62 protein-coding genes (1 of these 62 only partly in view) are annotated in these 54495 nt (G+C 61.7%); 16 read left to right on the top strand and 46 right to left on the bottom strand.

Annotated features, from left to right (window positions below; translation table 11 throughout):
- On the top strand, positions 1-71 hold the final stretch of the coding sequence (locus BRA42_RS05600; RefSeq protein WP_292409823.1) for an ArsR/SmtB family transcription factor. It extends 403 nt beyond the left edge of the window; only the last 71 of its 474 coding nucleotides appear in the window; the start codon falls outside the window, past its left edge; its stop codon occupies positions 69-71.
- A 256-nt stretch (positions 72-327) separates the two neighbouring features.
- On the opposite strand, the gene BRA42_RS05595 is transcribed toward BRA42_RS05600, so the two are convergent.
- Together BRA42_RS05595 and BRA42_RS05590 are read right to left on the bottom strand one after the other, a co-directional pair.
- The gene (locus BRA42_RS05595) at positions 328-753 is read right to left on the bottom strand and encodes a HEPN domain-containing protein (RefSeq protein ID WP_292409825.1); all 426 of its coding nucleotides are present in this window, start codon (positions 751-753) and stop codon (positions 328-330) included.
- Positions 750-1283, bottom strand: a complete 534-nt coding sequence (locus BRA42_RS05590; protein WP_342685995.1) for a nucleotidyltransferase domain-containing protein — start codon at positions 1281-1283, stop codon at positions 750-752. Before BRA42_RS05590 ends, BRA42_RS05595 begins: the two co-directional genes overlap by 4 nt.
- A gap of 389 nt (positions 1284-1672) precedes the next feature.
- On the opposite strand from BRA42_RS05590, the gene BRA42_RS05585 reads away from it, so the two are divergent.
- Together BRA42_RS05585 and BRA42_RS05580 are read left to right on the top strand one after the other, a co-directional pair.
- Complete coding sequence (locus tag BRA42_RS05585; protein WP_342770544.1) at positions 1673-2605, top strand: AEC family transporter; 933 nt, start codon at positions 1673-1675, stop codon at positions 2603-2605.
- A 188-nt stretch (positions 2606-2793) separates the two neighbouring features.
- Positions 2794-3156 carry a hypothetical protein gene (locus BRA42_RS05580; RefSeq protein ID WP_292409831.1) on the top strand — a complete coding sequence of 121 codons (363 nt, stop codon included), beginning with the start codon at positions 2794-2796 and terminating at the stop codon, positions 3154-3156.
- A gap of 403 nt (positions 3157-3559) precedes the next feature.
- Here BRA42_RS05580 and BRA42_RS05575 read toward each other — a convergent pair whose 3' ends face one another.
- Entirely contained in the window at positions 3560-3958 is a 399-nt protein-coding gene (locus BRA42_RS05575) for a hypothetical protein (protein ID WP_292409833.1), read from the bottom strand.
- 201 nt (positions 3959-4159) lie between these two features.
- A complete protein-coding gene (locus BRA42_RS05570; protein WP_292409834.1) occupies positions 4160-4318 on the bottom strand; it encodes a hypothetical protein in 159 nt (52 codons plus the stop codon).
- Between the two features lie 276 nt (positions 4319-4594).
- Between BRA42_RS05570 and BRA42_RS05565 the strand changes: the two genes are divergently transcribed.
- A complete protein-coding gene (locus tag BRA42_RS05565; RefSeq protein ID WP_292409836.1) occupies positions 4595-5287 on the top strand; it encodes a hypothetical protein in 693 nt (230 codons plus the stop codon).
- A 94-nt stretch (positions 5288-5381) separates the two neighbouring features.
- Here BRA42_RS05565 and BRA42_RS05560 read toward each other — a convergent pair whose 3' ends face one another.
- The 17 genes from BRA42_RS05560 to BRA42_RS05485 all read right to left on the bottom strand — a co-directional run bounded on the left by BRA42_RS05560 (position 5382) and on the right by BRA42_RS05485 (position 19394).
- Positions 5382-6164, bottom strand: a complete 783-nt coding sequence (locus tag BRA42_RS05560) for a winged helix-turn-helix transcriptional regulator (RefSeq protein WP_292409838.1) — start codon at positions 6162-6164, stop codon at positions 5382-5384.
- A 39-nt stretch (positions 6165-6203) separates the two neighbouring features.
- Positions 6204-6632, bottom strand: a complete 429-nt coding sequence (locus BRA42_RS05555; protein WP_292409840.1) for a pre-peptidase C-terminal domain-containing protein — start codon at positions 6630-6632, stop codon at positions 6204-6206.
- A 734-nt stretch (positions 6633-7366) separates the two neighbouring features.
- Complete coding sequence (locus BRA42_RS05550; RefSeq protein ID WP_292409842.1) at positions 7367-7696, bottom strand: hypothetical protein; 330 nt, start codon at positions 7694-7696, stop codon at positions 7367-7369.
- Between the two features lies 1 nt (position 7697).
- Complete coding sequence (locus tag BRA42_RS05545) at positions 7698-8210, bottom strand: hypothetical protein (protein WP_292409843.1); 513 nt, start codon at positions 8208-8210, stop codon at positions 7698-7700.
- A 50-nt stretch (positions 8211-8260) separates the two neighbouring features.
- A complete protein-coding gene (locus tag BRA42_RS05540) occupies positions 8261-8761 on the bottom strand; it encodes a hypothetical protein (RefSeq protein WP_292409845.1) in 501 nt (166 codons plus the stop codon).
- Between the two features lie 187 nt (positions 8762-8948).
- On the bottom strand, positions 8949-9182 hold the full coding sequence (locus BRA42_RS14505; protein WP_394339237.1) for a hypothetical protein: 234 nt from the start codon (positions 9180-9182) through the stop codon (positions 8949-8951).
- Positions 9183-9685: 503 nt separating this feature from the next.
- Entirely contained in the window at positions 9686-9865 is a 180-nt protein-coding gene (locus tag BRA42_RS05535) for a hypothetical protein (protein WP_342685997.1), read from the bottom strand.
- A 103-nt stretch (positions 9866-9968) separates the two neighbouring features.
- Positions 9969-10190, bottom strand: a complete 222-nt coding sequence (locus BRA42_RS05530; RefSeq protein ID WP_292409848.1) for a hypothetical protein — start codon at positions 10188-10190, stop codon at positions 9969-9971.
- Positions 10191-10532: 342 nt separating this feature from the next.
- Positions 10533-10781 (bottom strand): hypothetical protein, encoded by a 249-nt coding sequence (locus tag BRA42_RS05525; RefSeq protein ID WP_292409849.1) that lies wholly within the window; start codon positions 10779-10781, stop codon positions 10533-10535.
- A 263-nt stretch (positions 10782-11044) separates the two neighbouring features.
- On the bottom strand, positions 11045-11851 hold the full coding sequence (locus BRA42_RS05520; RefSeq protein WP_292409850.1) for a hypothetical protein: 807 nt from the start codon (positions 11849-11851) through the stop codon (positions 11045-11047).
- A 546-nt stretch (positions 11852-12397) separates the two neighbouring features.
- Positions 12398-13291 (bottom strand): hypothetical protein, encoded by an 894-nt coding sequence (locus tag BRA42_RS05515; RefSeq protein WP_292409852.1) that lies wholly within the window; start codon positions 13289-13291, stop codon positions 12398-12400.
- Between the two features lie 351 nt (positions 13292-13642).
- On the bottom strand, positions 13643-14764 hold the full coding sequence (gene comE / locus BRA42_RS05510; protein WP_342770547.1) for a sulfopyruvate decarboxylase subunit beta: 1122 nt from the start codon (positions 14762-14764) through the stop codon (positions 13643-13645).
- Positions 14757-16049 carry a cysteate synthase gene (locus BRA42_RS05505; protein ID WP_342770548.1) on the bottom strand — a complete coding sequence of 431 codons (1293 nt, stop codon included), beginning with the start codon at positions 16047-16049 and terminating at the stop codon, positions 14757-14759. The genes comE and BRA42_RS05505 overlap by 8 nt, the downstream gene beginning before the upstream one ends.
- A complete protein-coding gene (locus BRA42_RS05500) occupies positions 16046-17287 on the bottom strand; it encodes a methanogenesis marker 16 metalloprotein (protein ID WP_292409856.1) in 1242 nt (413 codons plus the stop codon). The genes BRA42_RS05505 and BRA42_RS05500 overlap by 4 nt, the downstream gene beginning before the upstream one ends.
- On the bottom strand, positions 17284-17907 hold the full coding sequence (locus BRA42_RS05495; protein ID WP_292409859.1) for a (Fe-S)-binding protein: 624 nt from the start codon (positions 17905-17907) through the stop codon (positions 17284-17286). Before BRA42_RS05495 ends, BRA42_RS05500 begins: the two co-directional genes overlap by 4 nt.
- 3 nt (positions 17908-17910) lie before the next feature.
- On the bottom strand, positions 17911-18618 hold the full coding sequence (locus tag BRA42_RS05490; protein ID WP_292409861.1) for a GTP-binding protein: 708 nt from the start codon (positions 18616-18618) through the stop codon (positions 17911-17913).
- Positions 18615-19394: an ATP-binding cassette domain-containing protein gene (locus BRA42_RS05485; protein ID WP_292409862.1), complete on the bottom strand. Its 780-nt coding sequence runs from the start codon at positions 19392-19394 to the stop codon at positions 18615-18617. The genes BRA42_RS05490 and BRA42_RS05485 overlap by 4 nt, the downstream gene beginning before the upstream one ends.
- 102 nt (positions 19395-19496) lie before the next feature.
- On the opposite strand from BRA42_RS05485, the gene BRA42_RS05480 reads away from it, so the two are divergent.
- From BRA42_RS05480 to BRA42_RS05470, 3 genes are all read left to right on the top strand, one after another.
- Positions 19497-19982, top strand: a complete 486-nt coding sequence (locus BRA42_RS05480; RefSeq protein WP_292409864.1) for a helix-turn-helix domain-containing protein — start codon at positions 19497-19499, stop codon at positions 19980-19982.
- A 237-nt stretch (positions 19983-20219) separates the two neighbouring features.
- Positions 20220-22268 carry a sodium-translocating pyrophosphatase gene (locus BRA42_RS05475; protein WP_292409866.1) on the top strand — a complete coding sequence of 683 codons (2049 nt, stop codon included), beginning with the start codon at positions 20220-20222 and terminating at the stop codon, positions 22266-22268.
- Positions 22269-22564: 296 nt separating this feature from the next.
- Positions 22565-23230 (top strand): VTT domain-containing protein, encoded by a 666-nt coding sequence (locus tag BRA42_RS05470; protein ID WP_292409867.1) that lies wholly within the window; start codon positions 22565-22567, stop codon positions 23228-23230.
- A 231-nt stretch (positions 23231-23461) separates the two neighbouring features.
- Here BRA42_RS05470 and BRA42_RS05465 read toward each other — a convergent pair whose 3' ends face one another.
- From BRA42_RS05465 to BRA42_RS05455, 3 genes are all read right to left on the bottom strand, one after another.
- Positions 23462-23872, bottom strand: coding sequence for a hypothetical protein (locus BRA42_RS05465; RefSeq protein WP_292409869.1), 411 nt, complete (start codon positions 23870-23872; stop codon positions 23462-23464).
- Positions 23873-24295: 423 nt separating this feature from the next.
- Positions 24296-25447 carry a hypothetical protein gene (locus BRA42_RS05460; RefSeq protein ID WP_342770549.1) on the bottom strand — a complete coding sequence of 384 codons (1152 nt, stop codon included), beginning with the start codon at positions 25445-25447 and terminating at the stop codon, positions 24296-24298.
- A 532-nt stretch (positions 25448-25979) separates the two neighbouring features.
- The gene (locus tag BRA42_RS05455) at positions 25980-26660 is read right to left on the bottom strand and encodes a hypothetical protein (RefSeq protein WP_342770550.1); all 681 of its coding nucleotides are present in this window, start codon (positions 26658-26660) and stop codon (positions 25980-25982) included.
- A 543-nt stretch (positions 26661-27203) separates the two neighbouring features.
- Between BRA42_RS05455 and BRA42_RS05450 the strand changes: the two genes are divergently transcribed.
- Positions 27204-27623 carry a PPC domain-containing protein gene (locus BRA42_RS05450; RefSeq protein WP_342686006.1) on the top strand — a complete coding sequence of 140 codons (420 nt, stop codon included), beginning with the start codon at positions 27204-27206 and terminating at the stop codon, positions 27621-27623.
- Positions 27624-27664: 41 nt separating this feature from the next.
- Positions 27665-28372 carry a winged helix-turn-helix transcriptional regulator gene (locus tag BRA42_RS05445; protein WP_292409878.1) on the top strand — a complete coding sequence of 236 codons (708 nt, stop codon included), beginning with the start codon at positions 27665-27667 and terminating at the stop codon, positions 28370-28372.
- 16 nt (positions 28373-28388) lie between these two features.
- Here BRA42_RS05445 and BRA42_RS05440 read toward each other — a convergent pair whose 3' ends face one another.
- The 8 genes from BRA42_RS05440 to BRA42_RS05405 all read right to left on the bottom strand — a co-directional run bounded on the left by BRA42_RS05440 (position 28389) and on the right by BRA42_RS05405 (position 36606).
- Positions 28389-28889 carry a hypothetical protein gene (locus BRA42_RS05440; protein WP_292409880.1) on the bottom strand — a complete coding sequence of 167 codons (501 nt, stop codon included), beginning with the start codon at positions 28887-28889 and terminating at the stop codon, positions 28389-28391.
- 4 nt (positions 28890-28893) lie between these two features.
- The gene (locus BRA42_RS05435; protein ID WP_292409882.1) at positions 28894-29406 is read right to left on the bottom strand and encodes a hypothetical protein; all 513 of its coding nucleotides are present in this window, start codon (positions 29404-29406) and stop codon (positions 28894-28896) included.
- A 107-nt stretch (positions 29407-29513) separates the two neighbouring features.
- Complete coding sequence (locus BRA42_RS05430) at positions 29514-30533, bottom strand: ABC transporter permease subunit (RefSeq protein WP_292409884.1); 1020 nt, start codon at positions 30531-30533, stop codon at positions 29514-29516.
- 496 nt (positions 30534-31029) lie between these two features.
- The gene (locus tag BRA42_RS05425) at positions 31030-32040 is read right to left on the bottom strand and encodes an ABC transporter permease subunit (RefSeq protein WP_292409886.1); all 1011 of its coding nucleotides are present in this window, start codon (positions 32038-32040) and stop codon (positions 31030-31032) included.
- A gap of 171 nt (positions 32041-32211) precedes the next feature.
- Complete coding sequence (locus BRA42_RS05420; protein ID WP_292409888.1) at positions 32212-33216, bottom strand: ABC transporter permease subunit; 1005 nt, start codon at positions 33214-33216, stop codon at positions 32212-32214.
- A gap of 31 nt (positions 33217-33247) precedes the next feature.
- A complete protein-coding gene (locus BRA42_RS05415; RefSeq protein WP_292409890.1) occupies positions 33248-34795 on the bottom strand; it encodes a M28 family metallopeptidase in 1548 nt (515 codons plus the stop codon).
- Positions 34796-34807: 12 nt separating this feature from the next.
- Positions 34808-35293 (bottom strand): hypothetical protein, encoded by a 486-nt coding sequence (locus BRA42_RS05410; RefSeq protein ID WP_292409892.1) that lies wholly within the window; start codon positions 35291-35293, stop codon positions 34808-34810.
- A gap of 281 nt (positions 35294-35574) precedes the next feature.
- Complete coding sequence (locus BRA42_RS05405) at positions 35575-36606, bottom strand: ABC transporter permease subunit (RefSeq protein ID WP_292409894.1); 1032 nt, start codon at positions 36604-36606, stop codon at positions 35575-35577.
- Between the two features lie 310 nt (positions 36607-36916).
- Between BRA42_RS05405 and BRA42_RS05400 the strand changes: the two genes are divergently transcribed.
- From BRA42_RS05400 to BRA42_RS05390, 3 genes are all read left to right on the top strand, one after another.
- Complete coding sequence (locus tag BRA42_RS05400) at positions 36917-37117, top strand: hypothetical protein (RefSeq protein WP_292409896.1); 201 nt, start codon at positions 36917-36919, stop codon at positions 37115-37117.
- Positions 37118-37166: 49 nt separating this feature from the next.
- Positions 37167-37856 (top strand): hypothetical protein, encoded by a 690-nt coding sequence (locus BRA42_RS05395; protein WP_292409897.1) that lies wholly within the window; start codon positions 37167-37169, stop codon positions 37854-37856.
- A 446-nt stretch (positions 37857-38302) separates the two neighbouring features.
- On the top strand, positions 38303-38872 hold the full coding sequence (locus BRA42_RS05390) for a hypothetical protein (protein ID WP_292409899.1): 570 nt from the start codon (positions 38303-38305) through the stop codon (positions 38870-38872).
- Positions 38873-38912: 40 nt separating this feature from the next.
- Here BRA42_RS05390 and BRA42_RS05385 read toward each other — a convergent pair whose 3' ends face one another.
- The 10 genes from BRA42_RS05385 to BRA42_RS05340 are packed head-to-tail and all read right to left on the bottom strand — an operon-like array spanning position 38913 to position 48501.
- Positions 38913-39578, bottom strand: a complete 666-nt coding sequence (locus BRA42_RS05385; RefSeq protein ID WP_292409901.1) for a cytochrome c biogenesis CcdA family protein — start codon at positions 39576-39578, stop codon at positions 38913-38915.
- 46 nt (positions 39579-39624) lie between these two features.
- Complete coding sequence (locus BRA42_RS05380; RefSeq protein WP_292409904.1) at positions 39625-40728, bottom strand: ATP-NAD kinase family protein; 1104 nt, start codon at positions 40726-40728, stop codon at positions 39625-39627.
- Positions 40725-41534: a tryptophan synthase subunit alpha gene (trpA, locus tag BRA42_RS05375; RefSeq protein ID WP_292409906.1), complete on the bottom strand. Its 810-nt coding sequence runs from the start codon at positions 41532-41534 to the stop codon at positions 40725-40727. Before trpA ends, BRA42_RS05380 begins: the two co-directional genes overlap by 4 nt.
- The gene (trpB, locus tag BRA42_RS05370) at positions 41531-42703 is read right to left on the bottom strand and encodes a tryptophan synthase subunit beta (RefSeq protein WP_292409937.1); all 1173 of its coding nucleotides are present in this window, start codon (positions 42701-42703) and stop codon (positions 41531-41533) included. The genes trpA and trpB overlap by 4 nt, the downstream gene beginning before the upstream one ends.
- A complete protein-coding gene (locus tag BRA42_RS05365) occupies positions 42700-43272 on the bottom strand; it encodes a phosphoribosylanthranilate isomerase (RefSeq protein WP_292409908.1) in 573 nt (190 codons plus the stop codon). The genes trpB and BRA42_RS05365 overlap by 4 nt, the downstream gene beginning before the upstream one ends.
- Positions 43269-44027 (bottom strand): indole-3-glycerol phosphate synthase TrpC, encoded by a 759-nt coding sequence (locus tag BRA42_RS05360; protein ID WP_292409910.1) that lies wholly within the window; start codon positions 44025-44027, stop codon positions 43269-43271. Before BRA42_RS05360 ends, BRA42_RS05365 begins: the two co-directional genes overlap by 4 nt.
- Positions 44024-45040 carry an anthranilate phosphoribosyltransferase gene (trpD, locus tag BRA42_RS05355; RefSeq protein ID WP_292409912.1) on the bottom strand — a complete coding sequence of 339 codons (1017 nt, stop codon included), beginning with the start codon at positions 45038-45040 and terminating at the stop codon, positions 44024-44026. Before trpD ends, BRA42_RS05360 begins: the two co-directional genes overlap by 4 nt.
- Positions 45037-45615, bottom strand: a complete 579-nt coding sequence (locus BRA42_RS05350; protein ID WP_292409938.1) for an anthranilate synthase component II — start codon at positions 45613-45615, stop codon at positions 45037-45039. The genes trpD and BRA42_RS05350 overlap by 4 nt, the downstream gene beginning before the upstream one ends.
- Complete coding sequence (locus tag BRA42_RS05345) at positions 45615-47129, bottom strand: anthranilate synthase component I family protein (RefSeq protein WP_292409914.1); 1515 nt, start codon at positions 47127-47129, stop codon at positions 45615-45617. Before BRA42_RS05345 ends, BRA42_RS05350 begins: the two co-directional genes overlap by 1 nt.
- A 10-nt stretch (positions 47130-47139) precedes the next feature.
- On the bottom strand, positions 47140-48501 hold the full coding sequence (locus tag BRA42_RS05340; protein ID WP_292409916.1) for a TrpB-like pyridoxal phosphate-dependent enzyme: 1362 nt from the start codon (positions 48499-48501) through the stop codon (positions 47140-47142).
- Between the two features lie 140 nt (positions 48502-48641).
- Between BRA42_RS05340 and BRA42_RS05335 the strand changes: the two genes are divergently transcribed.
- From BRA42_RS05335 to BRA42_RS05320, 4 genes are all read left to right on the top strand, one after another.
- A complete protein-coding gene (locus tag BRA42_RS05335) occupies positions 48642-49226 on the top strand; it encodes a metal-dependent hydrolase (RefSeq protein ID WP_292409918.1) in 585 nt (194 codons plus the stop codon).
- 87 nt (positions 49227-49313) lie between these two features.
- On the top strand, positions 49314-49766 hold the full coding sequence (locus tag BRA42_RS05330) for a spore germination protein GerW family protein (protein WP_292409919.1): 453 nt from the start codon (positions 49314-49316) through the stop codon (positions 49764-49766).
- Between the two features lie 20 nt (positions 49767-49786).
- Positions 49787-50464, top strand: coding sequence for a DUF2953 domain-containing protein (locus BRA42_RS05325; protein WP_292409921.1), 678 nt, complete (start codon positions 49787-49789; stop codon positions 50462-50464).
- Entirely contained in the window at positions 50457-50711 is a 255-nt protein-coding gene (locus BRA42_RS05320) for a hypothetical protein (RefSeq protein ID WP_292409924.1), read from the top strand. Before BRA42_RS05325 ends, BRA42_RS05320 begins: the two co-directional genes overlap by 8 nt.
- A gap of 4 nt (positions 50712-50715) precedes the next feature.
- Here BRA42_RS05320 and BRA42_RS05315 read toward each other — a convergent pair whose 3' ends face one another.
- Genes BRA42_RS05315 through BRA42_RS05300 form a run of 4 tightly spaced genes read right to left on the bottom strand, consistent with a single transcriptional unit; the run spans position 50716 to position 54140 of the window.
- Entirely contained in the window at positions 50716-51861 is a 1146-nt protein-coding gene (locus tag BRA42_RS05315; protein ID WP_292409926.1) for an ABC transporter permease, read from the bottom strand.
- Complete coding sequence (locus BRA42_RS05310) at positions 51858-52529, bottom strand: ABC transporter ATP-binding protein (RefSeq protein WP_292409928.1); 672 nt, start codon at positions 52527-52529, stop codon at positions 51858-51860. The genes BRA42_RS05315 and BRA42_RS05310 overlap by 4 nt, the downstream gene beginning before the upstream one ends.
- A 5-nt stretch (positions 52530-52534) precedes the next feature.
- Positions 52535-53677: a COG1361 S-layer family protein gene (locus BRA42_RS05305; protein WP_292409930.1), complete on the bottom strand. Its 1143-nt coding sequence runs from the start codon at positions 53675-53677 to the stop codon at positions 52535-52537.
- 1 nt (position 53678) lies between these two features.
- On the bottom strand, positions 53679-54140 hold the full coding sequence (locus BRA42_RS05300) for a YIP1 family protein (RefSeq protein ID WP_342770552.1): 462 nt from the start codon (positions 54138-54140) through the stop codon (positions 53679-53681).
- Positions 54141-54495: the final 355 nt, after the last annotated feature.

Raw genomic sequence — 54495 nt, 5'->3', positions numbered from 1 at the left:
TCGGCGTGACGCTCGTGCTCTGGTACCTTGCGGTGCGGTGCCGCCGGCAAACCTCCTCCATACCAGCGTAGTCTCTCGCCCCACACGCAAGCCCGTTAAACCGTCTCCCGACTCATCGCCACCTTTCCCACCCCGAGCAGAGCCGTAAAGGGGTACCGGCGCCCACACAGGTGAACCGGACGGAGCGGGGTCCTTATGAACGGTGCGGTCATGGATTTCCGGATAATCGCGGACCAGATATTCATCCAGGTCCTCCTGATCACCGCCGGCTACGTCGGCCGTCGCCACCCTGCGGCGTTGGCCTCCTCTCCGTTGGTCTTCCCTTGTTCAATCGAGCATCGCCCGGATCCGACCCACTACCAAGCTCGCCGATGCCACCACATCGCGGGCATCAGCCTCTGAGTAAACACAGCCGTAATCCGCGCCTTCCCGCGTGCGCATGGCGAAATTGAAGTCTTCGAGTACCGATGCCGGAAGAAGGCCTTTGTCGACATAAAGAGCCTCAACGGCATAACGAAGGCAGGAATGGCTCTTTTCGCGATAGCCCCCGGAGAAGACAAGGGCACGTAGGGTGTGAAACTGTGCATAGTAACCCTGGATGATTGCCCACTTCATATTCCCCTCCGCGAGAGAATGTTCTGCAGCAGCCAGATCCTGCTCCGCTTCCCGCAGTTCCTTTGTGACCAGTCCAGAGTCGACCGGAACGCGGACAATCTTTCCCCGCTGCAGGCACTGTTCAAACCGATACTTCATCGCTCCTCCTCAATCAGGACTTTTCCCGCTAAAATCCGCTCATAAAGAGCCGGATCGGCGGTCTTCAGGGACCGAAATTCCCTGGGCGTGAGAATGAGCGGCGAGAGCTCGCGGTCGAGCCCGGCCCGAGCCACGGCGATGCTCTCTGCCGCAGCCCTTGCATCACCCGTCTCGATGGCGAGATCGATATCGCTCTCGTGGGTATCGTCGCCGGTCGCCGTGCTCCCGAAGAGGATCACCCTCGCCACGTCGCCCCGCAGGCGAAGGATCAGTGGGTTGAGTTCGATGAGTGTGGCGCAGATCTTCACTTCACGGAGGAGCGGGCTCTCCATCGCTGCGCGATAGACCACAAGGCGCCCACGCTCTTCGCGATGCACCAGACCCGCCTCCGCCAGACGGGCAAGCGTCTCGCTGGCCGAACCCACCCCTATCCCGAGCAGCCGGGCGAGCTCGCGGACATAATAATCGTCGTGATAATGCCTGCCCAAGAACCGGAGAAGCGTGAACGAGGCCCCGGAGAATATGTTCATATCACTGAACATATGTTCACATTTTTGAACGATTCTTATGTGAATCTTTCGGTGCGACCCCCTGGTCCACGGGAGTGCACGCAGGCGAATGTTCCCGGCTCTGGTAATCCCGATCGAGAAGTTCCGTCCCCGCCATCACCGCTCCACGCAGCCCTGCCCCTCAAACTTCCCGGGGTAACCACGGTTCGCCCGGAAATAACTGGACTATGCCCTGACGGAGAGAGGTGAGCGAGGCGCTCCTCCGTGTGACGAACGCGCTGCGGTCCCGGCGGAGAACCACCCCGACACACGGGTAGGCTCTCTCGCCCACCACGCTCCCACGCCCTCAACCCCAAGCAGAACCGTAAAGGGGTAGCAGCACCCACGCTGGTAAACCGGACGGAGCCTACATGAGCGGCATGATCGCGGATTTCCTGGTAGTCGCGGACCAGATCTTCATTCTGGTCCTCCTGATCGCCGCCGGTTACGTCGCGGTCGCGACAAAGATCGTGGACCCCCGGGCCACCCGGGGGCTCTCCGGGCTCCTCATCAACATCACCCTGCCGGCGCTGATCGTCGCCTCGATGCAGGTGCCGTTCACCCCCGAGCGCCTCGCGGGCGCCGAGACCCTGGTTCTCGCGACGGGAGCCCTCTACATCATATCGTTCGCCATCGCCTGGGCCGTTTCGAAGGCCATGCGGGTCCCGGCCACAGAGGAGGGAGTCTTCCAGTTCGCCATCGTCTTCGGGAACGTGGGGTTCATGGGGTTCCCGGTCGCCCTGACACTCTTCGGCCCGGACTCGCTCTTCTACGTCGCGATCTTCAACCTCATCTTCAACATCCTGGTCTTCTCGGTCGGGATCATGATGCTGACCGGGGGGAAGGGGAAGGAGTTTGACCTCCGCCTGCTCGTAAACCCCGGGATCGCGGCCTCCATCGTCGGGCTCGCCCTCTTCCTCGGCTCGGTGGAGATCCCGAGCCCCGTCATCGACTCGATCGACCTCCTCGGGGGGGTGACAACGCCGCTTGCGATGATCATCGTCGGGGCGATGCTCGCGACGTTCCCGGCCCGGGAGATGATCGGGAACTGGCGGATCTGGGTCGCGAGCGCTGTCCTCCTCCTCGCCGTCCCGGCGGCCTACTGCTACCTCATCGCCCCGTTCTTTCCCGATCCCTACATCAGCGGGATCATGATCACGATGGCCGCGATGCCCGCCGCCGCAAACACCGTCATCTTCGCGGAGCAGTACGGTGCGGACTCAAAACTCGCGTCGCAGATCGTCTTCGTATCGACGATCGGGTCGCTCGTCACGATCCCGCTCGTCACGACGGTGTTGCTGTAGTGCGCCGGGCATCTCATCCTGCGGGTTCCAAAAGAGGGGAAGTCGCAGCCATGGAGGTTTTCGCAAACTGGATATACTTTCAAGGCGCTTGCGCAAACGTTATGGTAAACCACTCCAATTGACCATATAAGCGGGTACAAGCGTGCAATCGTCGCTGGCAAAGGGAGTTTATCGGGAGCAGCAGGATTATGAGACCAAAGCTGAAACGGATCGAGGAGGAGCGAAAGACATTCATCGGAACGTTTGTGCGATTCGGGAAGAAAGATCGCTACCGACCAAAGAGGGTCGGGGATGAGTGGGTTACCTATGACGTGACGGTGCTGCTCACCGATATCCGGGACAGCGCCGGCAACCCGATCACCGATCATCTCTGGTTCAACTACACGAAGGGATTCGAGAGTCTCGGTGATCTGCAGGAAGGGGATGCGATCAGGTTCGATGCCAGGGTCAGGCCCTATATCAAGGGCTATGTCAACCAGAGAGCATATATCGACGAGCGGGAGGTCGACTACAAACTTGCCTACCCGACAAAGGTTGCCCGGGTCGGGTAAGGCGCCGGCGGGAGAGGTTGTCCCGGTTCTCCCTCTCCCTGCGCAGGCTGTACCTGCAAGATCAACTCTCAACCGGAGCTGGTCGTTGCGAACACGGGAGTAGTATCGCCGGATCTCCCCAGGTGATGGAATCAACCCCTACAGGAACGCAAGACCCCCTGCAATAACCTGATAATCAGCTTGAATCGGAATAAAACCGGATTTTGTACCCATAACGACCGTATTCACCGTTGTCGCCCAGGTATTCTCTCTCATCAAGCGTTCCGTGCCCCCCACTCCCCGGTACTCGAGGCTGAACGTGACGACCCCGGCTGCGTCCTCAGGCGATGGGACGAAACCGCTGAGGAATACGGCCGTGATGTAGGCGCCGCCTGAGACTTGGATGAACTCGGTGACACTCACATTATCGGGTGTCGCAAGCACAGGTGCGAGCAACCGCGGCTCTCTCTTCATCCCCGGTCTGCACCACCTCAAACGACACAGATATGTCGGGCGCGTACTCTCCCGCCGCCGTGAACGCAAGCATCCTCCCGTAGGGTGTCTCCCGGATCTCTGCCTGCCACCCGGAGACCTGGTTACCGGTGAGCACTTCATCGGGGATAACCAGAGTACCCGTTGTGTTCGCCGGAACCGGGACCATGACCGTGGCGGTGCCGTTCACGGCAGGAACGGGTAGATCGGTGATCTCGATCGCGTAGAAGTTGCCCGGCGGAACGGTCTCGGTGAACGCGAAAAGGAGGGACAGGACGATGATCACGCTGAAAATGGCAGCGAACGCCTTGAAAATAAAGTCAACCTTCATGCAGACCTCGCTTTGGGCATCGAACTCGGGGATGAACCGTGCATTCCCGGGTATCGGTACCTACGGGTGAGAAATCAACGTTCAACGGTGAACTTTTCTGCGGCGCGCATCTACACATCAGGCATCCCTTACCGGTTCTGAGCAACGCCCGCAAGCCGAAGGCGGGAGCCGTGCGAAAGGGTATCCCTACCACGCCGCCGGCTATACCCCGCTGTTCCGCCCTGCGACGTCGGTAGCGACCAGGATCAGCGCCACCACTGCGACGATGATGATCGCCAGGATCCACTGGTAGGCGATGACTGCATACAGGCCGGCCGCGATGCCGAGAAGTGTCAACACGATGAGGTATTTGCGCTCCATGTATGACGATCTGGATGTTCGGGCATATACCTTTTCTGTCACGTTTCTTTATGCATCCGGGGGATGTAACTGAAAATGGGTGATAGAAAGATCCGTTTGGTGGTGCATGTCGTGCGGCACCCTGACGGTCACACCCGTGCGGATCTCCCCGATTTTCCGTAGCAGAGGATTTTTGTGGCCAAATCAACCCGAAAACAGTTACGTAAGTCCTATCATCAGTGACGACGATACCATCAACCATATTGGTACTGCATATCCCGGCTCGGAGGTTCAAGAATGAAAAAGATCCCGCTCATCGTCTGGGTAATCCTCATCTCCCTCGTCTTCATCCACTACTTCTACACGCCCGAAATGCCCGAGATTGCCACGGGAGCGATGGTGATCGACCTCGACCCCGAGGAGCGTCAACCCGATCTCGTGCACCTCTGGGACGTCCTGGTACGTGAGCAGGGTTTCGCGAACGAGTCGGCCGTACTCATTCAACTGAATCAGTTCGTCGATAAGGACGGGGTGGTGCAGTGCACCCAGGCGCGTTATTCCGGGGGCGTAGACGGAGAGCAGCACTTTTACGAGACATACGCCTACCCAAGCGGCAACGTGTTCTACAAAGACCAGATACTCGAGTTCCCCCTAGAGGGAGCGCACCCCCTCGCCGTCTTCCGTGAAGCGACCCTGATCGATTTTGCCGACCTCACCCGGGGAGAGTGCAATGTAACGCTTAGAACATTCAAACACGAGATTGAGAAAGAGTATAACGAAACCCACGGCGACCTTTACATCCTCTCACAAGGCTCGCTCCGCCCCCTGAAGGAGGCGGCGTTCCCGGGCGGCACCTGCTGGTACACGATCGAGATCGTCCCGGAGGTTCCGCGGCCGGAAGGGAGTTCGACCGCGGGGGGTGTACCGGATCGTCTCATCTTCTTCACAGAACGGGATATTGCCCTTGCTGATACGGTTGTCTATGCGTGATGCGGAGAAATTGTCTGATCGCAGATGTTATATAGAGTTCGCAGGACGAACCGAAAAAAAGGCAGGAGGATGAAATCAGGGTCTCAGGCCGGCATCAGGTCCCGGTACCCGAAGCTCCTTTTCTGGTATTCACGAGATGCCATGACTTGTGTACTGCTATATACTCCTTCACATCCGGGCAGAGATAGTATCGCACATTCCGCCCATCCCTCTCGCTCCTGACAATGCCCTCCCGGATCAACGACTTCATATGCCAGGTGATGTTCGGGCCCGACATGATGAGCCGGGACGCGATATCCTTCCTCGTAATTCCCGGGTGCTGCAGAACAAGGTTTATTATTCGGATCTTTGGATGCTCGTTGAGGCATCCGGCCAATACCTTCTCCAGATCGGAGCAGGTGCCCACATCGACGTAGTGCCTCATTCCTCCGTTGTTCTGCTCGGCAACGACCTTTCCCATCCGGCATAGTACCCCCACATGATACCGGAGAGTCCCGATATTCATCCCCAATGTTTGGGAAATAAACCGCATGGATGCCCCCGGATTCTCTAGAATGCACGTATACACCGCGTTTCGATTTTCGTTGCCCAGAACATTCCGACATGAAACCCTCTTATGACCAAGATACAGCCACACAAACAGCGAGAACAGTAACTGTATTGGAATGAAGAGCGCCGGGGCGGATACGCACACGAATTCAAGGATGAGGATACTCAGGGGTTCGTTCCAGGGATACAGCGGAGTTAGACCTGAAGGTAACTGCTCCGGGTATGCGCCATAAACAGGCTGAATAGGGGTGGCGCACACGGTAGACGACAGTAGTAGGATGTAGAAGGCGACCAGGGCGATTCTGGAAATTCGTGACTCTGGAGCCATGGGAATGCATAAGGCCAGTGGCAATAAAAAGATTTGGTTTTAGAAATAACTAAATGCATACAGTTGAGTTCCGGTCACACGCTCTCCATAGACCTTAAATTTCCAGAGCCCGGATGCAGGGTTGGATATCTTGAGATAAATCCGCCCATCAGGTTCGCGACCATCATCGTCATCATGATAAGAACCGTACAGGCTCCCGTCGGGCCTGTAGATATTCAGTCTCAAAGAGTAATCGGGAGTAAACCAGTCCAGATCGAACTGCAGTGTAGATGTACCAACCGGTACGTTGCAACTATAGGAATCGGTCTCCCCCTGTGTGATGGTATAATATTCACGGGTTATGAACCCATTTGCTTGTGGGAGGTCTAACGTGGTTACATTGTTTCCACTTTCGACACTGCCTGCTGAAACCATCGGAATGATGAGAGCAAAGATGGCCAGGAGCCCAATAAGGCGGTTGAATTTCATCAAAATCCACTGATAGAGACTTCGGAGACACTCTGCATAAATATTCTGTCCCATTTCTTTACACGTTTTATATACAGACGAAGTGTCAGCTTCTGGCAAGAGAAGGAGGACATCCGTTTGCCCAATAGGGATCCGGGGAAATTTGCTAAATCCCGGAGAATGAGGCCGGATGCAATCAGATGAATATCAAATGTCCAGCTGCGAGGCATTCTTACACCCCCTTCCACACAAAGAAACTCTGGATGGATACCACGTTCGATCTTATCCCTTCGAGGCGAATACCTGCGTCAGCGAGGGAGTGTCCGGACCAACCAGGATCACATGTATCCCCGTTTGACCTACATCTTCTCTACAGCCAAAGAACAACCAGGCACCGAATGAATAGCCGCCTAACGGCGATAGAAGCGGCGATGCAAACGCCGGATGACCAGCAAAACCAGGCCAGCAAAACAGAATATAATGAGTATCATGAGAACAAGACCGACAACCTGGCCAAAGATCATGAGGAAGGGATCGATCTCCGGATAAAACTCCCTAATGGTGTGATAGAAAAGTAGGAGGAAGAGCATCACGGCAAACAATCCTGTTAAAACCAAGTCTGAAACTCTTTGCCGCATGCCTCATCCACCTGTTATGAAACCGTTACCGTAACCCAGGCATTGTCCCAAACCAGAACTCCGGAAACTATCTCTCGCTCATCGTCCAGAGAAGTAAAAAGCGCGAATTCCGCCGCATTACGGTGCATTCCTCCTGCGATATATTCGGATGAGATAGTACCCCACCGAGAGCATGATCACGGCTCCCAGAGCAATCCCCAGAAGCACAGGATTATAGAATGCACTGAATGCACTTTTAGACCCGTTATACGCGGCGGTATCTCCGATCTCAGGTTTTTCAAGCGCCGTTTGCCGGGCGTTTTCCGTACCTGCCACCGAGAGCTCATCATTCGTCGGATCGATCTGCACGTCTTCACCCGGCTGAGCGGATGCATGCGCTATGCCGCTGCCAGCAAGGATGAAGAGCAGCAGGGCAATGCAGATTTTCCGTCCATATATCTCTCTCATTTCAGCGATCGGATAGAGCAGAGGGGTTCAGTCTCCTTTCGAGTATGGTCGACGTGAGTTCAAATCGTCCCTCTCCGGGCTCGGGTGAAAAGAGCGATACGCTCATCGTTCCAGAACCGCTCCGCCCGGATTTAAGAGAGGTGCTATGTGGTACCCCGGCAGAATCCCAGACCGTCAGGGTAAAGACGGCTGTCTTCCCGCCGCTGGATCCATCTCTCCGGATGTCGTTCCATGAAGTAGTGAAGGTGTTAATTCCTATCCCAGTCTCGATGGAAGGGGATATCGGGTTAGAATACGATATGTCGATGTCGCTCTCGAGGCTGGCATGAACAGAACCGAGATGGTGAGTGCCATGGGAGATATTGTCCAGAAAGACAACACTGCCGCTCGAACTGGCAGTGCTCACCGCAACCTCTTCCCAGGCATACAACGTTACATACACCAGAGCACCATACGCCAGGACACCTGCAAGACCCACCATCAGGACGATGGTGTATACTATTTTCCTATTCAAAAGATCACCGTTCCGCTTTAAAATGGTGCATCCAAGAGGATGCACTTTCTTCAGACATAGTCAAGGTCTTCGGTGTATCTACTAGAATCCATCTCTGTCTCCAACCAGTCGTGTGTCCGACACCACAGTTCATACTGGGCGTCGCCGCTGCCTCGTGAATCGAAGCTCACGCTGATCGTACCACTTCCCGCAGCGTCAACTTTTAGATCATCGCTAGGGTGCGCCACGCCCCGGGCATCCCATACCGTCAGACGATAAACTGCTCCCTGACCGTCAAGAGGTCGGTCATTCTTGTTGCTGTACGACGCTGTGAAAGTGTTATACCCGGCCGAAACGGTGACGGGCCCCACACCGACCGCGTATGCAGTATCGCCGTCGCCATCCGTAGACATGCTTCCCAGATCTATTGTTTCCAGAATTCCCATGTCGTCTGTAATCTTCTCTACCGGCGTTTCCACATCGATTTGAGCCGCAAAAACTGCCCCGACAGATACTGATACAAAGAGCATCAGCACTGCCAGCACCGATAGAACTCCTTTTCCTTTCTTCATCCTTGTTACCTCCTGTTACTGTTCCCGGAGGCAGACGCACACATTTAAGTACGCAAAGTGCGTAAACTTTCTTTGCCTCCGGGCTTGCGGGGCTCTATCATCCGGGCGTCAACCGTGGATGGAGGGACCCCACGAACTCTTGCAGACGCATCCTCGCGCCCACACAATGACATGGGCACGAGTTTACTTATAAATTCTGTCCGATTTCTTTACACGTCCGGGAGATGTTTATGAAAATGCGAAGGTACATCACTCCTCGGGCGCGGAGCGCATAGGAAAGAGCCTCTTCTGGTAGAGATACCTGTTTTCGATCGGCAAGTGTGTTCAGAGATGCGATGGAGATGGGCATCTGGCACAGCACACCCACATGATACCGGAGGGATCCGATACTCACCCCCAGCATTTGAGAAAGAGATCGCATGCGAATCCCCGGATTCTCCCGGATACATGTATACACCACATTCTGTATCTCGTTTTCAAGGATATTCTGGCAGGCGAGTCTTTTCTGGCCAAGCCGCAGCCATAAGGACAGAGAGAAGAGGAGTTGCACCGAGACGAAGAGCACCGGGGCGGATACGCACACGAACTCGAGGATGAGGATGCTCGGGGGTTCGTTCCAGAGATACAACGCGGTCAGATCCGAAGGCAATCTTTCCGGGTATGCGCCATAAACAGGTTGAATAGAGGTGGCGCACACGGTAGACGAGAGCAGCCAGGAGGCAGAAGGCAACCAGAGCGATCCTGATAGTCAAGGGCCATCGCACCATGACGTTTTGTAAGCCCGGTGACGATAAAAGTGTTGCTTTTTTTTATCCGTATCTAACTGCCTATGCCCGGGTTCCGGGCGCGTTCTCCACATATATGGATTCCCGGCATGTATGTTCAAGGCAATCGATCCCAGGTTAATCTATCAGATAACCACCGTCATTCGCCACGGCATACGCTATAGAGGCGCCGGATAACAAGGAACACCAGACCGATGATGCAAAATACAGTGAGCACCAGGAAAACGAGACCGACAGTCTGGACAAAGAGCATGAAGAAGGGGTCGAGCGCCGGATGGAACCCCCTGATAGGGTCGTAGAAGAGCAAGAGAAGGAGCAACACGAAAAACAGTCCCGTTAAGAATCGTGTCCAGCGATATCTTCTGCCGCATGCTTCACTCGCTTTGTTATAGGTACTAATGATCCGACGTTTCATGCCCCCATCACTCACCCATCTTTCGCAGTTTCAGGCCGAAATAGACAAATGACAGGGTCAGCGCCGCGGCATAACCAACCCCGATTAAAGCTCGTGGATCCGGCACGATCACGATCGGTACCAGAAAAACGATCACCAACAGGGGAAAAAAGGCCAGGACAGTGACCGGCACCGACAGGGCTCTCAAGAGTTGGTAGCATACGGATTGATAGGACCTGCCCTCTTCCATAAATGACTCCTCCGGAGATGTAAACCGGTTTATACCGGAATCCACAGTGGAGACATCAACGTTCTCCTATAAACGATCTCTCTCACAATCATCTACACATCAGGCCCGGCAGGTGGAAATTCACCCTGAAAACGACCACAACGGGCTGGAAACGTGAGCTGCGCCGGATGGCAGAGGCAGGAACGATCCCGGCGGCCGCTCGCCGACCGAAACCCTGATGCCATGGACCGTCCAAAATTCTGGACATATGTCTAAAAAATTGGACATTCGGGAGGACCACCTCAGGGTCCTCTTCCTCTTCACCCGGGGCTACGACCGGGAGGTCTACATCCAGGGAGTACCTCACCCCTGAAACCCCCGCACAAACCGCTCCCGGATCTCCGCCGGAGCAAGCGGGATATTCTGGACCGCCGCGTTCCCGGGTCTTAACACCACATGAATAAAGTTCGGGCCCCGCCCCCGGCTCTCCCATGCCTCCACGAGTTCTTCTTCGTCCTGCACCTTGCGGGTCTGCCGGATCCCGGCGGCGAGGGCGAGGAGTTCCATGTCCACCAGTAGCAGAAAAGTGCGGCCCTGAAACCCGCTTCCCATACCGGATCTCCTCGTCTTGATCGAAGATCCACTCATCATCCCACTGATTACGACGGTGCCACTCTAGACCCGGGGCGGAGCGTCACGCATCCTGCCGCCGTTTTCGGGCGCTTCCGATCTGCCGGGGCGGGCCGAGAACCCCGAGGACCGGAAGCAGGACGTCGAACCCCCGGTGATCAGGGAAAAAGATCCATGCAGCTGAAACAGAACGAAAGAAACAGTGCCGAACCAGGAGAGGAACAGCAACGACAGGCAAAAGGCGATCACGACAGGCCAGGCATACTCCCGCATCGGGATGCTCCCCCCGGCGAGGGTCGGTCGAAAGAACCAGAGGAGGAGAGCGGCGGTGAAAAGGACCGCATGGATAAAGATCCCCCACAGGGAGAGGCTGAGCCAGCGAAGCAGGACCGGCATGGAGAGGACGACGATGCCGAAGGCGACCAGGGCATACTCCTTTGCCGTGATCCGCCCTGGATCCCGGCTACAAACATCTCAAAAATATGAGAGGGGGAGCAGACTTCACCGTTTTCCCTCATCGGCAAAGATATATATTCGACATACGGCTCCTCTACGCTATCCCGGAGCGCGCGTGAGGGCGGACAGTCCCCGGTCTTCTCCAGGAGTGCAAGAGCAATCTTTTCCGCCTCCGCGTCCGAGGGAAGGTCAGGCTGCTCGGTCACTTCGGTCGGGAGCGCTTTGTCAAGGATGTGGTAGGCCACCCCGCGGGAATGCGCATACACCGATACCTGCTCTTCCGGCTCCTTCGGGGCGTCGACAAGGAGGAACTCCCCGGTCACCTCGCTGACCGCTTTCGGTTCTCCCGAGAGCCCGAACCGTTCCGCAATCTCCCGGACCCGCTCCTCCGTGACAGTGACCAGGACCACCTGGTAGAGCGTATACGAGCCCTGCACTTCCGGGAACTCTGCGGCGAGAGAGCACGTACCTTCACCTGCGCCCGCCACGGTGGGAAGAAGACTCACCGGAGCCTGACCAAGACCAAGAACCCACATGCACCCGACTGCGAACGCCAGAGCGAGACAGACAAGTGTACCAACCATTTTTAGTTCCATAACGAAGACCTCAATTTAACCCACGGGAGGACGGGGCATAATTCAAGTAGGAAGAATGCATATACCTCATTGCCTCCGGGCATGTGGGGTGCGCCATCCGGCCGTCAAGCAGGGATGAGGGGCCCCCGTATACCGCGGGAGGGTCATTCCAGTATCCATGTGTAAAGTGCCAATGTCCTCAAAGTTCCTTTTCGGCGACGCATAGTTACCATAACCCCAAAGGCCGCTCAAGCGACCACAGATATCACCATAGATGAGGGCGTTGACAGAACAGATTTCTAAAAAAGGATGTAAAATAGTCCTCGATTACTGGCTTTACCTTAGACCGTAAGGGGCGTTACACCCAAATCAGCTGTCACCCCTGAAATTGGAGAGAATACAGAGTAATCATCGCTATGCCCCCAGTGGATACCCACAAGTATCCGATCATGATTGGGCTCGACATGAAAAACAGGTGCTCCGCTATCACCACCTGAAGAAGCATAGGTCGTATACCGCTGATTCTGGAGCATTCGTTTATAATGAGAGTTGAACTCCTCACCCGTTCTAAGAACTTGCCCGAATGAGAGTTCCGATGTTTTTTCCCGACATAACAACACTTAGCCCAGAGCCCGGATCACTATAATAGCCCTTTATTGCACTAGTTACTGAGGGCGTAGTGTAAATGCGAGCTACAACGTTATTGAAAGGGACCCAAGCTGCGTCAGAGTAGGTACCACCGTCCGTAGACACTGTACCCGCATCAAAACCAATAGTCGGCTGATAGACTTTTGTGCCAGCACCCTCAGTACAGTGTCCTGAAATAACATAGCCCTGACTTCCTGAACTGGTTTGTGCTGCAAATCCTGTTGTCGCTTCTCCGGTCCCTCCAGGAAGGCTTGTTTGTAGCATCAGTCCTCCGATGATCGGTCTACAGTAACTAGAACGGCTCTCGGGGGGATAACTGTCGAGTTCAACGAGCGGGGATGAGATGAACTTGACCGGAATGTTGCTGATACCCATAGTCCTTCCCCGGCTCTCAAGCGTCCCGTAAAGGTTATCCATCGCTTCGGAATCCATCGTCCGATTGTCAACGATGGAGACGAACACGTAGCCTTCAATATCATATCCAAAACCGTGAATCGGACCCTCAGGGTAGAACAAGGGCTCGATATCGCATCTGGCATCAGCCACGAACTTATCAAGGCTGTCTTCCCAGGTGCACCGCATCCTTGTGTCTTTGAGGGCAGGCAGTGTCCCATACCTGTGAAGAACATGATCGTGCGCATTCAGGTATTCAATACCAGCCTGAATGTCAGCCTCGGAGATCTCCTCTACAGGCATTTTTTCAACCATGGACGTACTCAGATCGCTCGGTGTTGCAGAAACCGCACCAGCAGATATTAGCACACATAGTATCAATACTGCCAGAAACGGGAAAAATCCACTTCCTACTTTCATTTTTCTATTGTCTCCATTGCTTACTATACAGAGAAAGAGAGGGTTGCATCACAAGTGCGTACTAACCCTCTTTTTCCCGACGCACGGGTGCACCATCCGGCCGTCAAGCAGGGATGGGAGGACCCCACGAACTTTTGCGGACGCATCCTCGCACTCACACAATGACGTGGGCGTAAGTCTATTTATAAATTCTGTCCATTTTCTTTACATGTCCGGGGGATGTTCCCGAAACCAATGGGACAGAACCGCCGCCGGGAAAAAACATCGGCCTATATCCGAAAAAGAGGTGCGGCCGTCCGGGGAGTGCCTGAAGGGTCGCGCGATACAGGAGAAGAGAAGCGTTCCGGAGGGTCACCCCAAAAGCGCCCGCATAAACCGCTCCCGGATCTCCCCCGGGGCGAGCGGGATGTTCGGGACCGCCGCGTTCCCCGGTTTCAACACGACATGGATGAAGTTCGGCCCCCGTCCCCGGTCCTCCCAGGCATCTTTTAACTCCTCTGCGTCCTGCACCTTGCACGTCTTTTTGAGTCCGGCGGCGAGGGCGAGGAGCTCCATGTCCACCTGGCAGCAGGCGTTCGTCGGCTGGTTCCCGGTGCTCCCGAAGGCCCCGTTGTCCAGGCAGACGATCGTGAGGTTCTCCGGCGCCTGTGCCACCACCACCGGGAGGACGGCGGTCCCGAGGAGGCTCCCGTCGCCGTCGAGGACGACGACATCCTTATCCGCCGCAATCGAGAGCCCGAGCCCGATCGGCGTCGCCTGGGTGTAGCTCCCGAGCATGTAGAAGTTCAGGTCCCGGTCGTTTGCCGTGTAGAGTTCCTTTGAGGGGACGCCGATGTTCGCAACGACCGCCTCATCGCCGAGGGCGGCCGCGATGACCCGGATCGCATCGTTCCGGGTCATCACCGGTTCGCGGAACGCCCGCCGATAGTCGAGCGCCGACTCCCGGGCCCGGGGCGGGAACGCCTGCTCCGCCGGGCAGGCTTCATCCGTTCCCTCCCAGAACGAGGGAAGGATCAACCCCACGTGCGGCCGCATCGATTCGTAGGCGTCCCGGACGACCGTATCGATCAACCCCTCGTCCGAAGGATCGCGGATGATCGTATACGGAATCCCGAGCGCCGCGAGAACCTCCGGGACCGCCCGGTTGAACGGCACCTGGGCCGGGATCGCCTCCCGGTAGACCCCTCGCCAGCTCGCGAGGATCGGGAGGGGGAGGCCGAAGGTCACCGTGAGCGACATGATCGCGTTTAAGGAGTTCCCGAGCCCCGAACTCTGCATATGCAGCACCGATCGTGCCCCCGCCATCGCGAGCCCGGCCGAGATCCCGACGCCGTCCTCCTCCCTGGTCAGGTTCACCGTATGGAACCGCTCCGGGAGAAGGGCACAGAGGTCCTGCGTCCGGTCGCAGGGGAGGGCCGCCACGGTATCGACCCCGAGAGACGAGAGGCGGTCGAGGACACGACCCTCACGCACGGACCGTCACCCCCTGCTCCGCGAGCCAGGCCGAAACAGCATCCCGAAGGTCTCCCTCGAAAGCTGCCCCGGCAGCCGCCCGGATGAAGGGCTCGATCGGGTAGCGGTCGAGGTCTTCCGCCGCACGCTCGTAGCCCCCGCCGGTCACGTTCAGGAGCACCCGTTCCTTCGGGCCGATGAACCCGCCCTCCACCGCCCGGGAAAGCGACGCGACGGCGACCGCGGCCGCCGGGTCGAGGTCGATCTCCTCGGTATCGGCAAAGAGCCGCCCGGCGCTCCGTGCGTCGTCGTTCGAGACTGCATACATCCTCCCACCGGAGGCCGCGAGGGCGTCGTAGACCCCGCCGCGGACCCCCCAGGGCGGGTGGCGGTTCGTGAGAACGCCGGCAGAGACCCGGGCGATCGCGGCCTCGACGTCGGGCATATCCACTTCAGGAACAATTTCCTGCCTCCCCACCTCCCAGGCCCGGACCATCGGGGCGAAGGGGAGGTTCTGGGAGAGGTGGAGGGCCGGGAGGCGCGAGCCGAACCGCCCGTCGGCGACGAGACGCTCCGCCGCCTCCCATGCGGCGATCCCTCCGGTCCCGCTCCCGACCGCCTGGAAGTAGCAGTCGGGGAGCCGGCCGAGAGCAAGCGTCGCATCAAGCATCACCGTCCCCATCCCGTCGCGGCGGGCGACGTTCTTCGCCCCGCCCTCCGGGACGATGCCGGGGAGGGAACAGACCTCCCTCCCGAACGCGATGGAGTCGAAGTAATCGCCGTCAACCGTGATGAGACAGACGTTTTCCGCCGGAACGGTCGTCCAGAGCCGATCGGCGGCGGCCGTCGGGACCACCACCACGATCGGGGCCCCGGTCAGTCCCGATACCTCGCAGAACGCCCGGCCGGTGTTCCCCGCCGACGAAACCTGGAGAACCCCCGCCCCCTTCTCCCGGAGGCGAAGAACCGTCGGCTGCGCCTCAAGTTCCTTGAACGAACAGGTCTTCATCCCTCCGCCCCGCTCGGGCCAGTAGCCGGAGAAAGAGATAGTGAGGTTTGAAAGCCCGAACTCCCGGGCGAGACCGACGCTCTCGTAGGAGACCGGACCGGCATCGATGTCGAGGTAACCCTCGACCGGGAGCCAATCACTGTAGCGGAAGATCCCCGGGAGGTTTTTAGGGGTGAGACGGCGCTCCGCGTAGACGGTTCGGAGAAGGGCGTTGCACCCCGACGGGCAGTCGAGGGTGTAACGGTCGGGAAAAGACCGGCCGCACGCCGGACACCGGAGGAGGTAGTTCTCTCTCACCGCACCTCACCCCCGATGAAGGTGAACCGGCGGTCGAGGACCATCTCTTTTAAGTCCCGGCAGAGGTCTTCGGCAAGCGTCCGGCCCGACTGACGGAGGGTGATCGGGACCCCCCGCCCCCGGACACGGAGCGAGCCCTCGCCGGCCTCGAGGGCGTTGTTCGGGCAGGCGGTAAGACAGGCGGTGCAGGCGAGGCAACGGTCGCGGTCGATCCCGGTCTCGCGGGAGAACGCGTCCGTGGGGCAGACCGCGGCCACGATGCAGGCCGAGCACTCCTCGCACCACTCGGAGTGATAGGTCACCTCCCGGTCGGGCCGCTGCCAGACGTCGGCGTAGGTCGCTTCGCCGAGGACGGCCCGGGTGTTGATGTCGGTCACCGGGAGAGGGACGGCCTCGTCGAGCACGCGGAGCCCTGCGACCTGCCGGTCGTCGAGGACCGGGATCGCGACGCCGAGGCTCGTGATGCACTCAGGTCCCGCGGAGGTCTTAAAGCCGCCCATGTAGCGGGGCTGCATCCCGGCCATGTCGGCGATGACCGTGAGGTTCGGCCTCTCAGGAGTGCTCCGGGTCCCTTCCCCGGTCACGATCCCGATCGAGCCGTTCAGGAGGACCGGCGTCCCGTCCCGTATCGCGAGTCTTGCGGGGTCGTTTTCGAGCGGGTTGATCTCCCCGCACCCGCTGACCGAGACCTCCCGACAGGGCCCCGCAAGCCCCACGACCGAGAAGATCGTCTTCACCCGGGTCGGCTGCGTATTCACGTAGGCGGTGTAGTTTCGGTAAGCGCTCCGGGTGGTGAAGATCCGGGCGTAGGCGAAGTCGTCGAGGGTCACCTTCGCCTCGATCGACCGGTCGGCGGCCTCTACCACCACCTCGATCTCGCGCCCCTCGACGATATCGCGGAAGAGATGGCCGCCCCCATAGCCGGCCCCGGCGTGGGCGGTCCCGGAGACGATCAGGTCGAGAAGCCCGAGACGCTCGTTCGGGCAGGGGCCGGGCATGCAGGAGACCCCGTTCAACCAGGCACGCTCCGCCCGCTCGAACGTCCCCGGCTCCGCCACCGGCACCGAGAGGATCGCCGCGGTCCCCGACATCACGCCGGCGGTCCCGGTGGTGACCACGTCGACGTCCGCGGCCGAGACCTCCGCACCCTCGCGGATGAGCCGCTTGAACTCCGCGGCGGTGTAGACGACCGCCGAGCCGTTCCGGATCTTCTCGTCGATCTCTGCCAGCGTCTTCATAACAACCTGATATCCTCCACCCGCACATGAAGACCGCATGATTTGGCGAGCACCATGTTCACGACGCCCGTATGCGTAAGGTTCATCATACAAAACCCGGGCAGGAACCGCTGCCGCATTCCGACGACCGGATCGCGGCGCACCGTCGTGCAAATCCCCTCGAAACCGATCATGTGATACGACTCAACGTCCTTAAACTCTCCGCCGTCCCGGGCAACCTCGGGACCGACGACCGAACAGGTGAGAAGACCGGTCGTCGGGTTCGCGTGGAGGACCGAGAGGACGTGCTGGACCGGACACCCCGCACCGGTCGGTCTCCCGACGACGATGTCGCCCCTCGTAATGTTCCACTTCTCCACGAGGTCCGGGCGGAAGGGGAGGACGATCTTCCGGGCCGAGACCTCGCCGGGCAGGGGCCCGATGATGAAGTCGTACTCTGTGCCGAGGACGTCCCGGCCGGAATGACGGGTCCTCCCCTCGAACCGGGAGGAACCCGCCCCGGCGTGGTAGAAGACGCAGTCGGGGTACGCCCTCTCCCCCTGCCGGACCCGGGCAAGGAACGCCTCGCAGGTCGGGGCGCCGCAGGCCCCGCAGTCCTTCCCGGGGGGACTCCATGCCACGGGTCACTCCCCCCGGTAGAGGTAGTCGGCGCCTTCGAGCTTCCGAACGACGCCGAAATGGTTTCGCCACCCGATCTCCGTCTTCCCGACACAGATGGTGCAGACCCCGAGCGGCGGCGCACCCCGGAGCACGATGGCGTCCGGGTCGGTTATGTCGGAAGAGTCCTCGATCACCCGGAGGAGGTAACGCATCCCGGTCCCCTGAACGGCGTTCGTCTCCACGATATCGAGGGCCGGGTTCACCTCCCGGACCCGCTCCCGGAAGACCTCCTTCTCGGCCTGAGAGACGAGGTCGACCCGGGTCACGACCGCAATGTCGGCGAGCGCGAGCATCGGGGCCATCTTCAGGGGCGTGTTCGTGCCGGAAACGGCGGAGAGGACGACGATCCCGAGCCCCTGCGTCGTGTAGGGAGAACAGCGGAGACAGAGCCCGGCGCTCTCGACCAGGAGGAGGTCGGCGCCCTCCTCCTCGCCCCAGGCGATGGCGTCCCGCATCACCATCACCCCGGCGTGGTCCGGACAGAGGTCGCCGGAACAGACCTTTCGCGCCGGAATCCCGAACTCGGCCGCGAGTTCCTCGTCCTCGAACGCCCGAACGACGTCGATTTTCAGGTAGGCGATCCGGTACCGGTCCGAAAGAGAGCGAATGACCTGCCTCACGACGGCGGTCTTCCCGGCGGACGGCGGTCCCGCGACGATGGCGAGTTTCATACCCCGACCCGACCCGTAACCAGGTCGCCCGCCCGGATTCTCTCCCGCATACAATGAAGGATGCCGTCAAGACGACGGGCCTCCCGGAGGGCGTCGTTCTCACGTCCGTCCGGTTCGATGACCTTCTCGACGGCTCCGTCCCGCATGACGATCCTCCGGGCGGAGAGGAGAGAGATCAGGGGGTCGTGCGTGACGAAGATAACCGCCTTTCCCCCGGCTCGGAGGACCTCGATCACCCGTTCCTTGAAGATACCGGCGTTCTCCACCTCGTCGAGGAGGAGGACCGGCGCTGCCGCGACAAGGACGGCGTCCGCCACCAGGAGCGACCGCGTCTGACCGCCGGAGAGCGCGGTCATCCGGGCACAGGACCGGATCTCTTCGCCCGTGAACTCGTTCGCGAGATTGATCGTCCGATCGACGATACCGTCTTCTTCGATCCGCCGGGACCGGACGTGCATCGCAAGGAACTCCTCGACCGTGAGGTCGGCGAAGCAGCGGGTGTTCTGGGTGATCAGGGCGACTGGCTTGTGCGCCGGGTCGCGGACGAACTCTTCAGGAGGATATGCACCGTTGACGAGGACCGTCCGCCCCGTCGCGGTGTCGTTCTGGGCGAAGACCTCGATATCGTTGATGAAAGCGCTCTTTCCGGAGCCGGTCGGACCGACGATGGATACCGTGTCGCCCGGGCGGATGGTGATCGCGTCGAACCCTTCCGGTTCGCCGTGCCGGCCCCGGCCGGGGAGGATCGTGATCTCCCGGATGGGTGTTCTGTCCATGGGGAACAATTGCCACACCGGATGATAAGAGTTTTTCTTTATGGCCGAATGATTAACCCTAATAGGAAAAATTTATCCCATATATTCTACAATAGTAGAGCAATGCTCTCAAGAAGGATCTTCGAGACCAATTTTTCCGGAGCGCTCCAGGAAGAACTCGCCCGGCAGAACATGAGTGTCCGGGACCTCGCGGACCGGGCGGGGGTCCCGCCCGCCACCCTCTACAAGCTCACGTCGGGAAAGGCGGACCCGCGCCTCTCCACCATCCGACGGATCGTCAACGTCCTCGAACCCCGGGAGAAGAATTTCATCGCGGTAATCGCGGCGCGGTTCCTGCTCAACGACCTGGACAACCGCGACCTTCTCATCGACGGCCGGAGTTACCGCATCCGGGGCTACTCGGCAGACTCCCTCGAGGAGTGCATCATCGCCGCGGCGCGGGCAGACAAGGAGGGGGCGCTCGGAATCATCTGCGCCCCGATCCTTGCGCCGATAGTAGAAAAGATCGTCGACTGCCCGGTGGCGATCATCAAGCCGCAGCAGCAGACGCTGATCGAGGCGATCGAGACGGTAGCAAAGAGGATATAAGGTCAAAAGACCGGCGAACGCCTGACCGGTGAACGCCCATTCTTGCGGACGGCATAGGGTGTGCCACCTGGATTCCATCATTTGCGAAGAGGACCACACTTCCACCGGCGTTGAAAGAACCGGTGCCGAGCTTCGTTCATCATTACAGGCAGCCGGAGATTTGCAAAACGGCGGGTGAAAGCGGCAACCGATATATTTACGATACGTTTTTCATAACAAGAGAAGAAGACTTATATTATGGATTTAATCCCACTCGTGATGGCGATCAGTCTCATCGCCCTCATTGTTGCTGCGTATTTTGCACGGCAGATCATCCGTGAAGATAGAGGTACCGTTCAGATGCAGGCAGTCGCTGCAGCCATCCGCGAAGGAGCGGAAGCCTTCATACGGCGGCAGTACTCCACCATCGCGATCATCGCCGTAGTCATCGCCGTGGTCATCTTCGTCGCCCTGACAGGGATCGGAGATTTCTCCAGGGCGTGGCACACGTCGGTGGCCTTCCTCCTCGGTGCGTTCCTGAGCGCTCTATCCGGGGTCATCGGGATGAGCGTCGCGGTCAGGTCGAACCTGGTCTCCGCAGCGGCGGCCGAAAAGAGTCCGGCGAAATCCCTCATTCTCGCGCTCCGCGGCGGAGCCGTTTCAGGGCTGACCATTATCGCCCTCTCGCTCATCGGAATCTCGGTCATCTTTACCGCGTTCGGCTCCAACCCCCTTGAGGCTCCGTTCCTCATTGTTGGTTTCGGGCTGGGTGCCTCGCTCATCGCCCTCTTCGCCCAGCTCGGCGGGGGTATCTACACCAAGGCCGCCGACGTGGGAGCGGATCTCGTTGGAAAGTTCGAGGCGGGCATACCCGAAGACGACCCCCGCAACCCGGCTGTCATCGCCGACCTCGTCGGCGATAACGTCGGGGACTGTGCAGGGCGTGGTGCCGATCTCTTCGAGTCCACCTCGGCCGAGAACATCGGCGCGATGATCCTTGCTGTCGCCCTCTACCCGGTCTTCGGGCTTGCCGGGGTGCTCTTCCCGCTGGTGATCGGCGCCTTCGGCCTGATCGCGACGATCATCGGCATCTTCTCGGTGCGTATGAAAGATGCCGAACACAAAAACCCGATGCGTGCCCTGAACAAGGGATACTACGTCACGGCATTCATCTCAGCGATATTCTTCTATATCGCTACGATGGTCCTCCTCAAGAACATCTGGTTCTTCTACTGCGGACTCATCGGGCTCGCCCTCTCGATCGTCATCCTGTACGTAACGTTGTATTACACGGACGAGCGGTTCAGGCCGGTTCAGAAGATCGCCAAGGCCTCGACATCCGGGTCGGCGATGAACATCATCACCGGCTTCAACATCGCCCTCGAGACAACCGCAATCAACGCAATCTCCATCAGCGTGGCTCTCCTCCTTGCCTTCAAGTTCGGTGAACTCTCCGGAGTGGCCAACGGCGGACTCTACGGGACTGCCGTTGCGACCATGGGGATGCTCGCACCCTGCGCCTACATCCTCGCGATGGACACCTTCGGCCCGATCGTGGATAACGCCGGGGGCATCGTGGAGATGAGCAAGTCTTCGGAGGTGGCATGCCAGAACGTCGCGAAACTCGATTCCGCCGGGAACACCACCAAGGCGCTCACCAAGGGCTACGCCGTCGGCAGCGCCGCCCTGTCGGCGTTCCTGCTCTTTTCCGCCTACATGACCGAGGTCTCCTCGTACACCGGCCAGGCCTTCGAGATTGTCAACCTCGCCCGGGTCGACATCTTCGCCGGGGCTCTGCTCGGCGCGATGCTGGTCTACCTCTTCGCCGCGTATGCCATCCGCGGCGTCGGCGAGACAGCCCAGTACGTGATCGCAGAGGTCCGGCGGCAGTTCCGGGAGCGTAAGATCCTCGCAGGCATCGACAAGCCCGACTACGCCCAGTGCGTCGACATCACCACCCGGGGCGCCCTCAAGAACATGGTTCTGCCCGGAGCACTCGCGATCGTCTTCCCGATCGCCGTCGGCCTCACCCTTAAGTACGAGGCGATGGCCGCCTTCCTGATCGTCGGTACGATCACCGGGCTCCTGATGGCGCTCGTCCTGAACAACGGCGGCGGTGCCTGGGATAACACCAAGAAATGCATCGAAAGCGGGCTGTACGGCGGAAAGGGATCGGACGCTCACAAGGCAGCCATCGTGGGGGATACGGTAGGCGACCCGTTCAAGGATACGGCCGGACCGTCCCTGCACGTGCTGGTGAAGCTCCTGGCGACCCTGACGCTGGTGCTTGCTCCCTTCTACATCTAATCTTTTTTCCGGAGACCGGGACCCGGAAGCGATTGCACCCCGGGTTCGTCAATTTTTTAACCCCGTTCTCCGGATGGGGCCGTTTTACCGCATAACGATATATACCATGGGATGAAAAACAGGACTGTGTTTACCACCACAAAAACCATTGTCCGCAACAGTTTCGTCCCCATCCCGACCCCCGTACCGGATGGTGCCGCCCTCTCTCTGCCGGGGGCGGGGAGGCGGGCGACGCCCGTGCGAAGAGAGTCCAAAACCCCGTCAGGTGCTGACGGGTCCGATACGTTGATGTCGCCATGATCCTCTCGTCGCTCCCGGGTCTCGTCGAACTCGTCCTCCACACCGATCAGTACCTCTTTCCGCTTATCGATAACTACGGGACCTGGATCTATCTCATCATCTTCCTCATTATCTTCTGCGAGACCGGGTTCGTCGTGACTCCGTTTCTCCCGGGCGATTCGCTCCTCTTCATCCTCGGGGTGATCTCCGCAACCGGGGTGCTCAACCCCCTTCTCCTGATTGCCGTTCTCATCCTGGCCGCGGTCCTCGGCGACGCAACGAACTACCATATCGGCGCCACCCTCGGGAGATCGCTCCTTGGGGCGAGGTGGTGCCCCATCCGGGAGACGCACGTTGCCGCCACCGAATCGTTCTACCACCGGTACGGCGGCCTGACCATCGTCATCGCCAGGTTCGTCCCCTACATCCGGACGCTCGCACCGTTCATCGCCGGGGTCGTCCGCATGGGCTACCCGAAGTTCTTCGGTTACAATGCCCTCGGCGGATTCCTCTGGGTCACCGGGATTGTAGCCGCCGGGTATTTCCTCGGTACGGTCCCCGTCGTCCAGGAGTACCGGGGCCTCATCTCTCTTGCGGTACTCGTCATCACCGTCGTCTCCGTCGTGATCATCATTATCGGGGTTATCAGGCTCCTCCGGTGCCGCCGGGCCGGGAATCCGTGAGAGGTCACGGATCAAAGATGTGCCGATCCGACACGGAGATCACCCAGACGCCCGGACGGAACGCCCGGAATGTGAAAATGAAGGGGGAGAGCACTCCCCGGAGGATGAGGGCAGAGGAGAGAACCGATTTCATAGCAGAGATACCAACTATTGTTCGGTAAGGATGATACACTACCCGCTACCGGAATCGGACCCATTGCCGCCGTCGGTCGCCCGGAGAGCATTATAGGGCTACGTGATAGTCGGGGCAATCTCGACTTCTTGATCGGAGAGGATCGTGATTATGGCACCGGCGGTAGGATCGAGTCCTCTTACTGCGGTGTGCGGGGAATTTCCGTCGACCGAGACGGAGTAGAGGTATTCCCCGACCTGGTTGATCGTCACTGAGTAGATACGTTCTTCGCCACCGACGAACGTGAAGTTCTCCGAAGAGAGCAGAGCGTTATCCAGGGTGCCGTTCACGCCGGAGACCGACACATGGACCTGATGAGAGACGTTGTCCCGGTTAACCACTAAAATACCCACAGAAAAGGGGGAGGGGGGAGCAAAAGGCTCCTCCTGCGGGAACGCTGAGAGGACCAGAATACAGATTGCCGCTATCCCGACAGCGGCGAGAACCAGAACAATCGAAGTTTTTTTCATCACAACGCTCCCGGGTTCACCGATATCCTGCAGCGGTACCCTTCAGTTTAAGTAAGTACGTGGAATGCGTACATCCTGTTGCCTCCGGGCATGCGGGACGTTCACCCATCCGGGTTCGCCCCTGGTCGGGTGGGCCTCCCGCCGTTTTCAGGATACCGATTTCGGTACCCACGCGTAGTAATTCTCCGTTCCTCTATAAACGATTTCTCTCAAACCCCTCTACACGTCGGGGCGCCCTGATTATTTTACGCCCGGAAGCGTGCCGCGATCACGCGGAGCCTTTGTTATACAGGTGCTCCGGTTCGGTGACTGCTGGTGACAAAACAGCGTATCCCTGAAATTTTGCAGATTCTGGTCTCCCCATACCAGGCACAACAGTTTCGCCGTCTGAAGCCGGCACGGTATTCGCCCGGCCCTCCGACATCAGGCCTCTTCCGTCGCTTGGCGGATGAAGACGAGGTGACCCCAGGGGGAGGAGGACGGCGGTTGCCCCCCGGGCCGCGACCAGCCGGGTTCCGCATCGATGCCGACGCCCGCCAGAACGTGCCATGCGGTGTCGTTCGCGGCGGGCTGTATTCCCACGACCTGTGAAACCGGCGTCAGGTTGAGCGGACCGGCGGCACTTGAGGTCAAGTATCCGCACCCGGTAGTCCAGGTGACGCCTCTCATACCATGAGCGTGAAGCCCGTCCGCGACGCCGGGAAGGACGACAGGATCGCCGGTGACGCCCGTCGTGTCGTGGACGTGAAACTCGACCGTGTGGCCGAACAACCCGGAGAATATGCCGAAGATATCGAAGGCGTTCAGGAGCTTACCGACAACGTCTCCCGGAGATGCCGGGTATCGCGGGGAGATCTGGGGGCCGGATTGGCTGAAAAACCCGTCGAAAGGTTTCAGGGAGTAATACGGCGCGTTCAGGTCGTAACTCGCGCGAAATCCCGAGTTTCTCCAGCCGTCCTCCGGTGTCATGGCGATGTAAGATCCGAGGCAGAAATACTCGTGGCCCGGATCGCCGTCGGCAGAACTCTGGTACAGGGCCGTTGTTGCGGTTATCTGCCCGACGCCCGGGTATCTCCGGACGGTTGTATGGTATGCAACCTCAACATACTCATCGGACAGCCCGGCCGCATCCCGGATATATCCACACACTGCCCGGGCTTCCCCGCCGGATATCCAGTCCTCCGCCCGGGCCGAAAAACCGTCCGGCGCCGGGGCCGCCACGTCGGTCACCTCGGCATAGGATGCCGCGACACCGTCGGGAAGGACCTGTGCGCGGCATCCAACAACCTCCGCGTCAGGGGGGATATCCGGGAAGAAGACCGCCTCATACCGGAAAGACTCCCCCGGGTTCGGAGGGAGATCGCGAACCGTGGGTATGCGGTCCCGCCAATCCGTCACCTCACGCGGCGAGAGGTTTTCATGGGAGAGATAGAGCGAATCGGTGTCCGAGCCGTTGAAATTTTCATAAGACGGGTTTTCCGGGAGCACATAGGCCGCACCGGCCGATGTGAGGAAGACGCCAACAATGACTACCAGGATCAGGGAGAACGCCTGCATTCCAGTTTTTCGTTTCATGGGTTTCAACTCCGTTTTGTTTCCGGAGGACGGAAAGGCACTTAAGTACATGGAATGCGTAGATCTCATTAGCCTCCGGGCATGCGGGACGTTCACCCATCCGATTCGCTCCTGGTCGGGTGGACCCTCCGCCGTTTTCTGGAACCGGTTCCAGTACCAATGCGTAATAATTCCCCGTGCCTCTATAAGTTATTTCTGTCACTTTTCTATACACATCAGACCTATGGGATCGCTTTCCCACCACGCGGACGCAACCGTCACGGATAACGTGCGGTCGGTAGTGTTCTCCCGGGGACCCGGCCGCTCTGCCGTAAAGCCAGAAAAAAGAGAGACCAACGTATTCCGAGCGCAGGCGCGTTTGTCATCCTCAGAACCTCTCCGGCGCCGGGAGAGAGTTCCAAGATACCGTTCTGGACCGGATACGTTCTCGCTTCTCCGAAGATCAATTCAATTCCCCTCTCCGTGATAAGATAGTTTTGTCCAACGACAATTGAGTATCGTCCCGGGAGGGCGACGCACACGGGACCGCCCGTCAAAGATAGATCCCCCCGGGAGTGACATGGTATCCGGCCGGAACCGGGATAAACCCGGACTCTGCTCCCGGAACGGTCGTATTCACCGTCGCCGTCCAGGTATCTTCCTTTATCAGGTGTTTCATGCCCCCGCCTCCCCGGTACCTGAGGTTGAACGAGATCGGGGTGGTGTTCTCCGACGGCGGGACGAAACCGTCGAGGAAGACGACCGTGGTATAGGTCCCGCTCGACGTTCGGGTGAACTCAGTGGCGCTCACGTTCCCGGGAGTCGCAAGCACGGGCACGAGCAGCCGTGGCTCTTCTTTCGTCTCGAATTCACCTGACGATATGGAGAGATCAGGCGCGTATCTTTCCGCCGTCGTGAACGCAAGCATCTTTCCGTAGGGTGTCTTCCGGATCGATGTCCGCCACCCGAAGGCCTGATAACGACCGGTAAGCACCTCCTCCGACATCGCCGGAACACCAGCCGCGTTCGCCGGGATCGGGATCATGATCGTGGCGGTTTCGTTCACGGCAAGACCGGATAGGCCGGTGATCTTGATCGCATAGGAGTTGCTCGGCATAGTCGTCTCGACGAACGCGGGAGCAATGAGGAGCAGGAGGGCTGCCGCGATGACGAAGCAGACCGCGATGAACACGACCAGGAGGAACTTTCCAATCGTCTCGTATATCTCGTTCATCAACTTGGTTCCCCCTGATTCCTTCCCGGATGCAGAGGAGACATACCTTCAAGTAGCGGAAGAGCACAAATTCCCTTTGCCTTCGGGCATGCGGGACGTTCACCCCTCCGGTTCGCTCTTGGCCGGTGAACTCCCGCCGCGTTCGGGATACCGGTTTCGGTACCCACGCATGATAATTTCCCGTACCTCTATAAACGATTTCTCTCAAACCTCTCTACACGTCGGGGCGCCCTGATCTATTTTGCTCCCGAAAGCATGCCGCAGCCATCCGGAAATTTCTCCTGCGCCGGCCGATAGAAAATGCGCGCGACGGAACGAGGACCGGCACCGGGGGTCACGCCCGCCATAGCAGCCGCTCCATTTTTGCAGGAGAATGCGGCATCGGCGCCCGTTTCGCGTAGCAGGCTCTCTCCACCATCCTCCCGCCCCCGACTCCCGGATAACATGCACCGGGCAGTCGATCCGCCTCCGACCGGAGAACGTGTAGAGAGGCGTGAGAGAAGACTTAAATGGAGGTACGGAAGAACTCCTCCTGTGAATACAATGACGTACAACCGCATCTTTGCACTGATGGTTGCACTGGTCCTGCTGGTGCCGCCGGCTTTTGCCGGGAGCAGCGAATGCGATACGAACGCCGCCCCGGACGGTGATGCCGGGATCTGCGCCTTCTACCTCATAGAGCAGGGAGAGACGGACTATTACAGCACGTATGTCCCGTCCGGGAGTTCAACGCTGTTCGTGAACCTGAACTGGTTCATTCCGCAGCAGTCGTTGACATTGACGATCATCTCGCCGAGCGGAAGCACCTACGCCTCCTATCACGACAGCGACCTCGACGGTTACGATAACGCTATAATCCGCGCGTGGATCTCCTCTCCGGAAGCCGGAACGTGGCAGTTCCAGGTTTACGGAGAGAAAGTGCGCGAAACGCAGGATTATACCTTCGGCACAACGGTGAGTTAAAACCGCACCCCATTTATATCTCCGCCACCCTGATCTTTTTGATGGCGAAACGACCTCTCTTCACAAAGGTAGCGCTGCTTTCCATCGCCCTGCTGCTCTCCATCGCCCCGGGGAGCGCAGCCGACACCATACTGAATGAGGGAGAGTTTCCGGAGTGGGGAATCGACGATCCGATCCCGTTATCCGTCTGGAATGTGCCCCTGAAGTTGATCCTGCTCGACTTCGTCTTCATGAACGCTCCCCTGCTCTTCCTCCCGGTGCAGATCCTCATAGTGGCATCCGCCTGGGCCTTCCTCGGACACAGAAAGATCTCCGGTAAGAACGCCCTCAACCACGAGACCCGCCGCGCGGCGTATCTCTACATCCGGGCCAACCCCGGGACCACGCTATCCGTCCTCTCCCCCAGGCTGGGAGTCAACGCCGGAACCCTCCGATACCACCTTGAGGTCCTCTGCGAGACGGGGAAGATACTGATGGAGCACGATCGCGGGTTCCTCCGGTATTACGCGGGCCGCAGGGCGGCTCTCGAAAGGGAGACGGCCGAACATCCCCATTACGGGACACGGAAACGGATACTCGACCTTCTCGTAGAGGAACCTGGGATGACGCGAAAGGAGATCGCATCCACGCTCGGGATCGCCGGTTCATCGGTGACCTGGCATATGGCGCGGCTCATCCGGGACGGTGCCGTAAGGAGCGAGAGGGATGGGAGGGCGGTACGCTACTTTCTCGCCGCCCGGACGTGCTGAGAGGTCGGGGAGGAGGTCAGCGGTCGAAGACCGCCGGGAGGTTCAGCCGTCTCTCGCGGATGGTCGATGTGATCTCGAACCGCCCCTCTCCGGGTTTTGACGGGGAGCAATCTACGCTCAGCGTTTCAGAGCAAATTCCCCCAAATTCCCGGGTGGTGCTGTGGGACACCCCTGCAGGGTCCCAGACGGTCAGGGTGAAGGCAGCCGTCCTGGTCCCGCCGGGTTCATTTCTCCGGTCGTTTTCACATGCGACAAGGAAGACGCTTCTTCCCGTCCCCGTCTCGAGCGAAGGGGTCGCGTTTGAGAGCGTTGCGTTGCTCCCGAAGTCGGCCCAGGCTCTGCCGAGGAGATAGACGCCATGGGAGGCGTCATCCTGGAAGACGATCCTGCCGCCGGAGGTGGTGGCGTTCACAATGACGTCCTCCGCGGCATACGATACGAGCCCGTACCCAAGGAGGATAACAAGGCCCAGCACCAGGCCGATGCTGCATAATACTTTTTCGCTCAATTGGATCACCGTTTTAGATGTAATCGAGGTCGCCGGTGCCTATGTCCGATGCCTTTTCTGTATCGAACAGGTCGTGCGTCTCGCACCAGAGCTCGTACTGGGCGTCGCCGCTGCCATGCGAATCGAAGGCCACGCTGATGGTGCCGTCGGTCGCCCGGTCCACGTCTATTTGCTTCGTATGTGCGATACTCCGGGCGTCGTATACCGTCAGGCGGTAGATCGCTCCCTGTCCGTCGCCGTCTTCGTCGTTGACATGCGTGTAATTCGCCGTGAAGACGTTGTAACCGGCAGAGACGGTCGTATATCCGTTTGGCGCCGCGCTTGCCGTATCGCCGTCGCCGTCCGTATACATTCTACCCAGGTTTTTTGCGGCCGGGATCTCGATCCCGCCCGCACCCTCTGCGACAGGCGCTTCTTCGACCCCGGGATTCCGTTGATCGATCCGGATTGCAGAGATCGCACCGGCGGCCGCCAGTACAACCAGCGCCAGCACTGCCACGACCGCGATAGCGTTTCTTCGTTTCATCTTCTGTTTCTCTGTTGTTGCGGTGGCACCCGCACTACTTTCTCGGCATCGCCGTTACATCCTTTTTTCTCTTCCCGAAACCGCCCGTTTTCGGGCTTCTTGCCCGGTCATCGTATATCCATCCGCATGAACTTCACGTATGCGGCGGCGAAGAAGACGGCCGGGAAGACGATCAGCGCCGCGAGATTCCGCCAAATCCGGTCTGCCGCCTCCTCCGGCGGCAGTTCCGAAGGATGGACGGTCGTCGAGGTCACGGCACTATAGGTTCTCACCGGCGAGAAGAGGTAGACCATATCGGTGACGAATTGCCGTTTATTCTGGTAAACCTCCAGCTCTGCGGCGTACCGGTCGCACTCTTCCTCATACGCCTCATCGTACGGTACGTGGTTCACTCCTTCAGAATCCGTCCATGCAGGCATCTCCGGTTTCTGCGGCATATCCCCGACAACCGCGCCCGCAAGAACCATCCCGAACATCTGCAGCGGATAGGTGAGGGCGAAGAAGAGCGTGAGACCGTAGACCACGGCATGCCCGCTCTCTTTCACGCCGACCGAGAGCGCGAGGGCGAGGGCGAAGAACGCAAGCATGAAGAGGAACGAGGCGAGCCCGAAGATCAGGACGGCGCTGACCTCGTCCGCCGTCGGCACGATCGAGAAGACGAGGAGGACGGCGAAGGTGAGCGCGAACGCGACGACAAGAGCGACCCCGAGAGCGGCCATCCCCCCGAGCGCCTTGCCGTTGATGATCTCGTCACGGTAGACCGGATGGGAGAGAAGGCTTTTGAGCGACCGGGACTCCTTCTCCTTCGAGACCAGGTCGACCCCCATCGCAATCGCGAGGACGCCGCCGAAGACTATCAGCGAACTCTCCAGGTACAGGAAGACGAAGAGGGTCGACGGCCGTTCGGGCATCATCCCCGCCGGACCCGCGGCGTCTTCCGCCGCCTGCAGCTGCTGGTTATATACTTCGAGGTCCCGGTTGTACTGGTCGATCCCCTGGTGCATGCCGAGCAGGACAAACATCAGGAGCAGCGCAAGGATCACCAGGAACTTCCGGCTGGTGAGGTGGTCGGTGAACTCCTTCCCGGCCACGATGAAGACTCGTTCCGCTGCCTGAATCCCCGTCATCCTGCCCCCGTCAATGGTCGCGGCACACGGCCCGGCGATCTTTTTTTCGTTTTCTCATGATCTTTTCACCTCGTTCATGCGTGCCCGGGATGATCCCGGGACCGCAACAATTATCCCTGATGAAAGTTAACACCCGTATTGTCCTCCGGGCACGCTGTTGGGAGCCGGGGTGCGACACCAATCGAACTCCCCGGCCCCCGCGGGATACCACGCGCGATATTGACCGATTGAGACGTCGGTGTTCCTATCCTTAACATTTCTGTCCATTTCATAGAACTGTCGCCGCGCTACCCAGGCCGCCGCATTCTCCTGGTATGTTGTTTATTGATTCATCCGGCGGCGATCCGGTCGGTTTCCAGTGGGAATATACCTTGACCTCCGGATCGCAGGTATGAGAGATTACCCGGCAAAAACCGTGCATACTCGCCCCGGATGCTGAAATCCGGGGATATCGTCGGCACGCCCTTCCGCACGGTGGGAAGTGCGCGCCTGCCGGTCACCGTATATCCATCCGCAGGAACCGCGTGTACGCGACGGCGAAGAAGGCGACGGGATAGAGGATCAGCGCCACCACGCTCGACCAGATCCTGCCGAGCGTATCGTCAAGGGTCGTCCCCGGGGAGCTGGATATCCCGTTGATGAGCGTGTTGACGGCCATCTGCGGCGAGAAGAGGTTGATGGCACTCTCGACCATCTTCATCTGCCCGGTGTATGCCGCGATCTCCGCCTGGAAGCCTTCCGATGAGGTGTCCCCTCCGTATGCGGCGGGGTCTGGCTTCTCCATCATGAAGGCCATGCCTACCTGCGCGGTGGCGTAGGGGGCCAGGAACACGAGGAGGACGAAGACGACCATCGCGAGGAGCAGGGCGCTGCCGCTCTTTTGGCAGAGGGTGGAGAGCGCAAGCGCGATGGAGAAGAAGGTCACGAGGAAGAGGAGGGTGACGCCGGCATAGGTCAGGATCATCCAGAGGTCGCCGGGGGTGGGTACGATCGAGAGGACGAGGAGCAGCGCGGTGGTGAGGAGGAGCACCCCCCCGACGACGATGGCGAGCAGCGCGACGCCCCCGAGCGCCTTGCCGTTGATGATCTCGTCCCGGTAGACCGGGTGGGAGAGAAGGCTTTTGAGCGACCGGGACTCCTTCTCCTTCGAGACCAGGTCGAACCCGACGGCGATGGCAAGGAGGCCCCCGTAGGAGATCAGCATGAGGAACATCGAGGAGTAAATGTCCGCGACCGGCGGTTTCGAGGGCATCATCCGCTCCGGTCCGTCGACCCGGTCGTCCACCGCCGCCAGTTCCTCGGTATACCGGTCCAGATCCCTCTCGTAACTCCCGACCCCGCCGTACGTCCCTATCAGGGCGATGGCGAGGAACAGGGCGAGGATCACCGGGAACCGCCAGCCCGTGATCTGGTCGGTGAATTCTTTCCGCGCCACGATGAAGACCCGTTCCGCCTTCATCCCCCGGCGCTCTCGCGCCTCCCCTGTTGCCATCGGTTCCGTTGCCATCCCTTCATCCTCGCAAAGACCCCCGCCCGGAGGCTATTATCCAGAGACTGGGTTGTAACGTTATTTACGTCTTCTCTCAAACCCCTCTACACGTCCGGCCGCCGTCTCCCCGAAAGCGGGAGGTTGTATCCGTCCTGTGCGGCAGGGGAGTCCCGGGGACCCGTCGTCCGGTCACCGGATGTCCATCCGCATGAACGTAACATACGCGGCGGCGAAGAAGACCGACGGGAAGGCGATCAGAGCCGCGAGATTTCTCCAGATCGCGCTTGCCGCCTCCTCCGGTGGCATTTCCGAGGGATAGGCAACCGTCGAGGCCACGGCATTATAGGTCATCATCGGGGAGAAGAGGTAGACCGTATCGGTAACGAATTGCTGTTTGCTCTGGTAAACCTCCATCTCCTCGATGTACTGCCCGGACTCTTCCTGGTACGCCTTCCATGCCACTTCATCAACCGGACGCCCGTCCACGGTCATCGGCATTTCCGGTCTCTCCGGTATGTCTCCAGCAACCGCGCCTGCAAGAACCATCCCGAACATCTGTAACAGATAGGTGAAGGCGAAGAAGAGCGTGAGACCGTAGACCACCGCATGCCCGCTCTCTTTCACGACGACCGAGAGCGCGAGGGCGAGGGCGAAGAACGCCAGCAGGAACAGGAACGAGGCGAGCCCGAAGATCAGGACGGCGCTGACCTCGTCCGCCGTCGGCACGATCGAGAAGACGAGGAGGACGGCGAAGGTGAGCGCGAACGCGACGACAAGAGCGACCCCGAGAGCGGCCATCCCCCCGAGCGCCTTGCCGTTGATGATCTCGTCACGGTAGACCGGATGGGAGAGAAGGCTTTTGAGCGACCGGGACTCCTTCTCCTTCGAGACCAGGTCGGCCCCCATCGCAATCGCGAGGACGCCGCCGAAGACTATCAGCGAACTCTCCAGTTGCTGGAAGATGATCAGGATCGACGGCCGCTCGGGCATCATCCCCGCCGGACCGGCGGCGTCTCCCGCCGCCTGCAGCTGCTGGTTATACGTTTCAAGGTTCTGGTTGTACTGGTCGATCCCCTGATGCATGCCGAGCAGGGTTAACATCAGGAACAACGCAAGGATCACCAGGAACTTCCGGCTGGTGAGGTGGTCGGTGAACTCCTTCCCGGCCACAATGAAGACTCGTTCTGCTGTCATAGATTACCTCTGTTATACCATACGGTCGATATCATCGCCTCCGCGAGACGATGCTCCGCGAGAAGAGATACCCGACGGCGAGGAGCGAGGCGGCGACGACACACGCGACCGGAACCAGAGGGAGCGGGTCCTTGCGGATTGGCTCTTCCTGCACAGAGTTGTCCCGGATGTAGTAAGCCCCGGGACTGTCATACATGCGTTTGACGAGAAACGTATCCTCGTCGTACCCGACCACGGTTCCGGCGGCGGCCGCAACCACCTCGTATCGGTGGCTGCCCGGGGCGTAGACGACGACATGCCCCTCCTCAAGCCCGGTGATCCGGATACCGTCCACGTAGCCGTCGACGCGAGTCCCGGCCTCCGCCTCTCCCGGATAATCGTAGGAGAGGGGGACAAACAGCGTGCCGTACTCTCGCATGCCGTACTTCTCGCGTTCTTCTTCAGTCCGCTTCCAGGGGATGCTGATGCCCCCGGGCTGATGGCCGGACCCCGGAGCGTCGCGCCCGGTATCCGGGACATCGGCTTCCAGGTCCAGGATTCCTCGGTTCCCGGCCGCATCGTAGGCGACGACCCGGACGGCATGGGGGCCTGCGGGGAGGGTGACCTGCCCTGATGCGAGGACCCCGAAGTCCGTCCCGTCGACGATGAGGTGCGTGATCGACGGCCCGGAGACGGCATATCGGATCGTCCCGTCTTCGTCGACCGAGCCCTCCACCGCCGGGGGTGTCGTGTCGTCCGCGGCGGCAAGGGTCCGGACCATGCCGGTCACCGCCTCGGTGCAGGACGCCGCCAGGGAGAGGTTCAGGGTCTCGGGCGTATCGTTCCGGGTCTGCCGCAGGGTATAGCCGCTGGTGTCGGTTATCAGGGCGGCGGGGATGTGACGCTCCCAGAAGCGCTGGTGGTCGCCCCCAAGGCCCGGTCCGGTCTTGATCGCCGGGGACTCCGGAACTGCGTCCAGCATCCAGCGGTACTGGGGCAGGGTATCTATGTGGAGTTCGTCGCCGCGCGCCACGCAGTCGAGGTTGACGGCCGCGACGATCTCCTCGCGGAGGTTTGCATGGCGTTCCAGCCAGTCGGCGCTCCCGAGAAGCCCCACCTCCTCACCGGAGAAGGCGATGAAGCAGACCGACCGATTCAGGGGTTCCGTCCGGAGCGCCCGGGCAACCTCGAGCATCACGGCGACCCCGGCGGCGTTGTCGTCCGCTCCGGGGCAGTCGGGACCGTCGACGTCGTAATGGGCGCAGACGACGACGATCCCCGGCCCGGAGCCCTCCTTGATACCGACGACGTTCCGGGTCGTGGCCGGTCCCGCATCCGTCTCGACGGCAAAGGTCTCCTGCTGTACGTCGTAGCCGTACTCCTCCAGTCTCCCGGCGATATAGTCGGCAGCCGGTCCGTCGTCGAGGCCGGGGACCCGCCGGTGGTCGGTGAGCACCCCGATGGCTCCGGCTAGTGAATCCGCGTCATCGGCATATACCGGGGTAGGTATCGCCGTGACAATGAGGAGCAGGGCGGCGACAATCGGGGCCCCGGCATTGAAGAGGCCAAAAAATTGGGAAGAGGAGGAATCGGCCGCCATCGTGGGTTATCCTTATGATAGGATGAGATCTCCGCGGGCCGAAGCGCTCTCGGAACCTTCACTGCACGCGATCTCCCAGTGGTACGAACCGGGACTGGCGGGCGTAAAGGGAATCGACAACGTTCCCTGCCAGTTGTTATTGATAAGCGGGACATCGAAAATGGACTTCGTGGTTACGGACCCATCCGGCCCTTCCAAGCGGAATTGGGCCGTTTGTCCAACTACCACATTATAATCCCTGTATTCACAATCCACCTCGATCTGGTAGGTTACCCCGGGTATATAGGAGCCGACGTACGTATCAGCTGTGGCAGTGCAGTCAATGCCTCCGTCCTCATTGATCAGGAGCGAGCCCCCGTCAATGGCCACGGCATGCAGCCCGTTCTCCGCGCTGACCGGCGCCACTGCCATGCAGACGAGAAGCAGGCCGATGACGGCAACAGCATACGGTCCGAACATCTTTTTCTGTTTCATGATGTTTTTTTCACCTCTGTTCATGCGTACCCGGGGAGGCCGTGGAACCATAACGGCTATCCCTGATGACAGCCAACAGTTCTAGTGGCCCTCCGGGCATGTGGGGCCACACATCCGCAGTTCACGGCAGGATGATGCGCCCCACAACTTGTACGAATGCCCGATTCCGGCACCCGCACTACTTCCTCGACCTCACGATATTTATCTCTTCTCTCACATCTCTCTACACATCCGCCCTCTCTTTCTGAAAGTGAGCGACGGGACCCCTCCTGTGCGACAGAGGAAGCCCGGGACCCTTCATTCGGTCACCGGATATCCATCCGCATGAACCGCGCGTATGCGATGGCGAAGAAGACGACGGGGTAGAAGATCAGTGCAACCACGCTCGACCATATCTCGCCGAGCATGTTTTCAAAGGTCGTTCCCGGAGAGTTGTGGGAGTTGTGCACCGTCTGGATCAAGTTGTTGACGGCCATCTCCGGGGAGAGGAGGTTTCTGGCGCTCGTGATGACATCCTGCCGCTCGTAGTATGCCATAATCTCTGCCTGGAAGCCTTCCGACGAGGTGTCCCCTCCGTATGCGGCGGGGTCGGGCTCTTCCATCATAAGCGCCGGGCCGATCTGCGCGAAGGCGTAGGGGATCACGAATGAGAGGAGGATGAAGGCGATCACCGCAAGAAGCAGGGCGCTGCCGCTCTCCCGGCAGAGGGTGGAGAAGGCAAGCGCGATGGAGAAGAACGTCACGAGGAGAAGGAGGGTGACGCCGGCATAGGTCAGGATCACCCAGAGGTCGTCGGGGGAGGGCACGATCGAGAGGACGAGGAGCAGCGCGGTTGCGATGAGGAGCACCCCTCCGATGACGAGTACCAGCAGCGCGACGCCCCCGAGCGCCTTGCCGTTGATGATCTCGTCACGGTAGACCGGGTGGGAGAGAAGGCTTTTGAGCGATCGGGACTCCTTCTCCCCGGAGACCAGGTTGAACCCGACGGCGATGGCGAGGAGGCTCCCGTAGGAGATCAGCACGAGGAACATCGAGGAGTAAACGTTCTCGACCGGCGGTTTGGAGGGCATTATTATCCACCCCGATTCATCGAACCGGTCGTCCATCGCCTCCAGTTCCTGGGCATACCGGTCCAGTTCCCTCTCGTAGCTCACGACCCCGCTGTACGTCCCCGCCAGGGCGATGGCGAGGAACAGGGCGAGGATCACCAGGAACCGCCAGCCCGTAACCTGGTCGGTGAATTCTTTCCGGGCCACGATGAAGACTCGTTCCGCCTTCATCCCCCGGCTAACCCGGCGCTCCCGCACCTTCCCCGTTATCGTCGATTCCGTTGCCATCCCTTCATCCTCATAAAGACCCCCGCCTGGATCTTATTATCCTGAGACTGGGCTGTAACGTTATTTACGTCTTCTCTCAAACCCCTCTACACGTCGGCGCCCGGAGAGGTGCCGGTACCCGGGTCGTCTCCTGTCGTTCGGCGCCGAGCCCTGTTTTCGACCTGCGGCGGCTATTTTCGGTTGAAAATTCTCTCCGGAAAACCTGGTGAGGAGGCGCGTCACATAAGGGTATATAGAAGAACGTCGAACTCTCCGGTATGGATACCGGTCGCCGGGTCGCGGATCGACCGGGCGAAACCCTTTGACGGTCATGCTCTGCAACTACCTCTCGTATCTCTGGAAATTGATGCTCGCCCTTGCTGCGGTTCTCCTCGGGGTCAATATCTACCGGGATTATATCCTCGACATCCGCGCCGATTCCCTTCTTCGGTGGTTGTTTTTCGTCCTGCTTTTCGGCAGCATCATCGTGCGGTTCGTGGATGAGCGTACTGCAAGAAAAGAACCGGTCTGATCTTCGTGCCGCAATGAAACTTTACAGTCGACCCGGAGCGACCTGAATCATGAGAAAGATCCTTATCGTTATCGTGGGGATGGCGTTCATCTATGTTTGCATCCACTTCTTCGTCCTGCCGGAGAGCCCGGACGTTGCGCGTATCGAGAACATCACCCGTCTCAGGTCCCCGGCGTACAACCCGGCCGTCCTCCACCTCTGGGAGATCGCCGTTGAGGAAACGGGCGTCGAGAACGAGTCGGCAGTGCTACTGCAACTGGAGACCGACATCGCCGGGGACGGCGCGATCCGGGTGATATGGCTCTTCTTTTACGGGGAGGAAAACGGCGAGCGGCACGTCTACGAGGCGTACGTAGGGCCGGACGGAACCGTGGCCGTCAAATCGCAGAAAATTGACCACCCTATGCAGGGGGTACATCCCCTCGCCCTCTTACGGGAGGTCGACGCCATCACTCTGGAAGATATCCCCTTCCGGGAGCGGGGCATGACACTGCTCGCGGGTATAAATATGTACGGAGCGGAGTACAACGAGACCCATGGAAGGCTCTATGAAGTCTCGGGAGGGAGATTCCGCCCGATGAAAGAGGTCGTGTTCGGCCCGGAAGCATCCTGGTACACCATCACGATCACCCCGCATCAGAGGACGGAGGGGACTCCGTCCCCGGGAGAAAATCCCGATTGCATCATTGCGTTCACACGACAGGACCTTGGGGCGGCCGATTCCATAGTCTGTACATAATGTATAGAGATCTTTTCTGCGGACAGTGCCGGGTCACCGATGCACCGGCGATCCCGGGTGCAGATGCACCTCTTTCCGCGCCATTCCCGGTATTATAAGATACCGGAAATTTGCTCCCGTATCCCACCGATCTCCTGCCCGCAGGTCGCCTTACTGCTTGCGTAATAAGGAACCCGTGATCGTGCTCTGAGTGGACCTTCCCCGTCCGGCGGAGGACCTCAAGACGGTACCGGAGCGTTCCGGCGTTGACCCCGGCCTGCGGGAGAGGGAAGCGTGGTTGATCCCGGGAGTGGCCCGGATGCGAGGTACGCCGCACGATCCCGGTCGAAAACCCGGGGCTGACCGACATGTAGAGGTTTGTGACAGAAATCGTTTATAGAAGAACGTTGACCTTCACACAGGATATAGAGCCCCGTTCCCGGATCAAACCCCTTGTGAGTGCAGAAATGTTGTATAGAGCCACCTCAACCCATCATAGAAGAACTATAGCCCGGAACCGGCGGCGAGCGGCGATCCCGCCCCTTGTTGCGGTCGGTGCGTGCGCAGTCTGGGCGCTCTTCGTCGACATCGCCGGGACATCGGAACCGCAGTCCCTCCTCCCCGTCTTCGCCCTCGTGATCGTCACCCTTGCAGTCGCGGGAGCCGCGACGCCGCTCCCCCTGATCGAGGGCGCCGTCCCGGTCCGCAGACAGCGGCAGGCGATGCTCGTCGCCGTTGCGGCCTCGGTCCCCTTCGTCGTCGCCCTGCTGGTGAACCCTGACAGGTTGGCGGGCGGGCCCGCCCCGTTGCTCGCAGATAGAGTTCCCATATTTGGGTGGCTCTTCGACGGCGTCATGAGCGCCCTCCCGCTCGCCGTGGATACGCCCGCATACAACCTGGTCTTCTCCGCGTTCACGCTTTTCGGGTTTTACCTCGAATGCGTTCTCGTCGCAGTGGTCCTCTATGCCGCCCTCCGGCTGATTCCCTCACTGGACCCCGATTCCCGGGAAGAGGGGCGCCCCAACAGGAAAAGATAGGAATGACCCCGGAGAACAGAACAACACCTTCCGAGGGCCATCACAGGAACGCAAGGTACAGGAAATAGACCCCGATCGCGATGATCGCGACGCCGACAACCCGGTCGAAGACCTCGCCGCTCACCCTCGCCCTCTCCTTGACCTTCTTCCCGAGAGCGCCCCCGAGCGAGCTGATCGCTATCAGGGGGAGCGAGAGCCCCACCGCATACACAAGGATCGTAAAGAACCCCTCGACCGCCGTCTGGTAGAGCGCGATGTAGGTCAGGACGACGAGCAGCATCGGCGCCCCGCGCCCCACGGTGATCGCCCCGAACGAGAGCCCGAGCAGAAACGCCCCCGTGACGGAGTAAGAGATGGGCGCCCGGAAGAGATTGAAGATGCTTCGTATCGGCGGTTTGTAGACGTGCAGGAGCTGCAGCCCCATAAGGATCAACAGCACCCCGCCGATCGCCCACGCGACGGTCTCGTTCAGGAAGAGGAGGTACTCCCCGACGTAGCCCGCGACCGCCCCGAGCGGCAGGAGGACGAGGACGGTCCCGAACGAGAACGCCACAGTCAGTTTAAGGATGCCGGCAAGCGTGAGATCGGTCTTCCCGCTCGTCAGATACCCGATAAGGCCGAGGCAGAGGACGCTGTTGCAGGGGCAGATGCCGGCGAAGAGGCCGAAGACGAAGATCCCGAGGACCGAGGGGTCGAAGGATGTCACCAAGAGAGGTTAGACGCCGACCGGGGATAAACCCTGGGTTTTCGGGTCACATGGGATGGACGACCCGCTTCCGCTGCGCCATCCGGTAGCCGGAGACAACCAGGAAAGAGTCCCCGACCTCCCGGTCGAGCGCCGCATCGCCGGAGTCGACGTACAGGAGGGGAGTCGCGGCGAGCTTTCCCGGCGTGGCAACCACGATCAGGTTCCGTAGTCCGGCCTTCCGGATGACGGCCGGGCTGATCTGCTGGTTTCCCCGCCCGAGAACGAACCCCTGGGCGCCGATGGGGCTCGCGACGATCTTCGCCCGCGGGTATCTGTCGAGGAGGGAGAGAAGCGTCTTCTCGTCGGCATTGCGGGCGACGACCTCCCCGCCCCGGACGGCGTCGACCCCGAGGAGGGTCGGGGCAAGACCGAGCCGCTCCATGATCCGGGCCGTCGTGCTCCCGGCGCCGATGATATAAAGCGTATCCGGCAGCATGACCTCGTTGATGAACGCGGCGATATCGTCCTTCGCCCGCTCCTCGTCCTGCTGCTCGAAGACCTGCTTTCCGCTCTGTATCCGCTCCGGAAGATACGGAACGCGTGCATACCCGTAGAGCCGGGCGGCAAGACGGCCCGACCGGTAGGCCCCCTCATCGATATCCATCACCTCGGAGTCTCGGCAGGGGGCTCGCCCCGTCTCGCGGATGAGGGTGACCGCCGCCGGAGGGTCGACCGCAAAGACCGCCGAGTACATCTTCACCCCGGCAGGGATGCCGAGGACCGGCACCTCCCGGCCGACGGCGTCGAAGACGTCCCGTGCCGTCCCGTCCCCGCCGCAGAAGGCGACGAGATCGACCCCGGCCTCAAGAAACGCCCGGCAGGCGGCCTTCGTATCGGCGGCGCCGGTCGAGACGGCGGGGCGGTAGAGGACCGTGGAGCGGTCGATCCCTGCGTCAATAAGGGCGTCCTCGCCCATCGGCGCCGAACAGGTGCACCATGTGATATCGTCGTCTTTGAGGAGAGAGAGGACCTGCACGGCCCGACCGGCCGAGCGTGGGGCCGCTCCGCGCCGGAGGGCTTCCGCGACCACGCCGTCCGTCCCCGCGAGCCCCACCGTGCCGCCCATCCCGGCGATAGGGTTGAGCAGGAACCCGATGGCCCGTCTCATCCCTCCACCCCCGAGTCGGGGGCGAGCCCGCCCTTGAGCGCCCTGATCGCGGTGCGGAGGGCTTCGTGCATCCCGGCCTCGTCGCCCATGTGCTCCTCGACGATCCGGACGAGGGCGCTTCCCACGATGACGCCGTCCGCGCCGGCATCGACGACGCTCCGGACGTGTTCCGGGCGCGAGACCCCGAACCCGACGGCGAGCGGAAGGTCCGTCTCCCTCCGCACCGCATCGACCAGCCCGGCGATGGGAGGCAACCGGTCGCGCTCGCCGGTCACCCCTTCAAGCGAGATCAGGTAGACGAACCCGGAGGCGTCCCGGAGGGTCCTCCGCCGGCGCTCCGGCGACGTCGTCGGGGCGATGAGCGCGATCCGGTCGATCCCGTACCGGAGAGAGGATGGCCCGACCTCTTCCGACTCCTCGGCGGGAAGGTCCACGATGAGGACGCCGTCCGCACCGGCGGCCGCGGCCTCCGAAAAGAACCGGTCGGGTCCCCGGCGGTAGACGATGTTGTAGTAGGTGAAGAGGACGACGGGAAGGCCCGGCGCGTACTCCCTGACCCGTCGGACGAGCGTGAAGACGTCGTCCGGCGTGGTGCCCGCACGGAGGGCGCGAACGTGCGCCCGTTCGATCACGGGGCCGTCCGCCACCGGGTCGGAGTAGGGGACGGCGATCTCGAGGAGGTCGACGCCCGCATCGACCATCGCCGCCGCCACCCCGAACGATCTCTCTCTATCAGGGTCTCCGGCGACGGTAAACCCGATGAAGACCGGGCTTTTCCGGGCAAAGAGGCGCTCGATCCTGCTCATGCCGCACCCCCGTGAAGGCTCGCGATGTCGGCGACGTCCTTGTCGCCCCTCCCCGAGAGGTTGATGACGAGAATGCCGTCCTTATCGAGGTCGTCGGCCGCCCGGAGGGCGTAGGCGACCGCATGGGCCGACTCGAGCGCCGGGATGATCCCTTCGGTACGGGAGAGGTAGCGGAAGGCGTGGAGGGCCTCGGCGTCGGTGACCGCCTCGTAGCGGACCCTTCCCGAGTCCTTCAGCATGGCGTGTTCCGGCCCGACGGAGGGGTGGTCGAGGCCCGCGGCGACGGAGTGCGTCTCGAGCGCCTGGCCGTCATCGTCCTGGAGGAGGTAGGAGAGCGCCCCCTGGAAGACCCCGACCGAGCCCCGCGAGAGCGAGGCCCCGTGATGGCCGGACTCAAGCCCCTCGCCGCCCGCCTCAACGCCGACCAGCGCCACGTCGTCGTTTGTGAACGGGTAGAAGATCCCGATCGCGTTCGAACCCCCGCCGACACAGGCGACGACGGTATCGGGGAGCCGCCCTTCCCGTTCGAGCACCTGCCGCCGCGCCTCCTCGCCGATGACCGACTGGAAGTCGCGGACGATTCGGGGGAAGGGGTGCGGGCCGACGCAGGAGCCGAGCAGGTAGTGGGTCTCCCGGAGGTTCGCCACCCAGTCGCGCATCGCCGCGTTGATGGCGTCCTTCAAGGTCCGCGTCCCGGAGACGACCGGGATGACCCGGGCACCGAGGAGTTCCATCCGAAAGACGTTGAGCGCCTGGCGCCGGGTGTCCACCTCGCCCATGTAGACCTCGACGGGGAGACCGAGGGCCGCGCCCGCGATCGCCGTCGCGACGCCGTGCTGCCCGGCGCCGGTCTCGGCGATGAGCCGCCGCTTGCCCATGAACTTCGCCATGAGCGCCTGGCCGAGGGTGTTGTTCAGCTTGTGCGCACCGCCGTGGAGGAGGTCCTCCCGCTTCAGGTAAACCCGGCAGCCGAGGTCGCGGGAGAGGTTCTCGCAGAAGGTGAGCGGGGTCTCCCGCCCGGCATACTCGTGCAGGTACCAGGAGAGCCGGCGGGAGAACTCCGGGTCCTCACGGACCCGCCCGTAGGTCTCCTCAAGCTCGATCAACGCGCTCATCAGGGTTTCGGGCACGTACTGCCCGCCGTATACTCCGTATCGTCCTGCTTTCATGAATCGATCGTCCTGCATATCTTCACGAACTCCCGCATGAGGCGCTCGTCCTTGACCCCCGGCGCTGCCTCGACGCCTGAAGCGACGTCGACGGCGTAGGGCCTTACCTTCCGGATTGCCGCGGCGACGTTGCCGGGGGAAAGCCCACCCGCGAGGATGACCGGCACCGGGGAGGAAGCCACGCATCTTCTCGCGTATCCGGGATCGAACGCCCGCCCGGTGCCGTGGCTGCCGTCGACGATCACCGCGTCGCAGTCGCCCCGCGGGGGGTCGCCGGGCGCAAGCATCCGGATGACCGCGACCCCGGTATCCCGGGGCAGATAAAGGCTGCCCGAGACCTGCACCGCATCCGGCCGCAAGAGGAGGATCTCCGCGAGGTCCTCCGCCCGGGCGGTCGAGGTGACGGCGACCCTCGTCACGAACGGCGGGACCGCCGCGAATATCTCCCGGGCCGCATCAGGGCTCACCGACCGCGGCGAGGGGCTCGCGAGCACCACGCCGATCGCGTCGGCTCCCGCCGCGGCTGCCGCTCTGGCGTCTTCCGGGCTCGTCATCCCGCAGATCTTCACGCGAATATAAATCCCTCCAGTCTTTTCCGCCGGTCCCTGGCCGACATCAGGGCGGACCCGATCAGGAACGCATCGCAGTGCCGGGAGAGGCGCCGGACGTCGTAGGGCCAGGCGATGCCGCTCTCGGAGACCACGGTCCTCCCCTCGCCGCGTGCCGCCTCTGCAAGGCGGACCGTCGTCGTAAGATCGACCCTCATCGTCTCGAGGTTGCGGTTGTTGATCCCGATGAGGCCCGCCCCGGTGGCGATGGCCTGCTCCATCTCGTCCCTGTCGTGGACCTCGACGAGCGGCTCGAGACCGAGCGCGTGCGCCTCGTCAACGAACGCGGAGAGACGGCTCCCGAGCACCCGGGCGATCAGGAGGACGGCATCGGCGCCGAGCGCCCGGGTTTCGCTGAGCTGACGCTCGTCGATGATGAAGTCCTTCCTGAGGATCGGGACCGGGACCGCACGCCGCACCCGGACGAGGTTCTCCGTACTGCCCCCAAAATAGGTGGGTTCGGTGAGGACCGAGAGCCCGGCGGCTCCGGCGGCGACGAACTCCCGGGCGATCGCCTCCGGAGTGCCGCCTTCGTGGATCCTCCCGCGTGACGGGGAGGCGTACTTCACCTCGGCGATGATCGCGCGTCTCTCCCGGCAACCCCGGAGGGATTGTTCAAGACTCCGGCGAGGCACGGCGTCGGGATCGAACGCAGGAAGGGGGGCGAGGTTCGCGAGGCGCTCGCCGGTCGCCCTGACGATCTCGTCGAGGATCATGCCCCGCCTCCGGTCGCCTCGACCAGCCGGCGGAGCCGATCCAGCGCCGCCCTCGAATCGATCGACGCTTCCGCCCGGGCGATGCCGCCGGCGACGTCATCGGCTTTCCCGCCGAGGTAGATCGCCGCCCCGGCGTTGAGGACGACGATATCCCGGGCGGGGCCGTTCTCCCCCGCGAGGACGGAGAGGAGGAGCCGGGCGTTCTCTTCCACCCCGCCGCCCCGGAGAGCGGCGACGGATGAGCGCGGAATCCCGAACTCCGTGCAGTCGAGCGTATACGTTACGACCTCGCCGTCCCGGAGTTCCGCAACCGTCGTCGGCCCGCTCGTCGCGATCTCGTCGAGACCGTCGCCGTGGACCACCATCGCCCGCTCCGCACCGAGGTCCCCGAGCACCCGGGCGACCGGGACGGTCAGGTGGGGGTCGTAGACGCCGAGGAGGTGCGCTCCGGCACCTGCCGGGTTCGTGAGGGGGCCGAGAAGGTTGAAGACCGTCCGGATGCCGATCTCCTCGCGGGCCGACCGGGCGTGCTGCATCGCCGGGTGGTAGGCCGGGGCGAAGAGGAAGGCGATCCCGGCGGCCGAAAGAACCTCCGCGACCCGGTCGGGCGGGATCGCAACGGAGACGCCGAGCGCCTCGAGGACGTCGGCAGAGCCGCACCGGCTCGAGACGCCCCGGTTCCCGTGCTTCACGACGGAAACCCCCGCACCGGCCGCGACGAAGGCGGCCGCGGTGCTGATGTTGAAGGTTCCCGCACCGTCGCCCCCGGTCCCGCAGGTATCCACCCGCGCTTCCGTGGCGGGGAGAGGGACCGGGACGGCAGCCGCCCGCATGACACGCGCGAATGCCGCGATCTCGGCGACAGTCTCCCTTTTCATCCGGAGCGCCGTGAGGAAACCGCCGATCTGGGCGGGGGTCGCGGCGCCCCGCACGATCTCCTCCATCGCCGCTCCCGCCTCGGCCGGGGTGAGGTCCGTACCCGATGAGACCCGGGCGATCGCCTCCCGGATCATGTCCCGCCTCCCGGACCGAAGAGGAAGTTTTCCATCAGCCGGGTCCCGTCGGGGGTGAGGATGCTCTCCGGGTGGAACTGCACTCCCTCGATCGGGAACTCCCGGTGCCGGACACCCATGACCGCCCCGTCGTCGCTTCTGGCGGTCACCGCGAGGCAGTCCGGGACCGTGGCCGGGTCGATGACGAGCGAGTGGTAGCGGGTCGCGACGAGGGGGCTCGCCACCCCGGCGTAGATCCCCGTGCCGTCGTGCCGGATGAGCGACCGCTTCCCGTGCATCAGCCGGTCGGCCCTGGCGATCCTGGCTCCGAAGACGAGGCCGATCGCCTGGTGACCGAGACAGACCCCGAGGGTCGGAACCGTCCGGCTGATCGTCGAGAGGACCTCCCGATAGAGGGCGCACTCCCGGGGATGCCCCGGGCCGGGCGAGAGGACGACCCGGCCGAAGGATTCGGGAGAGAATTGCTCAAACGGCGTATCGCTCTTCACCACGACCGGCTCCGCACCGAGCGCCCCGATCTGCTGACAGAGGTTGAAGGTGAAACTGTCGTAACTGTCGACGACGAGCACCCGCATCATTCCACCTCCGCCGCGCCGAGCGCCGCAAGCATCGCCCGGCCTTTGTTCCCGGTCTCGGCCCACTCTCTGTCAGGGTCGGAGTCGGCCACGATCCCCGCACCCACCTGGACGGAGGCGACGCCGCCCCGCACGACGACCGTCCGGATGGCTATTGCAAGATCCATCGTGCCGGCAAAGCCGAGGTAGCCGACGGCACCCGCGTAGACCCCGCGCCGGAGCCTCTCCGTCTCGCCGATGATCTGCATCGCCCGGACCTTCGGGGCGCCCGAGACGGTCCCCGCCGGGAAGCAGGACCGCAGCACGTCGAACCGGTCCATCCCCTCCCGGAGCCTGCCCGAGACCGTGGAGACGATATGCTGGACGTGCGAGAACCGCTCGACGGTCATGAACCCCTCCACCGAGACGCTCCCATAGGCGGAGACCGCCCCGATGTCGTTCCTCGCAAGGTCGACGAGCATGACGTGCTCCGCCCGCTCCTTCTCGTCCGCGAGAAGCTCGGCCGCGAGCCTCTCGTCTTCCGCCGGGGTCAGCCCCCGCGGCCGGGTCCCGGCGATCGGGACCGTCGTCACCCGCCCGTTCTCCACCCGGACAAGCATCTCGGGGCTGCTCCCGGCGACCCGGCAGTCGCCGAAGTCCAGGTAGTACATATAGGGGCTCGGGTTTCTCTCCCGGAGCCGGCGGTAGACAGCGAACCCGTCGCCCTCAAGCCGGCAGGTGAGCCGCCGGGAGAGGACCGCCTGGAAGATGTCGCCTGCCGCGATACGCTCCTTGATCTGGAGGACCGCATCCGAGAACTCCTTGCGGGTGCATGAGGACGACGCCGCGACCCCGGAAGGGTCCGGGTCGGCCGGACCTCCCGGGACGAGATTGCGTATCCGGGAGATCTCTCCGGCGATTGCGTCGGCGGCCCGGCGGTACTCCTCCCCGGGGTCGGACCCGTCGGTGACGATCAGGTTCGTTATGACCGCGAGCCGCCGCGTCAGGTGATCGAGGGAGAGGCAGTTTTGTGCCAGCATGAACCGGGCGACGGGCTCTTCCGGGTCCTCCGCCGCGACCGGCCGGACGGTCGGGTGGATCGACGCGACGAGGTCGTAGGCGAAGTAGCCGACAAGCCCCCCCGAAAACCGCGGAAGCGGCGAGGGAGCGACCCGGAGCCGGTCCATGAACGAACGGACGGCGGCGAGGGGGTCGGCCGCCGCGACCTCGTCGGCGATCTCCCGAATGCGGGAGTCGCCGGAGACCGTCAGCGTGCCGTCGGAGGCGACAGTCACGTCGGCGGCCGGAGCGGTGCAGATGAACGAGTAGCGGACGGTCTTCTCGCTCCCCTCGAGCGACTCCAGCAGGAACCCGGGTCCCCTGCGGAGCGATGCGTAGAGGTCCGCCGGCGGAGAGGCGGGGAGGGGGATCTCGGCATATACCGGGACGACGAGAGGGCGGCGGCTGGCCTCTGCGGCGGCGGCAACCTCTTCGCGTCCGATATTCAGATCAGGCTCTCTTCGAGCGCCGTCCATTCCACCGGCATCACCTCGCCACCACCGGCAGCCGGGAGAGCGATTCCAGGATCAACTCCACCGGGTATTCGTAGTCGACAAGCGACCCCGCGAAGTAAGACTCGTAAGAAGAGAAGTCGAAGTTGCCGTGCCCGGAGTTGTTGAAGAGGATCACCTTCGCGTCGCCGGTCTCCCGGCACCGGAGCGCCTCGTCGACCGCGGCTTTCACCGCGTGGGCGGCCTCGGGCGCGACGACGATCCCCTCCGTCCGGGCGAAGGTCACGGCCGCGTCGAAGACCTCGTTCTGACGGTAGGCGACGGGCCGGACGACCCCGTCACGGACGAGCCGGGAGACGAGCGGCGACATTCCGTGGTAGCGGAGCCCTCCGGCATGGATCGCCGGCGGGACGAAATCGTGGCCGAGGGTGAACATCCGCATGATCGGGGTCAGCCCCGCGACGTCCCCGAAGTCGTAGGCGTAGATCCCCTTCGTCAGGGTCGGGCAGGCGGCAGGCTCCACCGCGACGATATCGGTCTCGGGATGCTTTCCGGTCATTTTCTCGCCGGCGAACGGGAAGGAGAGCCCGGCAAAGTTGGTGCCGCCGCCGACGCACCCGATCACGACGTCGGGGTAGACGTCCTCCGTCGCGAGCTGCTGCCGTGCCTCCTGGCCAATGATCGTCTGGTGGAGGCAGACGTGGTTGAGGACGGAGCCGAGCGCGTAGTTGGTGTTCTCATGGCTCGCGGCGTCCTCGACAGCCTCCGATATGGCGATCCCGAGGGAACCCGGCGTTTCCGGGTCGCGGGCGAGCACCGCCCGACCGGACCGGGTCGTATCCGACGGGCTCGGGATGCACTCGGCGCCGTAGACCTGCATCATGCTTTTGCGGTAGGGCTTCTGGTCGTACGAGGACCGGACCATGTAGACGGTGCACTCCATATCGAAGAGGCTCGTTGCAAACGCAAGCGACGAGCCCCACTGCCCCGCCCCGGTCTCGGTCGCCAGCCGCTCGATCCCCGCCTCACGGTTGTAGTAAGCCTGGGGGATGGCGGAGTTGGGCTTATGCGAGCCCGGCGGGCTCACGCCCTCCCACTTGTAGTAGATCTTCGCCGGGGTCTTTAAGGCCGCTTCGAGCCTCTTTGCCCGGTAGAGGGGGCTCGGTCTCCAGAGGGTGAGGATATCGCGGACTTCGCCGGGGATATCGATGTAGCGCTCCGTGCTCATCTCCTGCCGGATCAGTTCCATCGGGAAGATGTGGCGGAGGTCGTCGGGAGCTGCCGGTTTCCCGGTAGCCGGATGGAGGACCGGGTCCATGGGCGTCGGGAGATCCGCCTGGATGTTATACCACCGTTTCGGCATCTCTCCCTCGTCAAGGAGGATCTTCGTCTGCATATATCAGGGTGTACTTGTGCACATATATACATTGTGTGTCATCAGTATACTTTGATGAGCATATTAATGCGGTGGCCCGGGCCCTCCGGCCCGCCCTCCCGGGAAAAAGAGTATATCGATCCTCCGCTACTGGATAGCAAATGTACCTCCTCGCCCACGCCATGGCCGGAATTCTCATCGGGATCGTCTTCGCGGCGATCGCCGGCGACCGGCGGGTTATCGCCTTCGGCGCACTCGGGGGCGTGCTCCCCGACCTGATCGACAAGCCCCTCGGGCACATCGTCCTCGCCGAAACCGTAGGCTACGGCAGGATATATTGCCACGGCCTCACCGTTCTTTCCCTGGTCGCCCTCGCCAGCCTCCTCATCTACCGCTACCGCAAAAGAATCGGCCTCCTCGCGCTGGCCGCCGGCATGGCGAGCCACCAGGTCCTCGATTCGATGTGGCGGCATCCCGTCGAGTGGTTCTGGCCGTTCCTCGGCCCGCTCCAGGAGCACCACTACCCGAAAGACTACCTCTGGAACTCAGTCCTGCGGGAACTTGCCCAGCCGAGCGAATGGCTCCTCTTCTTCGTGATCGCCGGACTCTTCGCCTGCCTCTACCGGCAGGAACTCGAGTCCGCCCTCGCCCGGCTCACGAGCCCCGACGCCCGCCGGGTGCTTGCTGCCGCCCTCGGCCTCGCCGTCATCGTCGCACTGGCCGTGGGCTGGCGCCTTCTACTCTAAGGTCGGCATCGTCCGGCCCCCGGCGGACGCCGGAAACCCCAACCATTATATAAGAGGCAGGAGATTGGAATACGTGTGGTGAACAACATGACTGGCGAATCTATGCTCCAGATAACCGTCGACCAACTGGCAAGAACGCTCTGCGCGAGTGCGGTCCTCGGTGCCCCGGTCGATGCCGGAGAACGGGTGATCATCCCTGTCGCCGAGTTCGGGTTCGGGTTCGGCGCCGGAGAAGGCATGGGAGGGCGTAAGGAAGAAGGACAGCACGGCGGGTCCGGGACCGGCGGCGGAGGCGGCATATCGGCCGTTGCCCTGATCGTCGTCACCAAAGGCGTCCCCGGCGCCGAGGGCATTCAGGTGGTGTCGCTGAAGAAGAAGAGCGAGATCGCCGAGGTCATCACGGCACTCGGGGAGACGGTCGGCCCGCACATCGGAAAAGCGTTCGAGAAAGGCTCGGCGATGATGCAGCGCAAGGGCAAGACCCCCTGGGTCTCGGAAGAAGGAAAGGAGATCCCGGTCGGCGGTGAAGAAGAGGCGTAAGGCTCTCTTCCCTCCATTCCATGGTCGCGGCCATTCTTTTCTCCATCCTGCTCGTCGTCGCCGCCGTCATCCTCGCTCTCCTGCTTGCTCTCTACCTGGTCCCGGTGATCGTCGAGGCGGCCGCCGACTGCACGCGGGAGAGAGCCCGGGCGACGGCAATCGTAGCCTGGGGCATCGTGGGAGCGCGGGTCCGGGTCGACGACGCGGTGCAGGTGCTCGAGGTCCTCGTCGCCGGCCGTCGGGTCATGACCCGGGACCTTCGGGCGATAGCGGCCACAGAGCCGGAAAAAGAGGAGAAAACGGCGGAAAAACAGGGGCCTGCACGACCGGTACGGGACTACCTCGGCGCCGCCGGCGACCTCTGGCCCCATATCCGAAAAGTCCTCGCCGCCGTCTACCGCTCTCTCTATCTTGAGACGCTCCGGGGCGACGTCACCCTCGGTCTCGACAGCCCCGCCGACACCGGCGTCGTCTACGGCTACTATACCGCCGCCCGATACGCTCTCTGGCCGGCGGAGACAATCGATTTCGTGCTGACCCCGGTCTTCGACCGCCGGGTCTTCGAAGGCGCCCTCACGCTCCGGATGCAGGTCCGCCGCCCGCTCCTGATCATCATCCCGGTCGTGCAGGCTTTACTCCAGAAACCGGTCAGAGAGCGGCTCCGTCAGGTCCCGGGAAGAGGTGCTCCGGGTGCCTGAGAAGACCCGCCTCGTCGTCGGCGGTGCCCGCAGGGCGGGCGGCCGGTGCATCATCCCCATCATCAGAGCGCTCGCGGTATACGGAGAGGAAACCGCAGCGGTCAGCCTGACGCCGGTTGCCCTGCTCGTCGCCGAAGGGGAGAACGAGTACCTCACCCTCCTCCCGGGCGCGCCCCCGGAGACCCGGGATATCGCCGAAACGCTCCGTGACGAGATCGAGCGAGAAAAAAAGAAGTGTGCGGGGTAGGCCGTCACTCGTGCCGCAGCGCCTGGATAGGGTTTAGTTGCGCCGCCTTCCAGGCCGGGTAGAGGCCGGAGGCCACGCTCGTGAAGACGCCGAACGCCATCCCGAAGACGATGTAGAGGAGACTCCCCGGGTTGAAGAGGTAGTCTGCGTTCTCGACGATGACCGCCGTAATCACGTAGCCGGTGCCGAAACTGAGCACCCCCCCGATAGCGGCGCCCACAACCCCGAGGATCAGGGCCTCGTAGATGAACATCCGCATCACCTCGCTCCGGCGGGTGCCGATGCTCCGCAGGACACCGATCTCCTTGATCCGTTCGGTCACCGACATCAGCATCACGTTCAGGATCGAGACCCCGGCGACGATGAGCGATACCGCGCCGATACCCATCAGGAAGACCGTGATCGAATCGGCCGCCGCAAAGATGCTCTCGAGAATTGTCCGGGTGTCCATGACGTTGACGACATCCTCCCGCCGGTTCATCTTCTGCTCGATCGATTCCTTGACCGAGTCGATGTCGTTGACGTCCTTGACCTTCACGATCGCCTGATCGTACTCATCCTCGTCGTAGTGGCTTGAATACCAGGTATAAGGTACGATGACGGCGTAGTCGGGGTTGATGTCGAAACCCATCCCCCGTTCCTTGAGCACGCCCACCACACGGAGGGTTTCATCTCCGATCCTGACCCGGGCACCGAGTTTCAGGCCGTTTTCCTTGCTGTTTGCGGCAAGTTCGCTCCCGATCAAGCACCCGGCGCCCGTGCCCTTCGGGTAGGCCCCCGACTCAACTTCGAGCAGAGAGGGAAGATCCTCGGCCGGCATCGCGTAGATCATCGCGCCGCTCTCCTTATCGCCCACGGTTATCTTATCGACGGTGCTCGCGTACGGGATGATCCGGTTGGAGCCGATTGCCCGGGCGATATCGTCCACCTGCCGTTCGGTGAGTTTCGTGGTACCCGAATCCGACGCCGGAGAGACGATGAGGGTGTCGCCGACGTCGGTGACCATGTCGTTGAACATGAGGCCGATGCTGTTGCCCATGACGCCGAGTGTGGCGATCGCGACGACGCCGATGACGATCCCGAGGATCGCAAGGACCGACCGGAGCCAGTGGCGGTTGACGTTCCGGCGGGCGAGGTCGAAGAAGGTCATTCTACCACCCTCCCGTCGACGAGCCGGATCGTCCGGTCGGCGTACTCCGTCATCCGGGGGTCGTGGGTGACCATGGCGACCGTCTTGCCCTCCTCGCGGTTCATCCGGTCGAGGAGATCCATGATCGCGGTCCCGGTCTTTGTGTCCAGGTTCCCGGTCGGCTCGTCGCAGAGGAGGAAGTCCGGGTCGTTCACGAGCGCCCGGGCTATCGCCACGCGCTGCTGCTGTCCGCCGGAGAGTTCCCCGGGTTTGTGGGTGAAATGCGTCTCGGCGATCCCCACCGCCGCGAGGACCTCCTCGGCCCGCTCGCGGGACCGGTTCTGCCGGCCCTTCAGGATAAGCGGGTACTCGACGTTCTCGACCACCGAGAGCAGCGGAATGAGGTTGAACTGCTGGAAGACAAACCCGATGTGGTCACGCCGGAGAAGGGTCAGTTCGTCGTCGTCCATCCCGCTGATCCGCTTGCCCGCTATGGTGACCTCTCCCGAGGTCGGGACGTCGAGCGATCCCATGATGTTCAAGAGGGTCGATTTCCCCGACCCCGACGGCCCCATGATCAGGACGAACTCGCCCTTCTCGATCGCGAGATCGATCCCGGCGAGCGCCACGACGTCGCCGGCCGGGAGGGGATAGACCTTCGTGACCGCATCGAAACTGATGACCGGCATCGTCGTTACGTCCGTCTCCAGGAGTAGTAGATGGCCCCGCCTATCCCGAGCGCGACAAGCACGACAACGATGATGCCGGCTACCGGGAGGCCGCCGTCGCCGCTCTGCTCCTTAAGAGGCGTCGTCGTACCGCCGACCTCGACCATCGTCGTCGTCGTATAGCGGTTGCCGTCGTCGTCGCGGTACTCGACGACGACCGGGACCTCGGTTGCGTTCGCGTCGGCCCGAAGAGTCACCTCGAACGATGAGATGTCGTCGGGGTCGAGCGTCCCGACAACGTAGACCCGGAACGGGTCCGTAGGCGTCGCAGGCGCCCCGGTGGTGACGAGCACCGACCGTGCGGCCTCAAGTCCGGCGTTCATGACGTCGCCCACGACCCGGTAGCCCCCGGCAACGGGCGTGACCTCGATGTTGGTGACGACCGGGTCGGCCTGCCTTTTATCCTCGCCGAACGCGATCGGGAGAACGAGGTCGGTCGTGTGGGTGTTGATGCCGTTACGCCAGGTCACCTGGAAAGTGACGTCCGTCTCAGCGGCAGGGGTCAGATTAAAGAGAACGGTCGCAGAACCGTCGGCAGCGAGAGCGCCGATGAATCCGCCGTTCGGTGTCGCGGTAAAGCCGGTTCCCTGCGGGATCACCTGGACGCCGGACGCCGCGTTCGGGCGGGGGTTGCCGACCCGGACGGTGATATCGGCCGTCCGCCCTTCGGCGAAGGCGTCCGGCTTTCCGACCACCGAGACGCTGAGCGGGGTGTCCTCGACCTGGACCGGGACCGGGTAACGGAGGTTGCCGGCGCCGTCGCGGAAGTCAAGGACGAACACAGGGTAGAACGTCCCCTCTCCCCCGTCCGCCCGGACGGTGAAGGTGAACGTCTTCGCGTTCCCGGCGCCTATCTCCCCGACCGAGGGGTAAGGGTCGCTCAGCGCCACCACGCCGCTCCCAAAGAGCCGGGCGCTCTTGATGGCAACCGATTCGGCACCGTTGTTCTGGATCGTCACCGTGAGCGTCCCGGTATCGCCTTTCATCAGGACCGGGGGATCGGTCGCGGAGGAGGTCACGGTGATGTCCGCCGGTCCGGCCTGTGCCGGTCCGGCGACCACTGCAACGGCGCAGAGGAGTGCTACGATAAAGAGATGAAGTGGTTTCATATTACAGCCATCCGATAAGGGGGATAAGTAGAGAGATGATGTAGAGCCCCACGGGTATCCCGACGGTGAGGGCCGCGTTCCGCGTGGAGAGGCCCCGTGCGTATTTCATGCCGAAGATCCATATATTTGCGCTCCAGAGAAGGAAGAGGACCGTCACGAGCGTGGCGACCGATGTCAGGGGGTCGGCCGCCAGCATCTCCGTGAGGGTCTCCGTCACGGCCACGATCTCCTCAGGGCTCGTTGCGGCCGGGACCGTGATGCCCGAGAGAATCTGGTAGGAGAGAACGACCCCGATCAGGCTCCCGAAGACCTGGGGCAGGAACCCGTAGCCCGTGAACTCCAGCGTCCGGGTGAGCGATCCTTTGCCCTTGAAGATCATCGAGATGAGGTAGAAGACGATGCCGACGACGATCCACGTGAGGAAACCCCCAATGACGGCAGCAACCGCGACGCCGGCCACCATGATCCCCCCCAGGCCCGCATATCCGCGGGGAGTATACCGATGGTCAGGTTCGTCGCCAGTGCGGCCGAGACCGCACCGATCACCCCGATGACGAGCGCAATCAGCGCCGGCACTTTCAGGCCCGGCTCGGTCCGCATGCGTTCCTCGAAAAAATTCCCGGGACTGAGCAGCACCCGGAGAAATCCAGTTTTCATGATAGTATCCTCGTGTACCCTTAGCTGATGAGAGATTATATACTTTTTCCAGTAATTCGGGACGCAGAGAGCGCGAATTCCCGGAAACGTCCAAAAGAACGGCGATTCTCCCCGCAGTAACGGCACATCGGACCGCCGGGCGATGGTGAACCGATCTCCGG

This window comes from Methanoculleus sp. UBA374 (genome assembly GCA_002508705.1).
Taxonomy (GTDB): Archaea; Halobacteriota; Methanomicrobia; order Methanomicrobiales; family Methanoculleaceae; genus Methanoculleus; species Methanoculleus palmolei.
The sequence above is the reverse complement of the archived record's forward strand: the minus strand, read 5'-3'. Positions and strand labels throughout refer to the sequence as shown.

What these genes read in the sequence shown, in the direction of transcription:
- BRA42_RS05595 (WP_292409825.1), bottom strand. Translation starts at nt 753, where the DNA reads ATGAAGTATCGGTTTGAACAGTGCCTGCAGCGGGGAAAGATTGTCCGC.
- BRA42_RS05590 (WP_342685995.1), bottom strand. Translation starts at nt 1,283, where the DNA reads ATGAACATATTCTCCGGGGCCTCGTTCACGCTTCTCCGGTTCTTGGGC.
- BRA42_RS05585 (WP_342770544.1), top strand. Translation starts at nt 1,673, where the DNA reads ATGAGCGGCATGATCGCGGATTTCCTGGTAGTCGCGGACCAGATCTTC.
- BRA42_RS05580 (WP_292409831.1), top strand. Translation starts at nt 2,794, where the DNA reads ATGAGACCAAAGCTGAAACGGATCGAGGAGGAGCGAAAGACATTCATC.
- BRA42_RS05575 (WP_292409833.1), bottom strand. Translation starts at nt 3,958, where the DNA reads ATGAAGGTTGACTTTATTTTCAAGGCGTTCGCTGCCATTTTCAGCGTG.
- BRA42_RS05570 (WP_292409834.1), bottom strand. Translation starts at nt 4,318, where the DNA reads ATGGAGCGCAAATACCTCATCGTGTTGACACTTCTCGGCATCGCGGCC.
- BRA42_RS05565 (WP_292409836.1), top strand. Translation starts at nt 4,595, where the DNA reads ATGAAAAAGATCCCGCTCATCGTCTGGGTAATCCTCATCTCCCTCGTC.
- BRA42_RS05560 (WP_292409838.1), bottom strand. Translation starts at nt 6,164, where the DNA reads ATGGCTCCAGAGTCACGAATTTCCAGAATCGCCCTGGTCGCCTTCTAC.
- BRA42_RS05555 (WP_292409840.1), bottom strand. Translation starts at nt 6,632, where the DNA reads ATGAAATTCAACCGCCTTATTGGGCTCCTGGCCATCTTTGCTCTCATC.
- BRA42_RS05550 (WP_292409842.1), bottom strand. Translation starts at nt 7,696, where the DNA reads ATGAGAGAGATATATGGACGGAAAATCTGCATTGCCCTGCTGCTCTTC.
- BRA42_RS05540 (WP_292409845.1), bottom strand. Translation starts at nt 8,761, where the DNA reads ATGAAGAAAGGAAAAGGAGTTCTATCGGTGCTGGCAGTGCTGATGCTC.
- BRA42_RS14505 (WP_394339237.1), bottom strand. Translation starts at nt 9,182, where the DNA reads ATGCGATCTCTTTCTCAAATGCTGGGGGTGAGTATCGGATCCCTCCGG.
- BRA42_RS05530 (WP_292409848.1), bottom strand. Translation starts at nt 10,190, where the DNA reads ATGGAAGAGGGCAGGTCCTATCAATCCGTATGCTACCAACTCTTGAGA.
- BRA42_RS05525 (WP_292409849.1), bottom strand. Translation starts at nt 10,781, where the DNA reads ATGGGAAGCGGGTTTCAGGGCCGCACTTTTCTGCTACTGGTGGACATG.
- BRA42_RS05520 (WP_292409850.1), bottom strand. Translation starts at nt 11,851, where the DNA reads ATGGAACTAAAAATGGTTGGTACACTTGTCTGTCTCGCTCTGGCGTTC.
- BRA42_RS05515 (WP_292409852.1), bottom strand. Translation starts at nt 13,291, where the DNA reads ATGAAAGTAGGAAGTGGATTTTTCCCGTTTCTGGCAGTATTGATACTA.
- BRA42_RS05500 (WP_292409856.1), bottom strand. Translation starts at nt 17,287, where the DNA reads ATGAAGACGCTGGCAGAGATCGACGAGAAGATCCGGAACGGCTCGGCG.
- BRA42_RS05490 (WP_292409861.1), bottom strand. Translation starts at nt 18,618, where the DNA reads ATGAAACTCGCCATCGTCGCGGGACCGCCGTCCGCCGGGAAGACCGCC.
- BRA42_RS05485 (WP_292409862.1), bottom strand. Translation starts at nt 19,394, where the DNA reads ATGGACAGAACACCCATCCGGGAGATCACGATCCTCCCCGGCCGGGGC.
- BRA42_RS05480 (WP_292409864.1), top strand. Translation starts at nt 19,497, where the DNA reads ATGCTCTCAAGAAGGATCTTCGAGACCAATTTTTCCGGAGCGCTCCAG.
- BRA42_RS05475 (WP_292409866.1), top strand. Translation starts at nt 20,220, where the DNA reads ATGGATTTAATCCCACTCGTGATGGCGATCAGTCTCATCGCCCTCATT.
- BRA42_RS05470 (WP_292409867.1), top strand. Translation starts at nt 22,565, where the DNA reads ATGATCCTCTCGTCGCTCCCGGGTCTCGTCGAACTCGTCCTCCACACC.
- BRA42_RS05465 (WP_292409869.1), bottom strand. Translation starts at nt 23,872, where the DNA reads ATGAAAAAAACTTCGATTGTTCTGGTTCTCGCCGCTGTCGGGATAGCG.
- BRA42_RS05460 (WP_342770549.1), bottom strand. Translation starts at nt 25,447, where the DNA reads ATGAAACGAAAAACTGGAATGCAGGCGTTCTCCCTGATCCTGGTAGTC.
- BRA42_RS05455 (WP_342770550.1), bottom strand. Translation starts at nt 26,660, where the DNA reads ATGAACGAGATATACGAGACGATTGGAAAGTTCCTCCTGGTCGTGTTC.
- BRA42_RS05450 (WP_342686006.1), top strand. Translation starts at nt 27,204, where the DNA reads ATGACGTACAACCGCATCTTTGCACTGATGGTTGCACTGGTCCTGCTG.
- BRA42_RS05445 (WP_292409878.1), top strand. Translation starts at nt 27,665, where the DNA reads ATGGCGAAACGACCTCTCTTCACAAAGGTAGCGCTGCTTTCCATCGCC.
- BRA42_RS05435 (WP_292409882.1), bottom strand. Translation starts at nt 29,406, where the DNA reads ATGAAACGAAGAAACGCTATCGCGGTCGTGGCAGTGCTGGCGCTGGTT.
- BRA42_RS05430 (WP_292409884.1), bottom strand. Translation starts at nt 30,533, where the DNA reads ATGACGGGGATTCAGGCAGCGGAACGAGTCTTCATCGTGGCCGGGAAG.
- BRA42_RS05425 (WP_292409886.1), bottom strand. Translation starts at nt 32,040, where the DNA reads ATGGCAACGGAACCGATGGCAACAGGGGAGGCGCGAGAGCGCCGGGGG.
- BRA42_RS05420 (WP_292409888.1), bottom strand. Translation starts at nt 33,216, where the DNA reads ATGACAGCAGAACGAGTCTTCATTGTGGCCGGGAAGGAGTTCACCGAC.
- BRA42_RS05415 (WP_292409890.1), bottom strand. Translation starts at nt 34,795, where the DNA reads ATGGCGGCCGATTCCTCCTCTTCCCAATTTTTTGGCCTCTTCAATGCC.
- BRA42_RS05410 (WP_292409892.1), bottom strand. Translation starts at nt 35,293, where the DNA reads ATGAACAGAGGTGAAAAAAACATCATGAAACAGAAAAAGATGTTCGGA.
- BRA42_RS05405 (WP_292409894.1), bottom strand. Translation starts at nt 36,606, where the DNA reads ATGGCAACGGAATCGACGATAACGGGGAAGGTGCGGGAGCGCCGGGTT.
- BRA42_RS05400 (WP_292409896.1), top strand. Translation starts at nt 36,917, where the DNA reads ATGCTCTGCAACTACCTCTCGTATCTCTGGAAATTGATGCTCGCCCTT.
- BRA42_RS05395 (WP_292409897.1), top strand. Translation starts at nt 37,167, where the DNA reads ATGAGAAAGATCCTTATCGTTATCGTGGGGATGGCGTTCATCTATGTT.
- BRA42_RS05390 (WP_292409899.1), top strand. Translation starts at nt 38,303, where the DNA reads ATGTTGTATAGAGCCACCTCAACCCATCATAGAAGAACTATAGCCCGG.
- BRA42_RS05380 (WP_292409904.1), bottom strand. Translation starts at nt 40,728, where the DNA reads ATGAGACGGGCCATCGGGTTCCTGCTCAACCCTATCGCCGGGATGGGC.
- trpA (WP_292409906.1), bottom strand. Translation starts at nt 41,534, where the DNA reads ATGAGCAGGATCGAGCGCCTCTTTGCCCGGAAAAGCCCGGTCTTCATC.
- trpB (WP_292409937.1), bottom strand. Translation starts at nt 42,703, where the DNA reads ATGAAAGCAGGACGATACGGAGTATACGGCGGGCAGTACGTGCCCGAA.
- BRA42_RS05360 (WP_292409910.1), bottom strand. Translation starts at nt 44,027, where the DNA reads ATGATCCTCGACGAGATCGTCAGGGCGACCGGCGAGCGCCTCGCGAAC.
- trpD (WP_292409912.1), bottom strand. Translation starts at nt 45,040, where the DNA reads ATGATCCGGGAGGCGATCGCCCGGGTCTCATCGGGTACGGACCTCACC.
- BRA42_RS05350 (WP_292409938.1), bottom strand. Translation starts at nt 45,615, where the DNA reads ATGCGGGTGCTCGTCGTCGACAGTTACGACAGTTTCACCTTCAACCTC.
- BRA42_RS05345 (WP_292409914.1), bottom strand. Translation starts at nt 47,129, where the DNA reads ATGGACGGCGCTCGAAGAGAGCCTGATCTGAATATCGGACGCGAAGAG.
- BRA42_RS05340 (WP_292409916.1), bottom strand. Translation starts at nt 48,501, where the DNA reads ATGCAGACGAAGATCCTCCTTGACGAGGGAGAGATGCCGAAACGGTGG.
- BRA42_RS05335 (WP_292409918.1), top strand. Translation starts at nt 48,642, where the DNA reads ATGTACCTCCTCGCCCACGCCATGGCCGGAATTCTCATCGGGATCGTC.
- BRA42_RS05330 (WP_292409919.1), top strand. Translation starts at nt 49,314, where the DNA reads ATGACTGGCGAATCTATGCTCCAGATAACCGTCGACCAACTGGCAAGA.
- BRA42_RS05325 (WP_292409921.1), top strand. Translation starts at nt 49,787, where the DNA reads ATGGTCGCGGCCATTCTTTTCTCCATCCTGCTCGTCGTCGCCGCCGTC.
- BRA42_RS05315 (WP_292409926.1), bottom strand. Translation starts at nt 51,861, where the DNA reads ATGACCTTCTTCGACCTCGCCCGCCGGAACGTCAACCGCCACTGGCTC.
- BRA42_RS05310 (WP_292409928.1), bottom strand. Translation starts at nt 52,529, where the DNA reads ATGCCGGTCATCAGTTTCGATGCGGTCACGAAGGTCTATCCCCTCCCG.
- BRA42_RS05305 (WP_292409930.1), bottom strand. Translation starts at nt 53,677, where the DNA reads ATGAAACCACTTCATCTCTTTATCGTAGCACTCCTCTGCGCCGTTGCA.
- BRA42_RS05300 (WP_342770552.1), bottom strand. Translation starts at nt 54,140, where the DNA reads ATGGTGGCCGGCGTCGCGGTTGCTGCCGTCATTGGGGGTTTCCTCACG.